Annotated in this window: 55 protein-coding genes and 1 tRNA gene (2 of these 56 cut by a window edge); 32 read left to right on the top strand and 24 right to left on the bottom strand. The window is 68.2% G+C overall.

The features are described 5' to 3' along the window. From DEJ05_RS08145 to DEJ05_RS08155, 3 genes are all read left to right on the top strand, one after another. Positions 1-656: the 3' portion of an NmrA family NAD(P)-binding protein gene (locus DEJ05_RS08145; protein ID WP_111110189.1), read on the top strand. Its footprint begins 271 nt before the window's first position; only the last 656 of its 927 coding nucleotides appear in the window; its start codon lies off the left edge, out of view; its stop codon occupies positions 654-656. Positions 657-907: 251 nt separating this feature from the next. After that, entirely contained in the window at positions 908-1,786 is an 879-nt protein-coding gene (locus tag DEJ05_RS08150) for an aldo/keto reductase (RefSeq protein WP_309146947.1), read from the top strand. A gap of 204 nt (positions 1,787-1,990) precedes the next feature. Next, positions 1,991-2,260: a hypothetical protein gene (locus tag DEJ05_RS08155; RefSeq protein WP_111110190.1), complete on the top strand. Its 270-nt coding sequence runs from the start codon at positions 1,991-1,993 to the stop codon at positions 2,258-2,260. 90 nt (positions 2,261-2,350) lie between these two features. Here the strand turns inward: DEJ05_RS08155 and DEJ05_RS08160 are convergent, their stop codons facing one another. After that, on the bottom strand, positions 2,351-3,496 hold the full coding sequence (locus tag DEJ05_RS08160) for an NAD(P)/FAD-dependent oxidoreductase (RefSeq protein WP_111110191.1): 1,146 nt from the start codon (positions 3,494-3,496) through the stop codon (positions 2,351-2,353). Between the two features lie 132 nt (positions 3,497-3,628). Here DEJ05_RS08160 and DEJ05_RS08165 point away from each other — a divergent pair, with 132 nt between their 5' ends. Continuing rightward, positions 3,629-4,291, top strand: coding sequence for an MBL fold metallo-hydrolase (locus DEJ05_RS08165; RefSeq protein WP_111110192.1), 663 nt, complete (start codon positions 3,629-3,631; stop codon positions 4,289-4,291). Then, the gene (locus DEJ05_RS08170) at positions 4,288-4,848 is read left to right on the top strand and encodes a MarR family winged helix-turn-helix transcriptional regulator (RefSeq protein ID WP_220037011.1); all 561 of its coding nucleotides are present in this window, start codon (positions 4,288-4,290) and stop codon (positions 4,846-4,848) included. The genes DEJ05_RS08165 and DEJ05_RS08170 overlap by 4 nt, the downstream gene beginning before the upstream one ends. A gap of 171 nt (positions 4,849-5,019) precedes the next feature. Here DEJ05_RS08170 and DEJ05_RS08175 read toward each other — a convergent pair whose 3' ends face one another. After that, complete coding sequence (locus DEJ05_RS08175) at positions 5,020-5,391, bottom strand: hypothetical protein (RefSeq protein WP_111110194.1); 372 nt, start codon at positions 5,389-5,391, stop codon at positions 5,020-5,022. Between the two features lie 182 nt (positions 5,392-5,573). On the opposite strand from DEJ05_RS08175, the gene msrA reads away from it, so the two are divergent. Beyond that, positions 5,574-6,095: a peptide-methionine (S)-S-oxide reductase MsrA gene (gene msrA, locus DEJ05_RS08180; RefSeq protein ID WP_111024046.1), complete on the top strand. Its 522-nt coding sequence runs from the start codon at positions 5,574-5,576 to the stop codon at positions 6,093-6,095. 18 nt (positions 6,096-6,113) lie between these two features. Here the strand turns inward: msrA and DEJ05_RS08185 are convergent, their stop codons facing one another. Next, positions 6,114-6,473, bottom strand: coding sequence for a UBP-type zinc finger domain-containing protein (locus DEJ05_RS08185; protein WP_111110195.1), 360 nt, complete (start codon positions 6,471-6,473; stop codon positions 6,114-6,116). A 178-nt stretch (positions 6,474-6,651) separates the two neighbouring features. On the opposite strand from DEJ05_RS08185, the gene ppk2 reads away from it, so the two are divergent. The 14 genes from ppk2 (at position 6,652) to DEJ05_RS08255 (ending at position 21,437) form a co-directional block, all read left to right on the top strand. After that, entirely contained in the window at positions 6,652-7,560 is a 909-nt protein-coding gene (gene ppk2, locus DEJ05_RS08190; protein ID WP_027467245.1) for a polyphosphate kinase 2, read from the top strand. 185 nt (positions 7,561-7,745) lie between these two features. Further along, positions 7,746-9,374, top strand: coding sequence for an APC family permease (locus tag DEJ05_RS08195; protein ID WP_110863544.1), 1,629 nt, complete (start codon positions 7,746-7,748; stop codon positions 9,372-9,374). 15 nt (positions 9,375-9,389) lie between these two features. Beyond that, on the top strand, positions 9,390-10,229 hold the full coding sequence (locus DEJ05_RS08200; RefSeq protein WP_111032603.1) for an urea amidolyase associated protein UAAP1: 840 nt from the start codon (positions 9,390-9,392) through the stop codon (positions 10,227-10,229). Continuing rightward, on the top strand, positions 10,229-10,933 hold the full coding sequence (locus tag DEJ05_RS08205; RefSeq protein WP_071404758.1) for an urea amidolyase associated protein UAAP2: 705 nt from the start codon (positions 10,229-10,231) through the stop codon (positions 10,931-10,933). The genes DEJ05_RS08200 and DEJ05_RS08205 overlap by 1 nt, the downstream gene beginning before the upstream one ends. Further along, on the top strand, positions 10,930-14,631 hold the full coding sequence (gene uca / locus DEJ05_RS08210) for an urea carboxylase (RefSeq protein WP_375334834.1): 3,702 nt from the start codon (positions 10,930-10,932) through the stop codon (positions 14,629-14,631). The genes DEJ05_RS08205 and uca overlap by 4 nt, the downstream gene beginning before the upstream one ends. Beyond that, positions 14,628-16,403 (top strand): allophanate hydrolase, encoded by a 1,776-nt coding sequence (atzF, locus tag DEJ05_RS08215; RefSeq protein WP_258376118.1) that lies wholly within the window; start codon positions 14,628-14,630, stop codon positions 16,401-16,403. The genes uca and atzF overlap by 4 nt, the downstream gene beginning before the upstream one ends. 26 nt (positions 16,404-16,429) lie before the next feature. Next, entirely contained in the window at positions 16,430-17,122 is a 693-nt protein-coding gene (locus DEJ05_RS08220; RefSeq protein ID WP_111110196.1) for a TetR/AcrR family transcriptional regulator, read from the top strand. 30 nt (positions 17,123-17,152) lie between these two features. Continuing rightward, entirely contained in the window at positions 17,153-17,746 is a 594-nt protein-coding gene (locus tag DEJ05_RS08225; protein WP_071245214.1) for a biotin transporter BioY, read from the top strand. A gap of 85 nt (positions 17,747-17,831) precedes the next feature. Continuing rightward, entirely contained in the window at positions 17,832-18,413 is a 582-nt protein-coding gene (locus tag DEJ05_RS08230) for a hypothetical protein (RefSeq protein ID WP_146245053.1), read from the top strand. Further along, the gene (locus DEJ05_RS08235; RefSeq protein WP_111110198.1) at positions 18,410-18,940 is read left to right on the top strand and encodes a DUF6611 family protein; all 531 of its coding nucleotides are present in this window, start codon (positions 18,410-18,412) and stop codon (positions 18,938-18,940) included. The genes DEJ05_RS08230 and DEJ05_RS08235 overlap by 4 nt, the downstream gene beginning before the upstream one ends. A gap of 49 nt (positions 18,941-18,989) precedes the next feature. Next, the gene (locus DEJ05_RS08240; RefSeq protein WP_111110199.1) at positions 18,990-19,331 is read left to right on the top strand and encodes a hypothetical protein; all 342 of its coding nucleotides are present in this window, start codon (positions 18,990-18,992) and stop codon (positions 19,329-19,331) included. A 104-nt stretch (positions 19,332-19,435) separates the two neighbouring features. After that, on the top strand, positions 19,436-20,029 hold the full coding sequence (locus DEJ05_RS08245; protein WP_111110200.1) for a TetR/AcrR family transcriptional regulator: 594 nt from the start codon (positions 19,436-19,438) through the stop codon (positions 20,027-20,029). 26 nt (positions 20,030-20,055) lie between these two features. Then, positions 20,056-20,769, top strand: a complete 714-nt coding sequence (locus tag DEJ05_RS08250; protein WP_111110201.1) for an NADPH-dependent F420 reductase — start codon at positions 20,056-20,058, stop codon at positions 20,767-20,769. Between the two features lie 65 nt (positions 20,770-20,834). Continuing rightward, positions 20,835-21,437: a hypothetical protein gene (locus DEJ05_RS08255; RefSeq protein ID WP_146245054.1), complete on the top strand. Its 603-nt coding sequence runs from the start codon at positions 20,835-20,837 to the stop codon at positions 21,435-21,437. Here DEJ05_RS08255 and DEJ05_RS08260 read toward each other — a convergent pair. Beyond that, positions 21,397-22,338 (bottom strand): EamA family transporter, encoded by a 942-nt coding sequence (locus tag DEJ05_RS08260; protein ID WP_111110203.1) that lies wholly within the window; start codon positions 22,336-22,338, stop codon positions 21,397-21,399. The genes DEJ05_RS08255 and DEJ05_RS08260 overlap by 41 nt on opposite strands. A 95-nt stretch (positions 22,339-22,433) precedes the next feature. On the opposite strand from DEJ05_RS08260, the gene DEJ05_RS08265 reads away from it, so the two are divergent. Next, positions 22,434-22,931, top strand: coding sequence for a MarR family winged helix-turn-helix transcriptional regulator (locus tag DEJ05_RS08265; RefSeq protein WP_111110204.1), 498 nt, complete (start codon positions 22,434-22,436; stop codon positions 22,929-22,931). A 51-nt stretch (positions 22,932-22,982) separates the two neighbouring features. Here the strand turns inward: DEJ05_RS08265 and DEJ05_RS08270 are convergent, their stop codons facing one another. After that, on the bottom strand, positions 22,983-24,680 hold the full coding sequence (locus DEJ05_RS08270) for a phosphatase PAP2 family protein (protein ID WP_111110205.1): 1,698 nt from the start codon (positions 24,678-24,680) through the stop codon (positions 22,983-22,985). Positions 24,681-24,996: 316 nt separating this feature from the next. Between DEJ05_RS08270 and DEJ05_RS08275 the strand changes: the two genes are divergently transcribed. Further along, the gene (locus DEJ05_RS08275; RefSeq protein WP_146245055.1) at positions 24,997-25,203 is read left to right on the top strand and encodes a hypothetical protein; all 207 of its coding nucleotides are present in this window, start codon (positions 24,997-24,999) and stop codon (positions 25,201-25,203) included. A gap of 40 nt (positions 25,204-25,243) precedes the next feature. On the opposite strand, the gene DEJ05_RS18430 is transcribed toward DEJ05_RS08275, so the two are convergent. From DEJ05_RS18430 to DEJ05_RS08320, 9 genes are all read right to left on the bottom strand, one after another. Beyond that, a complete protein-coding gene (locus tag DEJ05_RS18430) occupies positions 25,244-25,894 on the bottom strand; it encodes an AAA family ATPase (RefSeq protein ID WP_375334835.1) in 651 nt (216 codons plus the stop codon). A gap of 21 nt (positions 25,895-25,915) precedes the next feature. Then, on the bottom strand, positions 25,916-26,092 hold the full coding sequence (locus DEJ05_RS18050; RefSeq protein ID WP_159557109.1) for a hypothetical protein: 177 nt from the start codon (positions 26,090-26,092) through the stop codon (positions 25,916-25,918). Next, positions 26,089-26,709: a hypothetical protein gene (locus tag DEJ05_RS08285; RefSeq protein WP_146245057.1), complete on the bottom strand. Its 621-nt coding sequence runs from the start codon at positions 26,707-26,709 to the stop codon at positions 26,089-26,091. The genes DEJ05_RS18050 and DEJ05_RS08285 overlap by 4 nt, the downstream gene beginning before the upstream one ends. A 1,154-nt stretch (positions 26,710-27,863) precedes the next feature. Beyond that, the gene (locus DEJ05_RS08295; protein WP_111110209.1) at positions 27,864-28,052 is read right to left on the bottom strand and encodes a hypothetical protein; all 189 of its coding nucleotides are present in this window, start codon (positions 28,050-28,052) and stop codon (positions 27,864-27,866) included. Positions 28,053-28,523: 471 nt separating this feature from the next. Then, positions 28,524-29,450, bottom strand: a complete 927-nt coding sequence (locus DEJ05_RS17845) for a hypothetical protein (protein ID WP_146245058.1) — start codon at positions 29,448-29,450, stop codon at positions 28,524-28,526. 951 nt (positions 29,451-30,401) lie between these two features. Beyond that, the gene (locus DEJ05_RS08305) at positions 30,402-31,208 is read right to left on the bottom strand and encodes an isocitrate lyase/phosphoenolpyruvate mutase family protein (RefSeq protein ID WP_111110211.1); all 807 of its coding nucleotides are present in this window, start codon (positions 31,206-31,208) and stop codon (positions 30,402-30,404) included. Between the two features lie 194 nt (positions 31,209-31,402). After that, positions 31,403-32,479, bottom strand: coding sequence for a hypothetical protein (locus tag DEJ05_RS08310; protein ID WP_111110212.1), 1,077 nt, complete (start codon positions 32,477-32,479; stop codon positions 31,403-31,405). Positions 32,480-33,308: 829 nt separating this feature from the next. Further along, on the bottom strand, positions 33,309-34,628 hold the full coding sequence (locus tag DEJ05_RS08315; protein ID WP_111110213.1) for a competence protein CoiA family protein: 1,320 nt from the start codon (positions 34,626-34,628) through the stop codon (positions 33,309-33,311). Positions 34,629-34,706: 78 nt separating this feature from the next. Next, positions 34,707-35,570 carry a hypothetical protein gene (locus tag DEJ05_RS08320; protein ID WP_111110214.1) on the bottom strand — a complete coding sequence of 288 codons (864 nt, stop codon included), beginning with the start codon at positions 35,568-35,570 and terminating at the stop codon, positions 34,707-34,709. 491 nt (positions 35,571-36,061) lie between these two features. On the opposite strand from DEJ05_RS08320, the gene DEJ05_RS08325 reads away from it, so the two are divergent. Then, on the top strand, positions 36,062-37,204 hold the full coding sequence (locus DEJ05_RS08325; RefSeq protein ID WP_111110215.1) for a YaaC family protein: 1,143 nt from the start codon (positions 36,062-36,064) through the stop codon (positions 37,202-37,204). Positions 37,205-37,333: 129 nt separating this feature from the next. On the opposite strand, the gene DEJ05_RS08330 is transcribed toward DEJ05_RS08325, so the two are convergent. The 3 genes from DEJ05_RS08330 to DEJ05_RS08340 all read right to left on the bottom strand — a co-directional run bounded on the left by DEJ05_RS08330 (position 37,334) and on the right by DEJ05_RS08340 (position 41,424). Beyond that, positions 37,334-37,534: a hypothetical protein gene (locus DEJ05_RS08330; protein ID WP_111110216.1), complete on the bottom strand. Its 201-nt coding sequence runs from the start codon at positions 37,532-37,534 to the stop codon at positions 37,334-37,336. A gap of 269 nt (positions 37,535-37,803) precedes the next feature. Next, positions 37,804-40,836 carry a TrlF family AAA-like ATPase gene (locus tag DEJ05_RS08335; RefSeq protein ID WP_111110217.1) on the bottom strand — a complete coding sequence of 1,011 codons (3,033 nt, stop codon included), beginning with the start codon at positions 40,834-40,836 and terminating at the stop codon, positions 37,804-37,806. A gap of 498 nt (positions 40,837-41,334) precedes the next feature. Next, a tRNA-Ser gene (locus tag DEJ05_RS08340) sits at positions 41,335-41,424 on the bottom strand. A gap of 143 nt (positions 41,425-41,567) precedes the next feature. Here DEJ05_RS08340 and DEJ05_RS08345 point away from each other — a divergent pair. Beyond that, positions 41,568-42,575, top strand: a complete 1,008-nt coding sequence (locus DEJ05_RS08345; RefSeq protein WP_111028716.1) for an SGNH/GDSL hydrolase family protein — start codon at positions 41,568-41,570, stop codon at positions 42,573-42,575. Positions 42,576-42,585: 10 nt separating this feature from the next. Continuing rightward, positions 42,586-43,947: a DNA repair protein RadA gene (gene radA / locus DEJ05_RS08350; RefSeq protein ID WP_027467076.1), complete on the top strand. Its 1,362-nt coding sequence runs from the start codon at positions 42,586-42,588 to the stop codon at positions 43,945-43,947. A 4-nt stretch (positions 43,948-43,951) separates the two neighbouring features. On the opposite strand, the gene DEJ05_RS08355 is transcribed toward radA, so the two are convergent. Continuing rightward, entirely contained in the window at positions 43,952-44,335 is a 384-nt protein-coding gene (locus DEJ05_RS08355; protein ID WP_017887661.1) for an SseB family protein, read from the bottom strand. Between the two features lie 280 nt (positions 44,336-44,615). On the opposite strand from DEJ05_RS08355, the gene DEJ05_RS08360 reads away from it, so the two are divergent. After that, entirely contained in the window at positions 44,616-44,825 is a 210-nt protein-coding gene (locus DEJ05_RS08360) for a cold-shock protein (protein ID WP_017887662.1), read from the top strand. 110 nt (positions 44,826-44,935) lie between these two features. Here the strand turns inward: DEJ05_RS08360 and DEJ05_RS08365 are convergent, their stop codons facing one another. Further along, positions 44,936-45,637 carry a hypothetical protein gene (locus DEJ05_RS08365; protein ID WP_111110218.1) on the bottom strand — a complete coding sequence of 234 codons (702 nt, stop codon included), beginning with the start codon at positions 45,635-45,637 and terminating at the stop codon, positions 44,936-44,938. A gap of 64 nt (positions 45,638-45,701) precedes the next feature. Next, a complete protein-coding gene (locus DEJ05_RS08370) occupies positions 45,702-46,244 on the bottom strand; it encodes an amino-acid N-acetyltransferase (RefSeq protein ID WP_071245253.1) in 543 nt (180 codons plus the stop codon). 106 nt (positions 46,245-46,350) lie between these two features. Here DEJ05_RS08370 and DEJ05_RS08375 point away from each other — a divergent pair, with 106 nt between their 5' ends. The 5 genes from DEJ05_RS08375 to DEJ05_RS08395 all read left to right on the top strand — a co-directional run bounded on the left by DEJ05_RS08375 (position 46,351) and on the right by DEJ05_RS08395 (position 49,856). Then, positions 46,351-46,803 carry an SRPBCC family protein gene (locus tag DEJ05_RS08375; protein ID WP_071245255.1) on the top strand — a complete coding sequence of 151 codons (453 nt, stop codon included), beginning with the start codon at positions 46,351-46,353 and terminating at the stop codon, positions 46,801-46,803. A gap of 192 nt (positions 46,804-46,995) precedes the next feature. Then, positions 46,996-47,439, top strand: coding sequence for a hypothetical protein (locus DEJ05_RS08380; RefSeq protein WP_035809351.1), 444 nt, complete (start codon positions 46,996-46,998; stop codon positions 47,437-47,439). Beyond that, a complete protein-coding gene (locus DEJ05_RS08385; protein WP_111110219.1) occupies positions 47,436-47,891 on the top strand; it encodes a hypothetical protein in 456 nt (151 codons plus the stop codon). The genes DEJ05_RS08380 and DEJ05_RS08385 overlap by 4 nt, the downstream gene beginning before the upstream one ends. Before the next feature lie 4 nt (positions 47,892-47,895). After that, complete coding sequence (locus DEJ05_RS08390) at positions 47,896-48,846, top strand: hypothetical protein (RefSeq protein ID WP_111024019.1); 951 nt, start codon at positions 47,896-47,898, stop codon at positions 48,844-48,846. After that, a complete protein-coding gene (locus tag DEJ05_RS08395) occupies positions 48,843-49,856 on the top strand; it encodes a hypothetical protein (protein ID WP_111110220.1) in 1,014 nt (337 codons plus the stop codon). The genes DEJ05_RS08390 and DEJ05_RS08395 overlap by 4 nt, the downstream gene beginning before the upstream one ends. A gap of 302 nt (positions 49,857-50,158) precedes the next feature. On the opposite strand, the gene DEJ05_RS08400 is transcribed toward DEJ05_RS08395, so the two are convergent. Further along, positions 50,159-52,678, bottom strand: coding sequence for an ATP-dependent Clp protease ATP-binding subunit (locus DEJ05_RS08400; RefSeq protein WP_027467068.1), 2,520 nt, complete (start codon positions 52,676-52,678; stop codon positions 50,159-50,161). A 224-nt stretch (positions 52,679-52,902) separates the two neighbouring features. Next, positions 52,903-53,379, bottom strand: a complete 477-nt coding sequence (locus DEJ05_RS08405) for a Clp protease N-terminal domain-containing protein (RefSeq protein WP_181422596.1) — start codon at positions 53,377-53,379, stop codon at positions 52,903-52,905. A gap of 70 nt (positions 53,380-53,449) precedes the next feature. Between DEJ05_RS08405 and DEJ05_RS08410 the strand changes: the two genes are divergently transcribed. Next, positions 53,450-54,382: an NAD(+)/NADH kinase gene (locus DEJ05_RS08410; RefSeq protein WP_071404515.1), complete on the top strand. Its 933-nt coding sequence runs from the start codon at positions 53,450-53,452 to the stop codon at positions 54,380-54,382. 200 nt (positions 54,383-54,582) lie between these two features. Here the strand turns inward: DEJ05_RS08410 and DEJ05_RS08415 are convergent, their stop codons facing one another. Both DEJ05_RS08415 and DEJ05_RS18315 read right to left on the bottom strand, forming a co-directional pair. Further along, positions 54,583-55,641, bottom strand: coding sequence for a sigma-70 family RNA polymerase sigma factor (locus DEJ05_RS08415; protein ID WP_111028721.1), 1,059 nt, complete (start codon positions 55,639-55,641; stop codon positions 54,583-54,585). Positions 55,642-55,994: 353 nt separating this feature from the next. Then, on the bottom strand, positions 55,995-56,085 hold the 3' portion of the coding sequence (locus DEJ05_RS18315) for a hypothetical protein (RefSeq protein ID WP_258320880.1). It continues 44 nt past the right edge of the window; 91 of the gene's 135 nt are visible here — the last part of the coding sequence; its start codon lies beyond the right edge, outside the window; the stop codon is at positions 55,995-55,997.

Below are 56,085 nucleotides of genomic sequence, written 5' to 3' on the forward strand. Positions count from 1 at the left end.
TGCTCACGCAGAGCAAAACCCTCGTCGACGCTGCGGTCAAGGCCGGCGTCAGTCATATGGTCCACCAGGGCGTGTTCGCCAACTGGGATACCACCGACCCGCACTTCGTCTGGCACCAGATGATCGAGCGCTACATCGAGGCCAGCGGCATCGCGTGGACGCACCTGCACCCCAACGTATTCATGGACGGCCTCGCGTCGATGATTTCCGACGGGAAGGGCTCGTTCTCCGTCTACTGGGGAGACCGTCGCGTCGGTTGGATCGCCGCGAAGGACATCGCCGCCGTCACCGCGACCGTCCTCCGACAGGGACCGGCCCGGCACGCGGGGAAGGACTACTGGCTCTCCACCGAGGTGGCCTCCGGCCCGGAGGCTGCGGCGGTCTTCTCCGACGCCGTCGGCCGCACGATCCGCTGCGACGTGCGGAGGCCTGAGGAGTTCAAAGCGTCCTTCCAGAGTCGCAGCACCCCGGTCGAGTCTTGGTACGCCGAGGGCGGCGTGGAGTTCACCCGACAGGTGCTGGATGGGCGGATGGGCTACATCGGCACCGTCCGCGACGACGTCGAGTTCGTCACCGGCCGCCCCTCGACGAGCCTGCGCCAGTGGGCGATTGAGAACCGCGATGCCATGCTCCGCAGTCTCCACTGGGGACGGTGACCGTTGACGGCTCGCGGTGAAAAGCAAGCTCCTGTCGAGCGACGATGCGAACCGGCTCGACCTGTGGGCCAACACTCGCCCGCGTAGGCCGTCCAAGATGCGGACTGGGCAGCCCGGGAAGAGTCACCCGGGATTCCTGATGAGCGCGAGGCATTTCATCGGCTCTCCATTGACAAACTCGCCGCCACCTAAGCGGCTATCTCTACTCAACAGTGCCGCCGAATAAGGAGCCTCAAATGATGATTGAATCAGTGACCTTGAACAACGGCGTTGTGATGCCCAGCATCGGAGTCGGCGTGCTCCAGAGTTCACCGGGAGACACTGTCGTCGCCGTCGACTCCGCGCTCCGCGCCGGATATCGTCTCGTCGATGCTGCCGCCGTCTGGATGAACGAGCGGCAGGTCGGCGAGGGGCTTCGCGCCTCGGGCGTCAGCCGCGACGAGGTGTTCATTGCGACCAAGGTCTTCGCCACCCAGTACGGCTACGAGAAGACCCTTCACGCGTTCGATGTGGCGACGCGGAAGCTCGGTGTAACCACCATCGACGTCTTCATGCTCCACCAGTCCGCACCATGGATGTTCGATCAGACCCTTGAGGCGTACCGGGCTCTTGAGACGCTGCTCGGCGATGGAAAGATCCGGGCGATTGGAGTGAGCAACTTCACCGGCGAGCACCTCGACCGCCTGCTGAACGAGCGCACCACCGTTCCCGCAGTGAACCAGATCGAATTTCACCCGTACTTCGTTCAGCACGAGATAATGGCGGCCAACGACGCCCTCGGGATCCACACGCAGGCCTGGTCTCCGCTCGGTGGGATCTTGTCCTTCGCTGGCTTCAGCGGCGCTGCGATTACCAGCCCTCTCCAGGACCCGGCAATTCTCGACATCGCTGCCGCGCACGACAGGACGGCAGCGCAAGTCATCCTTCGGTGGCACTTGCAGCGAGGGCGCAGCGTGATTCCGAAGTCAATCCGGTTGGACCGTCTCAACGAGAACCTCCGCGTCAACGACTTCAGCCTGACGCATGAGGAACTCGCCTTGGTCGACGCCCTCGACCGCGGTGCCCGTGGCGGCCCCGATCCGGACGTGGAGAACCCTCCCGAGCTCATGATTCCCATCCCCGAAGAATGAGCTGGAAGAGCAGTAGGAGTGCTGTCGCCGTTCACGACCGGCTGGAACTGAGGAACGCAAGACGATGAGCCTCCGCTGTACCCGATATTGGCGAGCGCTGTCGTGTCACCCACCACGCGAACGAGCACGGCAGAACCTGTCCTCGAGCACTGCTAGGCCAACGGCATCGCCTTCATCCCGCAATCCCCGATTGGTGATGGCGACATGGGCGAGCGCGACGCACTCCCCGACGTCGCCGAGGCGCACTCGCCCGGCATCCGCGAGATCGCCCTCGCGTGGCTGCTCATCCCCGCCACCGCCAGCGTCGGTCACCTTGAGCAGAACGAGACCGCCGGCGACCTGCAGCCCTCCGCGGACGAGATGAACGCCCTCAACGCCCCAAAGCAAGTAGGACCCCGCGACTTTGGCGATGGCCGCACCCCACGGTGCAGCCACCGCCTGAGTCGTTTCGCTGCCTCAGACCACGTCCGGTAGCCGATGATGCCCCCAGCCGGCGGTGATGTTGGCGCGCTACGGCGAATGGACCGTAAAGAAGTGACCCGGTCTCGTTCGGTTGACGAGGTGCTACTCGTGGTATTCGCGGCCGTAGGTCTTAGCGCCTTCCATCATGTTCCGGAGGGTGTCGGGTGCGTTGTAGCCGAAGGTGCGCTCGAAGGACTGGTAGCCCTCCTGGGAGGATTCGGTGCTGCGGGGCAGCATGCGTTCGGCGAATGTCTGGAACGCAGTGTCGATGTCCCCCGCGTTCTCGACGATGAGGGTGCCGAGTTCGGCGCCGTCGAAGAGGGCCCAGTTCGCTCCGTCACCGTCGGGCGGGGTCAGGTGCGCGGCGTCGCCGACGAGCATCACACCGGGCACGCGGTCCCACGTGTGGCCGAGGGGGAGGCCCCAGATGGGCCTGATCACGGGGTCGGTATCACCGGCGGTGATGAGAGCGACCAGTTCCGGAGCCCACCCCTCACCGAGCTGGTCTGCAATGAGGCGAAGGGCCTGCTGACGGTTCGTTGAGTCGAGTGTGTCTGCCCAGGCGAGGGGCTTCTTCATGACGACGTAGCTGTGGATGACGTCGCCGGCTTCGCGGTGCCCAAAGACGCCGCGACCTGGCTGCATCGCGAGCATCGCTCCGCGACCGACGAGCGCTGCACTGGCGGGGTGGCGTCCTTCGACGTCATGGAGGAATGTCTCTGCCCAGATGGTGCCGGTGTACTCAGGCGCGGCACCGTTGAGGTAGGTCCGGACGCGTGACCAGGCACCGTCTGCGCCGATGAGCACGTCCGCGTCGACGGAGTCGCCGTTGGCAAAGATGACTCGATGCGCCCCGGCGTCGGCGTGGACCGACGCGACCTTGTGACCCCAGTGGATGGTTCCCTCGGGTAGCGATTCAACGAGGATGCGCCGTAGCTCGCCCCGGAGCACCTCCGGGTTGGTCAGTTCGCCGTCGTCCGGGATCTCTCCGACGAGCTCACCGTCCGAACCGAGGAACCGCATCGCCTCGGCACCCATGTTGATGATCGACCGGAACTCGTCCATCAGCTGGCACTGTTCGAGGGCGATCTGCCCGTTGAAGTCGTGGATGTCGAGCTGACCACCCTGGCTCCGAGCGTTCAACGAGTCCTCACCCTCGTACATGACGACGGGGACTGCGTTGAGGTGAAGGACGCGTGCAAGCGTGAGCCCGGCGAGGCCGGCTCCGATGATGACGATTGGTTTCATGACTGGTTGGTCTCCCTTGTGTACTGGAGGACGCCCTGAGGCCACCTCGTTTATTTGCTGTTGCAAAATCATTATGCGACAAAATAGTGTTAGCGCAAGCAGCACTGCCAACAATCAACGCGAGGAGCACCCATGGCCACGAACGACGGGATGCGGATCATCAAGTACGAGCACGCTACGGTCCGGATCGAGCAGGGCGGCTACGTGGTCGTCATCGATCCCGGCATCGCCACACGAGCGGCATCGGTGGAGAGGGCAACAGCGATCCTCATCACTCACGCGCACGATGACCACTGGTCGCTGGATCTGCTCCGTGCGACGGATGCGCCGATCTATACGATCGCGGAGGTCGCCGCGCAGTGGGCGCATGACGGCGACCTCACCTCGCGGACGACCGTGGTCCACCCGGGGGAACGCTTCGAGGTTGGTCTTGCAGTCACGGCCGTCGGGGAGCGGCATGCGACGATCCATCCCAGCTGGCCGACCGGCGACAACACGGGATACCTCGTCGAGGGTGAGCGTCGGCTGTTCCACCCTGGGGATGCACTGACCCTTCCGGGTGCACCCATTGACGTGCTCTGTCTACCCATCAGCGGGCCGTGGTCGTCCCTTGGGGAGGTCATCGACTACGCACAGCGCGTTGACGCGTCAGTGAATCTCGCTGTGCACGAGATGCTCTCCAGTGCACCTGGGCTCTCCGCCACGGACTACGGCATCAGGAGAGCGCTCGGAGCGCACCGCTACGCCCGTCTCGACGATGCCACCGAGTTGCGTATGCCCCGGGCGGTCCGATGACGATCACCGGAACTGTTCTGCCGCTAAACTTTATCGTTTCCACGGGCCAGGAAGTGAGTGCAGCGATGAGTGAGGGCACCCTACAGCCGACGGACCGCGAGCAGATCATCGCGAGCTTCCTCGGGTTCAGCGCGGCGCAGAACGAACTCATGCGGCTTTTCGCCCGCAAGAACCACATGCACTCCACCGACGCGGCCGCCATCGTGCAGATCATCGAACATGAAGATCGTGGCCGACCCCTCACCCCCGCCCGCCTCGCCGAACGCATCGGCCTCTCACCTGGTGCCACATCGATCCTCCTCGCCAGACTCGAAACCGCGGGGTTCGTCGAGCGCACCCGTGAAGTCGCCGACCGACGCGTCGTGACCCTGCGCTCCACGAAAGCAATCAACGACGCGGCGGACGCCTACTTCCAACCCCTCGCCCGGCAACTCGACGATGCGCTCGGGGCCTGCACCCCCGACGAGATCGACGTGCTCAGCAGCGCCGCCACCCGCCTACAGTCCGTGCTCGAGGCGTACGTCCATGCGTCAGCACGCGAGAAGGAATCGAGCTAGCCATTCATCCCGGTCGTCCGGTGGCCGATCGGCTATCGGGCACCGAGACCAGCGCTCCTGTGTCCGTCGACGACGCCATCCACCTCGCAGTCGACCCTGTCTCGAAACCGATCTGGAGTGAACGGCATCAGGTCCTCGGGAGCGTGTGGCGGCGAGTTCGCTTGACGACGGTCATCGGATCGACAGATCGATCGCGACGACGCCGAGTACGAAGATCAGGACGATGACCACGAGGCCGATCGTGGGTATCAGCACCTGTCGCCGCACCGTGGGAGCACCGGACGCCCCGATGACCCAGGTCGTGATCGCGACGATGAACGCGACCAGCGGCACGAGGATCTGTGCGGTCTCCCCGACGGCGTACGAACACCGCATCGTCTCGTCGGAGCCACACGGGGTGTACTGCAGCTGCGCGGCGAGCATCCCCGGCAGCGAGCCGATCGCCGCGAACACCTCGAGGAACACGAGGAAACAGAACGCGAGTCCGAGCAGCCACCAACCACGTGGACGGCGCTGGACTTCGTCGATGGATGACCGCTTCATGTGAGCCCGACCGTACCGCAGGGGTGACACGGAGCACGGACTCGTAGGGTCGAGTCGTACCGACCGCACACCCGGGTGGGTCCGTGCCCCACAGCGGACCTGACGACGGGAACAGATCGTCCCTGTTGCCGGTTGCACCACACGGTGTCGCAGCCAGTGACACGAGAGCCCAGGAGGCCACCATGACCACCACCGAGACCGCCATCCTCGCCGGCGGATGCTTCTGGGGAGCGCAGCAGCTCCTCCGTCGTCGTCCCGGCATCGTCAGCACCCGCGTCGGCTACTCCGGCGGCGACGTGCCGAACGCGACGTACCGCAACCACGGCGACCACGCCGAGTCGGTCGAGATCGTCTTCGACCCGTCCCAGATCTCGTACCGGGACCTGCTGGAGTTCTTCTTCCAGATCCACGACCCGTCGACGAAGGACCGCCAGGGCAACGACATCGGTCGCAGCTACCGTTCGGCGATCTTCTACACCACGGACGAGCAGAAGCAGGTCGCCCTCGACACCATCGCGGACGTCGACGCGTCGGGCATCTGGCCCGGCAAGGTCGTCACCGAGGTCACCGCGGCCGGCCCGTTCTGGGAGGCCGAGGACGAGCACCAGGACTACCTCGAGAAGAACCCGCACGGCTACACCTGCCACTTCGTGCGTCCGGGCTGGAAGCTCCCGCACCGCGACGAGGCGACCGCGGCCGTCTGACCTGACGACCGCCGCGGATCAGCGCGATCCGCCGAGCAGTTCCAACCAGTCCCCGGGAAGGCGATCCGCCGGCCCGGGGACTGCCTGCGTCACGGGGTGGCTGGTGGGGGCGGCGAGCTCGAGCCCTTCGGAGCGGGTGTCGTCGCGGTAGTCCCAGGCCCAGGTCTCGCCAAGCTCGTAGCTCTGGATGACCGCGTGCCCGGTCTCCTCCCAGTGCCGCGTCGCGTGCGTGTTGAGGGAGTCGTCGCAGCAGCCGACGTGGCCGCACGCCGCGCAGCGGCGCAGGTGCACCCACCACGAGCCGGTCGCGTCGCACTCGACGCACCCGTCTCCGCTCGGTGCGATCTCGGGGTGGATCATCTCGGCCTGGTCCGTCATGGCCCCATCATGCCTGTGAAGGGCCACATGCGGTCGGGAGGCACGGGGCGGGCCCGCACCGCGCCTCCAGGCCGTCATCGGGTCGCGTCCAGGGCGAGGCGTGGGGCGGTCGTGCGGGTGGCCGGGCCAGGATGGCCCTTGGGGCCGACAGCCGATCGGCTCGCAGAGGGAGGACACCGTGGACACAGCGCCGTACTCGCAGCCGTTGCGGGAGTACATCGAACAGCTGCGGACCGAGGGGTACAGCGTCGCGGACGGTCAGACGGCCGACCCGGAGCTGATCGACCCGCACGGCAACCCGGTGCTCACCTGGCAGGACGACTACCCGTACTCGGAGCGCCTGCCGCGGGACGAGTACGAGTACCAGAAGTACCTGCTGCAGATCGAGCTGCTGAAGTGCCAGTACTGGCTCGAGGACACCGGCCAGAAGGTCGTGGTGCTCTTCGAGGGGCGTGACGCCGCGGGCAAGGGCGGCACGATCAAGCGGTTCACGGAGCACCTCAACCCCCGGACCTCGCGGGTCGTCGCGCTGAGCAAGCCGACCGAGCGCGAGCGCGGTGAGTGGTACTTCCAGCGGTACGTGCAGCACCTGCCGGCCGCCGGTGAGATGGTCCTGTTCGACCGCTCCTGGTACAACCGTGCCGGCGTCGAACGGGTGATGGGCTTCTGCAGCGACGACGAGTACGAGTCGTTCATGACCCAGGTGCCGCAGTTCGAGCGGATGCTCGTCGACTCCGGCATCCACCTGACGAAGTTCTGGTTCTCGGTGACCCGGCGCGAGCAGCGGACCCGGTTCGCGATGCGCCAGCTCGACCCGGTGCGGCGGTGGAAGCTGTCCGACATCGACCTGCTGTCACTCGACCGGTGGGAGGACTACACCGAGGCGAAGACGGCGATGTTCACCCGGACGAGCAAGCGCTACGCGCCGTGGACGATCGTGCGGTCGAACGACAAGAAGCGTGCGCGGCTCAACGCGATGCGGTACTTCCTGACGCAGTTCGACTACCCGGACAAGGCCGCCGACGTCATCGGCAAGCCGGACCCGCTCATCGTCCGCCGCGGCAAGCGGGACGTGGACGTCGAGTGACCCCCACGGGTGATCCCCCACCGGTGATCCCCCGCCGCTGATCCGCCCGCCGACTCGGAACGTTTACACGCCGGGGCCTGCCGTCACGCACTCGAAACAGACGGGCAACGGCGCCGACACAGGGCCGCAAGACACTTGTCGCACTACCTGTCACCCGACAGGTACTCCGCGAAAGGTCTGCAGTCATGCGTTCTCCGCAAGCACCGCTCCACGCACCGCGCGCCACGTCCGACGTCGACACCCAGGGGCTCGCCCGCCTCGGCTACGAGCAGGAACTCCACCGCGGGGTCGGCTCGTTCTCCTCCTTCGCGGCGGGCTTCTCCTTCGTCTCGATCCTCACCACGGTCTTCCAGCTGTTCGGACTCGGCTTCGGGCTGGGCGGTGCTGCGTTCTTCTGGGCGTGGCCGCTCGTCTTCGGCGGCCAGCTGCTCGTCGCGCTGAACTTCGCGCAGCTCGCGGCCCGCTGGCCGATCTCCGGCGCGATCTTCCAGTGGTCGAGCCGTCTGGCCGGAGCCCGGTTCGGGTGGTTCACCGGCTGGACGATGATCATCGGCCAGATCCTCACCGTCGCGGTGGCGGCCATCGCCGTGCAGGCCGTGCTCCCCGCGATCTGGGACGGGTTCCAGGTCGTCGGCGGTCCGGGCGCGGACCCGTCCGTCGCGTCGCCGACCGGTGCCGCGAACGCGGTGGTCCTCGGGCTGGTGATGCTCGCCGTGACGACGATCGTGAACATCACGAGCGTCCGGCTGATGGCCCGCGTGACGAGCTTCGGCGTGCTCATCGAGATCATCGGCGTGGTCGTGCTCATCGGCGCCCTGTTCCTCCTGCCGCACCGCAGCGCCTCCGTGGTGTTCACGACCGCCGGTTCGACGAGCACCGAGCCCTACGTGTGGGCGTTCCTCGCGTCCTCGCTGATGGCCGCGTACGTGATGGTCGGCTTCGACTCGGCCGGTGAGCTCGCGGAGGAGACCCACAACCCGCGCCGGACCACCCCGAAGACGATCGTCCGGGCGCTCACGGTCTCCGGCCTCGGCGGCGGGCTGCTCATCATCGGCGCCCTCGTCGCCGCCCCGAGCCTGACCGACGGCAAGCTCGCCACCCAGGGTCTCGCCTGGGTGATCACCTCGACCCTCGGCGACGTCTTCGGCCGGCTCCTGCTCTGCACCGTCGCCGTCGCCGTCTTCGCGTGCACCCTCGCCGTGCAGACCGCCGGAGCCCGGATGGTCTACTCGATGGCCCGCGAGAAGGCGCTGCCCTTCCACCGCACCCTCGCCCGGGTCTCGCCCCGCACCGGCACCCCGATCGCCGCGTCGATCGTCGTCGGGGTCGGCGCCGGGCTGGCCCTCGCCGTCAACATCGGGCAGTCCGCGATCTTCACCGCCCTGTCGAGCCTGTGCATCGCGATGCTCTACCTGGCCTACCTCGGGGTCACCGGGCCGCTGCTGGTCCAGCGGATCAAGCTCCGTCGTACCGGGCTGCCGACCGGGGTGGACGAGGACGGCAAGCCGCTGTTCACCCTCGGTCGCTGGGGCATCCCGCTGAACGCCCTGGCCGTGGCGTTCCAGATCGGCATGGCGATCAACCTCATCTGGCCCCGGCCGGAGATCTACGACCTGACCGGCACCTCGTGGTGGCTGCAGTACAGCGCCCTGCTGTTCATCGGCGGCGTGCTGCTCGTCGGCTGGGCGTGGTCGAGCTGGCGGCACCGCACGCACGGGCCGATCACCCTGGCCGAGGTGCCCACCACCGCGGCGGTGCCCGTCCCCGCAGCCGCGACTGCGGCGAGCCCGACCGCCGCCTCCGTCGAAGCCTGATCCGGAAGGAACCCCATGCGCGACCTCCACCAGACCGACAGCGTGCTCGCCTCCCGGTCCGACGCACGCGCCCAGGCCGGCTCGCAGTCCGAGTACATGCCGTACCTGCCGGCGTCGTCGTCACCGTTCGCCCCCGAGGGCGTCGACCCCGCTCAGCTCGTCTGGGCCGAGACGGTGGCGCCGGGCGGGTACACGCACAAGGTGCTGGCCCGCGGGTCACGGCTGCGGTTCGACGACCCGACGGGTCAGGCCTGCGCCAACGTCCTGGTGTTCAACGCGCTCGAACCGTGGGAGCGGCTCAACGTCGCCGACACCCAGAAGATCCCGTGGCAGGCGTACCTGGGCCAGGGTTCGCCGCTGCTGAGCGGGGACGGTCGGGCGCTGGCGACCGTGCTCGAGGACACCTCGGGGCACCACGACGCGTTCTGCGGCACCTCGACCGACGCCTGGAACGAGCGGAAGTACGGCGACGCGGCACCCGAGGGGCGCACCCCGAGTGGTCGGTCGCTGTTCGCGAAGGCCGCCGCCAAGCACGGGCTCACCAAGCGGGACCTGCCGCCGAGCATCTCGTTCTTCCAGGGCGTGCGGATCGACGCCGAGGGGGCGATGACCTTCACCGGTTCGGCCGGCGCGGGCACCCACGTCACGCTCGTCGCCGAGCTGCCGCTGCTCGTCCTGGTCGCGAACGTCGCGCACCCGATCGACCCGCGCCCGGACTACCTGGTCGGACCACTGCGGGTGCACGCCTGGCGCGGGGCCCCGACGACCGCGGCCGACGAGCGGTTCACCGCGACGCCGGAGCTCACCCGCGCCTACCTGAACTCGATCGACCACGCGGAAGCCCGAGGCCTGTGATGACCGACACGACGACCCACACCCCCACCTCCACCGTCCCGGTCGGAGCCGTCCACGACCCGGACGTCGCCCTCGACTGGAGCGAGTCCCTGGTGCCGGGCGCCGTGGTCCGCGACGACCGGGTCGCCCCGCTCGCACCGTGGTCCGCCGTGGTCCGCGCCGGCGAGGTGCTCACCATCGTCGACGTCGGCGGCAACCAGAGCGCCGACTGCCTGCTCTACGACGCCCACGACCCCGACGAGCGGTACAGCGTGCCGGACACCCTCGCCGCACAGGGCAACGCGTACGTCCGGACCGGCACCGTCCTGATGTCGAACGAGGGCCGCCCGCTGATGACCGTCGTCGCGAACGAGATCGACCGGCAGGACACCATCGGCGGCGCGTGCTCGAAGGAGTCGAACACCCTGCGGTACGGGCACCACACCCAGTACCAGCACGGCTGCCGCGAGAACTTCCTGGCCGAGGCCGGCCGCCACGGACTCGGTGCCCGCGACATCGTGTCGAACCTCAACTGGTTCATGAATGTGCCGGTCGAGGCCGACGGCGCCCTCGGGATCGTCGACGGCATGAGCGCCCCCGGCAAGCGGGTCGCGATCCGGGCCGAGCGGGACGTGCTCGTCGTCGTCTCGAACTGCCCGCAGATGAACAACCCCTGCAACGACTTCTCCTGCACACCGCTGCGCATGATCGTGGTCCAGCCGTGACCGCCGCGCCCGACCCCACCGGGACCGCCACCGTGAACCAGACCCCCGCCCTCAGCACCGACACCGTCCTCGTCGCGAACCGCGGTGAGATCGCCCGCCGCATCATCCGCTCCGCGAAGGCGCTCGGCATGCGCACCGTCGCCGTCTACTCGGACGCCGACCGCGCGGCACCCCACGTCCGCGAGGCCGACACCGCCGTCCGGCTCGGACCCGCACCCGCCCGCGACTCGTACCTGCGCATCGACGCGGTCGTGCAGGCCGCGAAGGACACCGGCGCCGGACTCGTGCACCCCGGCTACGGGTTCCTGTCCGAGAACACCGAGTTCGCCCAGGCCTGCGAGGACGCCGGCATCCGGTTCGTCGGGCCGACCGCCGACCAGATCGTCCGGTTCGGCGCGAAGCACACCGCCCGCGAGCTGGCCGCCGCCGCCGGGGTCCCGATGCTCGCCGGCACCGGGCTGCTCGCCAGCGTCGACGACGCCGTGGCCGAGGCCGAGCGCATCGGCCTGCCCGTCATGCTCAAGGCCACCGGGGGTGGCGGCGGGATCGGCATGCAGGCGTGCTCGACCCTCGACGAGGTCCGCGAGGCGTACACGAGCGTCGTCCGCCTGGCGACCGCGAACTTCGGGTCGGCCGGCATCTTCCTCGAGCGGCTCGTGCGGCCGGCACGGCACGTCGAGGTCCAGCTCTTCGGCGACGGCGAAGGCCGCGTCGCGGTGATCGGCGACCGCGACTGCTCCCTGCAGCGCCGCAACCAGAAGGTCATCGAGGAGGCCCCGGCACCGGCACTCCCCGAGCACGTCCGCGCCGAGCTGCACGCGTCCGCCCGCCGCCTCGCCGAGAGCGTCGGGTACCGCAGCGCCGGCACCGTCGAGTTCGTCTACGACCCGGTGCGCGAAGAGGCGTCGTTCCTCGAGGTGAACACCCGCCTGCAGGTCGAGCACCCGGTCACCGAGGAAGTGTTCGGCGTCGACCTCGTCGAGCTCATGCTCCGCCTGGCCCGCGACGGCGCCGACGGCATCGGCCCCGACGTGTTCGACCGCACCTGGACCCCGAACGGCCACGCCGTCGAGGCCCGCGTCTACGCCGAGGACCCGGCGAAGGGCTCGCTGCCCTCCAGTGGCCTCGTCACCCAGGCCGTGTTCCCGAGCGCGACCACCCCCTCCGGCGAGCGCACCGGCATCCGCGTCGACGGCTGGGTCGAGACCGGCTCCGAGGTGTCCGCGTTCTACGACCCGATGCTCGCCAAGGTGATCGCCACCGGGGAGACCCGCGACGACGCGCTCGACCTGCTGCGCGACGGGCTCGCGGCCACCCGCATCGACGGCATCGTCACGAACGCCGGGCTCCTCCGTGCACTGACCGACGACCTCGAGCTCCGCACCGCCACGCACTCCACCTCGACGCTCGACGCGACCGAGGACCCGGACCCGCGGATCGACGTCGTCGCCCCGGGCACCATGACGATGATCCAGGACCTGCCGGGCCGGGTCGGGTACTGGCAGGTGGGCGTCCCGCCGAGCGGCCCGTTCGACGCGGCGTCCTTCGCCGAGGCGAACCGCGCCGTGGGCAACCCGGACGGTGCCCCCGCGCTCGAGGTCACCGCCACCGGCCCGACGCTCCGGTTCTCGGCCGCCGCGGTGGTCGCGCTCACGGGTGCGCCGGCGCCGGTGACCCTCGACGGCGAACCCGTGGCGCTGTGGGAGCCGGTCGAGGTCGGCGCCGGGCAGACCCTGGTGATCGGCACGGCCCCCGGTCCGGGCCTCCGCACCTACCTGGCGGTCCGGGGCGGCTTCGACGTGCCGACGTACCTCGGCTCGACCGCGACCTTCACGCTCGGTGGCTTCGGCGGCCACGCTGGTCGGGCCCTGCTCGCCGGCGACGTCCTGCGCCCGGGCTCCCCGGACTCGGACGCCCCGCACCCGGCGTTCCCGGCGGGGACCCGTCTGGGCCTGGTGGGCGGTCCGACCCCGGCCGACCGCCGCACCGCGCTGACCGACGCGTGGGAGATCGCCGTCACCGAGGGGCCGCACGCCGCACCGGACTTCTTCACCCGCGCCGACCTCGACGTCTTCTACGCCACCGACTACGCCGTGCACCACAACTCGGCACGCACCGGCATCCGGCTCATCGGGCCGCGGCCGGAGTGGGCGCGGACCGACGGCGGCGAGGCCGGTCTGCACCCGTCGAACATCCACGACACCCCGTACGCCGTCGGTGCGATCGACTTCACCGGGGACACCCCGATCATCCTCGGACCGGACGGGCCGTCGCTCGGCGGCTTCGTCTGCCCCTCCGTGGTCGCCAGCGGCGACCTGTGGAAGCTGGGCCAGCTCCGACCGGGTGACACGGTCCGGTTCGTCCCCGTCCGCGAAGCCGACGCCGCCGCGCTCGACGCGCACCGGGCCTCCAGGACGGTGCCGCGCACCGGAGGCGACGGCGACGACGGCGTGATCGCCCGCCTGGACGCGACCGACGTGCGGCCGAGCGTCGCGTACCGACGCGATGGCGACGACAACGTGCTCGTCGAGTACGGCGACATGACCCTCGACATCGCGCTGCGGATGCGCGTGCACGCGCTCATGACGAAGCTGCAGGAGCACACGCCGAAGGGGATCCTCGACATCACGCCGGGCATCCGCTCCCTGCAGGTGCACACCGACGCGTCCGTGCTCAAGGCGCGCGACGTGGCGGGGCTGCTCCGCGAGCTCGAGGACGAGATCCCGCCGACCGACCAGCTCGTCGTGCCGTCGCGCACCGTCAAGCTGCCGCTGTCGTGGGACGACCCGGCCACCCGCCTGGCGATCGAGCGGTACATGAACGGCGTGCGGAACGACGCCCCGTGGACGCCGTGGAACATCGAGTTCATCCGACGCATCAACGGGCTCGAGAGCGTCGACGACGTCTTCCGCACCGTGTTCGACGCGAGCTACCTGGTGCTCGGCCTGGGCGACGTGTACCTCGGTGCCCCGGTCGCGACCCCGCTCGACCCCCGGCACCGCCTGGTCACGACGAAGTACAACCCGGCCCGCACCTGGACCGCCGAGAACTCCGTCGGCATCGGCGGCGCGTACCTGTGCATCTACGGCATGGAGGGTCCGGGCGGCTACCAGTTCGTCGGCCGCACCGTGCAGATCTGGAACCGGTTCCGCCGGGGCGGGCTGTTCCAGGAGAACCCTTGGGCGCTGCGGTTCTTCGACCGGATCGAGTGGTACCCGGTCGGTGCCGACGAGCTGCTCGAGCTGCGCGCGGAGACGGACGCCGGACGGGGCTCGTTCGAGACCGTCGAGGGCGAGTTCTCGATCGCGTCGTACAACCGGTTCCTGGCCGACAACGCCGGGTCCATCGCGGACTTCCGGGCGCAGCAGGCGCAGGCGTTCGGCGAGGAGAAGGAGCGGTGGCGGGCATCGGGCGAGTTCGACGTCCGTGACGAGCCGGCCGCCGTGGTGGCCGACGCCGTGACCGTGCCCGAGGGGTCGACCGCCGTGTACGCCCCCTTCACCTCGACCGTGTGGCAGGTGGACGTCCGCCCGGGTGACCGTGTGGACGAGGGGCAGAAGCTGCTGGCCGTGGAGGCGATGAAGATGGAGTCGATGGTGCACGCACCGGTGCCGGGCCACGTGCTCGAGGTGTACATCAAGCCGGGCGACCAGGTCGCGCCGGGCCAGGTCCTCGCCGCGATCGGAGCGGCAGCGTGAGCGGGATCGGCACGGCGAGCGCCGGCCCGACCGCCGCCACCGCGGCCGCCACGACGTCCGCCGCGGCCCGCGTCCGCGACGCCTTCGCCCGCATCGACGCCGTCGACCGCCCCGAGGTCTGGATCACCCTGCGCGACCGCACCGACGTGCTGGCCGAGGCCCTCGCCGTGGACCCGTCCCTGCCCCTGGCCGGCCTGCTGTTCGCCGTGAAGGACAACATCGACGTCGCCGGCCTGCCCACCACCGCAGCCGCCCGCTCCTACGCCCACGACCCCGCCGCCGACGCCACCGCCGTCGCCCGGCTCCGCGCCGCCGGAGCCGTCGTCGTCGGCAAGACGAACCTCGACCAGTTCGCCACCGGCCTGGTCGGCACCCGCTCACCGTTCGGCGCGGTCCGGAACGCCTGGGACCCGACGCGGATCTCCGGCGGCTCGTCGAGCGGTTCCGCCACGGCGGTCGCCCTGGGCATCGTCGACTTCGCGCTCGGCACCGACACCGCCGGGTCCGGCCGGGTGCCCGCCGCGCTCGGCAACCTGGTCGGGGTGAAACCGACGAAGGGGCTCGTGCCGAACACCGGGGTCGTCCCCGCCTGCCGGTCGCAGGACTGCGTCACGGTGTTCGCCCGGTCGCTCGACCTGGCGCGCACGGCGGCGGAGCTGATGGCCGGTCCGGACGGCGTCGACCCGCTCGCGCGGCCCGACCTCGCCCTCGCCGACCTGCCCGCCGTCCCGCGCATCGCGGTGCCGCTGCCGTCGCAGCTCGAGGGGCTCGCACCCGGCTGGGCCGAGGCGTTCACCGCGGCCGTCGACCGGTTCCGTGCGCTCGGACACCAGGTGGTCGAGGTCGACATCGCACCCCTGCTCGACGCCGCGTCGCTGCTCTACGACGGCGCGTTCGTCGCCGAACGGTACGCGGCCGTCGGCGCCCACATCGAGGCCCACCGCGACGAGGTCGGTGCCGACCTCGACCCGTCGGTCGCCGCGATCGTGCTCGGTGGTGCACGGCCGACCGCCGCGGAGCTCTTCGCCGACCAGGAACGACTCGACGCGTTCGGGGCAGCGGGTCGCGCAGCACTCGAGGGCACGACCGCCCTGCTCACCCCGACGACGACGTGGCACCCGACGCTCGAGCAGGTCGCGGCCGACCCGATCGGCGCGAACAGCCGGATGGGTCGGTACACGAACTTCGCGAACCTGCTCGACATGGCCTCGCTCGCGGTGCCCGCCGGCTTCGTCGACGGCCTGCCGTTCGGCGTCATGCTCACCGGCCCGGCGTTCAGCGACCGGCGCCTGGCGGCGTTGGCGTCCGCGTTCGCCGCCCCGACCGTCGACCTGCTGGTCGTCGGGGCGCACCTGCGCGGTCAGCCGCTGAACGGACAGCTGGTCGCGTCCGGCGGGTCGTTCGTCCGGGAGGCCCGCACCGCGTCCGACTACCGGCTGTACGCCCTCGACACGGTGCCGCCCAAGCCCGGGTTGGTCCGCGTGGGTCCGGTCGCGTCCGGCGCCGCCGCGCCGGGCTCCGGCTCCGGCTCGGGCTCGGGCTCGGGCTCGGGCTCGGGCTCGGGCTCGGGCATCGTAGGGGAGGTCTGGCGCCTGCCCGCCGCTGGCTTCGGCACCTTCGTCGCGGCCCTGCCGGCACCGATGGCGATCGGCACCGTGGCGCTCGACGACGGCACCGAGGTCACCGGGTTCCTGGTCGAGCCGTTCGCGGTCGAGGGCGCCGAGGACATCACCCACCACGGCGGCTGGCGCGCGTACCGGGAGCAGTCGTGACGGACACCGGCTGTCAGGATGGGGGCATGACCCCCGACGACCGGCCCGTGCGCCCCGGCCGACCGCGGGTCGTGCCGAACGCCGACTCCGCGCTGAGCCCGCGCGACCAGATCCTCGACGCCGCCGCCGCGCTGTTCGTCGAGAACGGCATCAGCGCGACCTCGACCCGGGCGATCGCCGAACGGGTCGGGATCCGGCAGGCCTCGCTGTACTACCACTTCGCCGGCAAGGACGACATGCTCGTCGAGCTGCTCACGACCTCGGTGCGCCCGAGCCTCGAGCTGGTCCGCGGCCTCGAGCAGTTCGTGCCGGAGTCGGCCTCGGCAGCCGGGGCCCTCGCCGCGCTGGTCGTCGCCGACGTGGACACCCTCGCCCGCACGCCGCACAACATCGGCACGCTGTACCTGCTGCCCGAGGTGCAGGGCGAGCGCTACGACGGGTTCCGGGCCGAGCGCGTCGAACTGCAGGAGGCCTACGGGCGCCTCGGCTCGCGCGCTGCCAGCCTGGAGGTCGCCGCCGGTGTCTCGCCGTCGCGCCTCGGTGCGGTGCTCATCCAGATCACCGAGACCGTCATCCAGCTCCGCCGGTCCGGCCCCGTGCAGGACGCCGACCGCGACGCCCTCGTGGCGACCTGCCTGCGCGCCTGCGGCCTCGACACCGCCGCCGTGGCCGAGGCCCGACGCGACGCCGAATCCCTGCTGGCCGCCGTCGCGGTCTGACCCTCCCTCTCCCCTCTGCAAGGAGTCACCATGACCACGATCACCCCCGCCGCACACCGTCCGCTCGCCGACGCCCTGCTCCCCCGCACCGCCGTCGTCAGCACCGCGCTGGTCCTCGGCGGCGCACTGCTGACCGCCGGTGCCGCGCAGGTGTCCGTGCCGATCTGGCCCGTCCCGATCACCGGGCAGACCCTGGCCGTGCTGCTCGTCGGCAGTGCCCTCGGTGCCCGTCGCGGTGCCCTGTCGATGCTCGTCTACGCGCTGCTCGGTGTCGTCGGGCTGCCGGTCTTCGCGGACGGTTCGGCCGGGGTCGGCGTGCTCGTCGGCCCCTCCGGCGGGTACATCGTCGGCTTCGTCGCCGCCGCGGCCCTGGTCGGCTGGGTCGCCGAGCGTTTCGGCGACCGCCCGCTGCGGAACGCGCTGCTGTCCTTCGCCCTCGGCACCGTCGTCACCTTCGTCGCCGGGATGGCCTGGCTCGCGGTGGCACTCGGCCTCGACCTGCAGCAGACCCTGCAGTACGGGCTGTACCCGTTCGTCCTCGGTGGTGTGGTGAAGACCCTGATCGGCGCCGGCGTGATCTCCCTCGGGTGGACCGCAGCCCTCCGCTCGGCCACCCGCCGGTGAGCGCTCCGTCAGGACTCCGGCGCCGGCCGTAGGGGTTCCGTCAGGAGGCCTTCCGCGCTGTTCGAGCCCGCGAGAGCGTGTGGTCGTGACACTGACTGCGATCATGCCGACGCTCCGTGCGTCGCTCCCCGATCCGATGGACCCGTTCCTCTGGCCGGCACACACCGTCGCGACCACCGACGACCTGCTGGTCTCGGCGATCTCGATGGTCCGGCTCGCCGACCTCACCGGCACCCCGACCGTGCACACCGCCGAGCAGTCCCCGCCCCGGTACCGCCCGCGCGGCTGGGCACCCCGCGACGTGAGCGTCGCCGTCGCGGCGGTCACCCGTGTGCGGCGACCGCGCACCGGGGTGGTGCTCCTGGAACTGGACGCGGTCCTGCCGACCTGCGCCGTGCTCGACCAGGTGCGCCTGATCGGACGCCGGAGCACCGCTCCCCTCTCGCCGATGTACGTCGTCACCCGCTGTGACGGTCAGGCCGACGGTCCGTTCCACCGCCTCCCGGCTCCGTTGCCCGCCGACGTCCGCGAAGGTGACCTGGTCTGCTTCCCGTGCCTGGCGACCGTCCGGCACCGCGACGTCGTCGAGCCGGTCCGGGCGGAACTCGCGCCGGTCCGGGCGGAACTCGCGCCGGTGCGCGCGGAACTCGCGCCGGCGGATCGATGACCACGGCGCTGCCGGTCCGCACCCGGCTGCTCGACGGCACCCACCTGTGGGGCCGGTACACGATCCGACCCGTCGGTCGGACGCTGTGGAGCTCGCGGACCCTCGTCGTGTTCCCGCCCGGCACGACCACCGGCGAGCGCCTGCTGCTGCGTGCCTGGCACGTCTGGCCGGCCGTCGGGGCGGTCGTCGCCCTCGCCGCCCTGGTGCTCGCCGTCTCGGTCCCCGCCGTCGGCACGACCACCGCGCTGCTCGTCTACGGCGGTGGCTTCGCGATCCTCGCCCGCGCCACCCGCACGCTGCGACCGCGGGTGCGGTCCGTCACCGTGACGACGTTCCTGGGCGACGGACGCCGCGAGGTCCACGGCGACGAACGCCTGCTCACCGGCTCCCTGGACGCGCTGTCGATCCTGGAGCAGGCGCTCCGGGCCGACCGCATCCGCCCCGTCGACTTCGAACTGATCTGGGCCGACGTGTGGAACGCCCTGGAGTCCCCGGACCTGGACCACCGCGTGCAGCGGTCATCCTGAAGCCGGTTCCCGCGCCGCGCGTTTGTATGGGTCCGGGAAGGAGTACGCGATGAAGCACATCCACTACGACGCCACCACGATCCTGGTCGGTGACGACGTCGCCGACGCCGTGATCGAGTACGCCGCGGCCCTCGCAGGCGGGGACCGAGCGGACACCGTCGACGTGCCCGCCGTCGCCGACGACGGGACGATGACCACCACGAAGATCCTCATCGGACCCTCGAGCGAGATCGTCATCGAGGACGCGGAAGAGGACGAACTCGAGATGGACAACGGGGAGTTCGTCGGGCGGCTGCGCGCCGCCGCGAAGACCTTCGGGCACAGCGAGCCGATCCACGCGAACACGCGGTCGGACCTGGCGGACGCGGCGGAGGCTGCCGAGGAGCACTGACGCCCGGGCGTCGCGCTTCCGCGACGAAACGGAGAGGGTCTCCTGTACTGTGGTGATTCCGGAGAGCCTCTCCGGTACTCGACACCACAGCCTGGAGGCCCGCCATGCCCGAGCAGACCGCTCCCGCCGGGCGCGCGCCGCGTGCTGACGCGCTGCGGAACCGGGACCACATCCTGCGGGTCGCGGAGCGGGCGTTCACCGAGCAGGGCGTGTCCGGATCGCTCGACGCGATCGCCAAGCGGGCCGGCGTCGGCGCCGGCACCCTGTACCGGCACTTCCCCACGCGCGAGGCCCTGCTCGCCGAGCTCCTCGCCGCGCGCGACGAACACCTGGTGGCCCGTCGCGAAGCGCTGCGCGACGGCTCTGTGGACACCGGCGACGCCCTGCACGGCTGGCTCGACGCGGTCACCGAGTGGGCCGGCACGTTCGACGGACTGCCCGAGCCGCTCCGTGCCGCCGCGTCGTCCGACTCGTCGCCGCTCGCCCTGACGTGCCAGGGGTTCATCACCACCACGGACGAGTTCCTCCGCGCCGCCCAGCGTTCCGGTCGTGCGCGTGCCGACGTCCGCGCGCGGGACCTGTTCCTCGCCGCCCTGGCGACCAGCTGGGTCCGGGGTGCCGCGATGGCCGACGACTCGTCCTCCGCCGCACTCTCCGCCCTGTCGCGGCGCGGCTGGGAAGCCCCGATCCTCCCTTGACGTCCACCTCCTTGAAAGGGCACCACATGAACCGCATCGGCATCATCGGCAGCGGCGCCATCGGCACCGCGATCGCACGCCTGGCCGTCGCCGCCGACCTCGACGTCCTCATCGCGAACTCGCGCGGCCCCGAGTCGCTGCAGGACCTCGTCGCCGAGCTCGGCCCGCGCGCGCAGGCCGGCACCGTGCGGCAGGCCGTCGAGTTCGGCGACGTGCCCGTGCTCGCGATCCCGCTCACCGCCTACCCGGCACTCGCCCCCGACCTCGACGCCTTCGCCGGGCGGACCGTGCTGTCGACGGGCAACTACTACCCCGGTCGCGACGGCCGGATCGAGCAGCTCGACAGCCTCGCGACGACCACGGCGGAGTACGAGCAGATACTCCTGCCCGGCACGCGGATCGTCAAGGCGTTCAACAACATCGTCGCGCACCACATCCCGAACCTCGCCGGCTCCACGCCCCGCACCGCACTGCCGATCGCGGGCGACGACGAGCAGGCCGAGGCCGTGGTCGCCGAGCTCGTGCAGCTGCTCGGGTTCGACACCGTGAACGCCGGGACACTGGCCGACTCGTGGCGCTTCGAGCCGGAGTCCGGGGCGTACACGGGGATCTACGCGGCGAGTGCCGAGGGGTTCGCGGCGGACTACCTGGCCGATCAGGGAGCACCGTTGCCCGCGGAGCGGCTGCAGGACATACTGGCGGTGTCGCACCGGGCGGATGTGGCGAACCGGCAGTTCTGACGATCGCAGCTCCAGGGGGACACTTGCGACGACGAAACCATCAGCTCCTCACTGCAGCAGTGAGCATGGCCTGCATCGCCCTGGTCAGCGGGGTGTCCGCATGTGCCACGCCTGGGGCTGCCTCCGGGCCGGAGCCCGATGCGCTGAGCGCGGCGCGAGCGGAGACCATCCTCGACGCGAATGCCGACCAGGCGTGGCAGCTGGTCTCGTCACGCCATCCGGGGCTCGAGCGGCCGGTGGTCGGCCGCGTCCGGACCGTCTCGCACGCCGACTGGGCCCCGACGCAAGAACGGTGCATGACCGCCGCGGGGTTCCCGCAGGCGAAGGCGATGCCCGACGCGAGCCTCGCCTCCGGGCAGGTCCCGGACGCACGGTCCGAGCCGTTCGCGGTCGCCGAGTACACGTGCGGGGTCGAGTACCCCATGGCCGCGAAGTACCAGACTGCCTTCAACGAGTCCCAGCTGGAGTGGCTCTACCGCTACTCCACGGGCGAGCTCACGAAGTGCCTGCAGGACCGCGGCATCGCGGTGGGGCGCGGCCCGAGCGAGCAGGAGTTCGTCGACAGCGACGGGGCGTGGTCGCCGTACCGGTCGGTCGATCTGCCGCAGTCCCAGTACTACGAGCTCGTCACCGCCTGCCCGGAGATCCCGGACTCGATCTACGGCTGAGCGGCTCGGAGGAACGCCCCCGAGACCCCGCTTGTCCGAGCTGCCCACCCAGGGAACCGAGGAGCGCGACGACGAAGCCGACGATCTGCAGCGGCGACAGCGCCTGGCCGAGGACAACCCACCCGAGCACCGCAGCGGTCAACGGACTGAGGACGCCCAACAACGCGATCCGGGCCGACGGCAGCGCCCGTGCGCCTCGGAACCAGACGCTGTAGGCCAGGGCACCACCGACCAGCGTGAGCCAGGCGTACCCCGCGTACCCAGCGGCGGTCGGCTGCCACGGCCCGCTGTCGACGATCGGGATGAGCGGGGCGATCACCACGCCCCCGACGATGAGTTGCCACGCGGTCGAGGTCAGGGGGTGTGTGCCCTCCGGGGTGCCCCACCGACGAGTGAGCAGGAGCCCCAGTGCCATGGACACCGTGCCGAGCGCCGCGGCCGCGAGCCCGAGCACGTCGAACACGGCACCTCCGCTGAGGGAGACGAGCGCGACGCCCACCAGGGCCACGACTCCCCACGCCACGTGGGTGAACGCGGGCCGTCCCCACCGCAGCGCCAGGGTGAGGGCCACGACGACGAGCGGCTGGAGCGCACCGACGATGGCCGCCAAGCCACCCGGCAGCCGGTCGGCCGCGACGAACAGCAGCGGGAAGAAGCACCCGATGTTGAGCATGCCGAGCACGAACGTCCGGAGGCGCCAGCCCCTCGGTGGGACTCCCGGCCGGAGCGCGAGCAGCAGCAGGCCTGCGGGGAGCGCACGGAGGACACTCGCCGTCATCGGGTGATCGGCGGGCAGGAGCTCGGTGGTGACCACGTAGGTCGACCCCCACACGATCGGCGCCACTGCCGCGCTGAGCGTGAGGCCGGCCGCCGCCGACGTGGACAGTGGGCGATCGACCATCGGAGCCTCGATTCCTTCATGCTGAACTTCTCAACGTTGAGACATTACTGCCGCGATAGGCTCGCGTCGAACAGTTCAGCGTGAAGGAGTGCCCGATGGAGGATGCCGTCGATCGAGTCCTGGCCCAGTGGGGCCGGGAACGACCAGACCTCGACGTCCGCGCGATGGCCGTCATCGGGCGCATCGGGCGCGCCGAAGCGATCCTCGACCGGAAGGTCGGTGCCGTCCTCGCTGAGCACGACCTGCTGCCGGGTGAGTTCGACCTCCTCGCGACCCTCCGACGTTCGGGATCGCCACATCGGCTGGCCGTCGGACAGATGCTCGCCGCCACGATGGTGACCTCGGGCGCCGTCACGAACCGCTTGAACCGGCTCGTCGCGAAGGGCTACGTCACGCGGGAGACCGACCCCGCGAACCGACGGAGCGTGCTGGTCACGTTGACCGATCACGGCTTGACGGTGGTGGACGCGGCGCTTGCCCGGCACGTCGAGAACGAACGGGAGCTCCTCGGAGCCCTGAGCAGCGACGAGGAGCAGCAGCTGGCCGGGCTCCTCCGGAAGCTGCTGCTCGGCCTCGGTGACGGGGCGGCCTGAGCACAGCCCGTCGTGCCGGCCGCACTCGCAGCCGACCTGACGCGCTCCGCTTCAGGCGGCGCCGTGGCCCCGGCCGTGGCCGTGCTTCGTCGCGTTGGCGTTGACGAGGTGCAGTTCGTTGCCGTGGCGCTCCACCACGGGCTTGTACCCGGCGGGCAGGCCGGCGACGCGAACCCTGCTGAAGCTCGAACCCTTCGCGATCCGGTCCGCCGTGATCAGGACCAGGTCGTTCGCCACGGCCGCGCCCTTGGCGACGTGCACCCGCAGCGTCCCGCCGAACGACGCCGTGCCCTCGACGCGCAGGGCAGGACGGGGTCCGGAGACGCTCAGCGACAGGGCGGCGTGCGAGCGCTGCGTCAGGTTGCCGCCGATGCGGATCACCCTCGTGCTGGCCTCGGCGAGCGTGCCGGAGACAGTGGTCACCGACCCCTTGCCCAGGGCAGCAGCGGAGTCCGCGATCAGCGTCCCACCGCGGACGACGGTGCCGCCGGTGTAGCGGTTCGAGCCGGCGAGGGTGAGGGTGCCGGTCCCCCGCTTGGTCAGTGACCCGGTCCCGCCGATGTCGTTGCGCCAGGTGTCGGCGGCGTCCAGTCCCTTCTCGGCGGCGTCCATCGAGACGCTCACCGCGCTGTCGAACGCTCCGTAGCCGGACGCTGCCGAGAAGAGGTCGAGGCGCCCCCACCCTTCCGCGTCGTCCAGCAGGGGGTAGCCCGACGGCAGCGCGGTCGTCCGGAGCACCTCTCGGATCTGGGCGTCGCTGAGGTACGGCAGGCGGGTCCGCAGGAGCGCCTCGGCACCCTTCGGCACCGTGGCCGGGATCGTCTTCGTGCCGGTCCGCGTGAACCCGTACGTCAGGCGCCCGCGGTAGTCCTTCTTGTCCGCTGCGTAGTCCGCATACCGATCGACCGCGCTGGGGCTGGCGGCGGCGAGCACCTTCTCCGCCTGCTGGTGCGCCTGCTGCTCGAGCTGCGTGTTGGCCGGGTCGTCCAGGATGGCCGCTGCCAGCGCAGTCGCCAGGACCCGCCCGCCCATGACGTCGAGCGGTGAGTGCATCCCCGCGACGATCCGACTGTTGCCGATCTCCGAGCCGTTAGCGAGGAGCTCGGTGTACTTCTCCGGGTACGCGTACGCGAACGCCAGGGAGGCCAGGTAGCCGGCGTTGGTGTGTCCACTGGGGAACCCGCCGTCGGTGGCGGGCGTCGGGGACTTCTCGGGGACGAGCTGCGGCAGCACCTTGACGTCCTGGCTCTGCCGGTACGGCCGCGCGTACTGGTAGTACTTCTTCGCGTTGCTGGCAGAGGAGTAGTCGCCCCGCAGCGTGTTCACCAGCTGGACGACGTCGCCGAGTTCCGAATCGGTGTCCGCCCACGCTCCCTTCGCGTTGCCCTGGTCGACGTACTGCTTCGTCGTGGCGTCCGCCGGGATCTCGTCGGGGATCGTGGTGCCGGCGTTCGTCGCGGTCCGCACCGCGTCGGACAGGTCACCGAAACCCGCGATGGCCGAGTAGCCCTGGTTCCGTCGGTCGATCAGGTACGCCTCGTGCCCCTGCGCATCCGTGCGGGTCTGCGTGGTCCGCGCTGCCTGCGCGATGTTCGAGTCCAGGATCCGCTGCGCTGCAGCACTGGTGGCGACCCCGTTGTCCCACGACGACCCCGGGCGCCACAGGGTGCCGAACTGCGACAGCACCCCGGTCGCAGCGTTCGTCTCCGGCGTCGTGGCAGCAGGGGTGTTGGTCTTGTAGGTGTCCACGAAGTACCCGTAGGCCCCTGGACGCGGCGCGGTCCCCGATGTCGCCGCGGACGCTCCCGCCGGAGCGATCAAGGACACGGCGCACGCCACCGCCAGGACCCCCAGCACCGTGCGGGCCCGACGTCTGGGAACAGCGATCTGGAACCGGCGCATGGCGTTCTCTCCACTCGAAGCGTGGTCACACGACTCGGTGACACAGAGCAGCAGCGTGGCGCAGGCCCGTGAACCGGAAGTGGCACCTGCGTGAACCGCTGCCGTACTCGCTGCTGTTGCTCACCGCGGACCGCGCCGGGTCGGCGACGATGGGTTCGCACTCATGACCCCTCGACGCGTTGCACTCATGACGCTGGGGCTGCTGGTCATCATCATCGGCTTCGTGTCGATGGCCCACTCGGACGGCAGGTTCGACCGTCTGGCGGCGGTTCTCGTCATCGTCGTCGGGTTTGCTCTGCTCCTGTTCACAACGGCGCGACCGGGTCAGGCGGCGCTCGCGCGCTACTGGAGCAGGTACGAGAGGAAGTAGCCGCGCACCCGTCACTCCTGCCGGACCGTTGAACTGTCCGTTACCGGACGTGGAGCTCGAGGTAGTCAAGGGCCTGGCGCACCGTCTCTTCTAGCGGGCGGGTGCTGTCGATGACGAGTCGATCGTCCGTGCGGGGCTCGTACTCGTCGGCGACGCGCTGCACCTCGTCCCACGTCGGCAAGGTGAACCCAGGCAGGTCATTCGCACGCTGCTCCACCCGGCGACGGTGCTCGTTGACGTCCGCACACACGACCTCGATCACGCGCAGCGAAACCCCAGCGGCTTCCGCTGTCGACGCCCATCCAGCGCGAGCGGGTTCGACACCACTCACCGCGTCGGCGATGACCACCTGTCCTCGCCGCAGATTCGGCACCGCGATGGCATGCATGACCGAGTAGGCGGCGATCCCGGACTGCTCGGGCGGAATCTGGTACTTCCACATCGCGCCCTCGATCGCATCAACGCGAAGCGTCAGTGAAGGCGTCAGCTCCGCGATCGGGCAGACAGCGTCGACTTCCCTGCGCCGGGAAGACCACAAACCTGAACCAGCATCGGCAACTCCTTCGTTCCCAGGAGCTCCTTGTCTATCGGTCCTGGACGCGCAGCACCAGCGAAGTGGATACCTTCGTCGGCTTCCGATGACGTGTCCGAATGCCGCGCCGTGAAGCCCTCGGACGGGCGAGATCTGCACCGTCGCAGCGGCTGACGCACGTCACGACGCGCGGGGCACGTTCGCGCGCACGTCGTCGGCCTGCGCCTCGTCGAGTACCCAGAATCCGGTGTGCTCCGGGTAACGCTCCCGCAGGTAGGCCCGCACGGCCCGCCCCGGACGGGACTCGTTCGTGTAGCCGAGCTCGGCTGCCAGCTCTCGCGGTGTGTACGTCGTCATCGGTTGCTCTCCCTCTCAGCCGCGCCCGCGCAGCCGCCGAAGCCAGCCGGAGCGCGTAGTGGTCTCGCTACTCGCCTGGGGTGGTGACTCCCCGCCGCCGGCACGGGCCGAGTCATGGGCGCCGGCGCGCCGATCGTGATGGTCAGCTCGCGCTCCGCAGGGTCCGGGATCGGCGTCATCGGCCAGTCCGACGGCTCGTAGTTGTCCGGAACGACGTACCCGCCGCAGTCGACGACCTCGCCGGCGGCGTTCACCGTGACGTGCTGCACGTACAGCGTCCCGTCGTCGAAGTCGTAGGGGCTGGGCCCGTCCGGTGCGTACGCCGTCTGCTCGCGAAGCCCCTTCGACCAGGAGAGCCGGCCGACGGCGCCTTCGTCCGACGACGCCCACCAGTGGGTCCCTCGCCACTCGACGTGGAGCTCGTCGCCGACGCGGACTGATCCGATGTGCTCGGTGACCGTCGAGTGGTACAGGCTCGACAGCATCGGCGTTCCTCGGCCGGCGTACACACCTGCCACGAGCCCCGCGACACCGAAGCGACGATCGCCGTTCTTGTGCCTCGAGCCGAGCTGCTGATGACCATCCGCGGCCGCCGGCGGTTCTGCCGTCTGCGCCATCACCCCTCCTCGTGCTCGCTGCTCAGGCTACGAGCCGATCAGGCCGAGAGCCACTGCGATGACCAGCCCGCCACCGACGAGCACCGCCGTGGCGCTCCCGATGATCACGGCGAGTCGTTGGTCCCTGTGCATCCCCATGCGTCGAGCCTAGGAGCCGCGGGCACTCGACCGACCACCGCCGGAGCGATCGACGTCGTCGATATCCGCAGACAGACGCAGCATCAGGTCACTTCAAAGGGTGGGACTCAAACCGACGCATAGTGGCACCTATCGCAAGTTCCGGAGCCCACGACCGCAACGGAGTCGGGTGTCACCTTCGTCGAGGGAGACGACGGCCACCGAGTAACGGCCCGGAAGTTGCGGTTGCTCACACCGTCCCGGGACAGAGCGAAAGAGCCCCAGATGCCCGTCTTGACGGGGATCTGGGGCTCTTTGCGTTGGCGGTACCGGTGGGATTTGAACCCATCGCCGCGCCTCGGCGCGTCTAGAGAACACCTTCGATCGCTGTGAGTACAGGCTCTTCGAGACGACCCGAGCCTTGTGCCTCCCACTTCGGCCAAGTTGCGGTGCACCAAAATGCACCACGACCGAGCAACCCGTCGCCAGTACCGCGCGATGCAACCGAGCACTGCTGGGTAGCTGCCGCCGGGTGTGGACCAGGCCGGTGCGTCCATGCCGAGCGGCTGGTCGTCGGGTGGTTCCGGGGCGACGGCGGCGACCACCAATGCTCTGAAGTCGTCACCGGTCTCGGCCCGGCCTCGTCACCGCTCTCCGCTCTCCGCTCTCCGCTCTCCGCTCTCCGCTCTCCGCTCTCCGCTCTCCGCTCTCCGCTCTCCGCTCTCCGCTCTCCGCCACACCCATACCCGGTACGAGGAGCCGTCGCGACGGGTCACCTCGACCTGCACGGCACGGTCCGTAGAGGCGAGCACCACGGCGCGCTCCTGCACGCGGATCTCGACGAACCGCAGCCACACATCAACGGTTTCCCCCGGGGCCCCCACGACGAACCCAGGGCCGATTTCCTCCGGTGTCAGCGTCACCGGCGCCGGCCTGGTCAAGAGCTCCTTGATCGCAGCACGAGACACGTCGGTGCCGTGCTTGCGGTTCTTGCCTATGTGGCCATGATCCTACGAGCTCGAACACACGTTCGAACCTCAGTGCGCCCGACGGCCCCGCTGCACCTGCTCAATCGCATCCGCCTCAGCCCAGATCGCGGACACGCGATTTGCGTCCGGATGCGAGCCGCGCAGCTCGCGGTCGTAGTCGCGCACGGGTATCCGTCGGCGGGCGGCGAGCTCGTCGACGGTGAGCCAATGCAGGCCCTCACGGTCGGCGTCGTTCACGACGGGGACTGTAAACCCCGCGCCTCTGTGTAGCCAGAACGATCAAATTAGCGCGCCCGACGGCGCTAATTATTCAATGTCATTAGGGCTTTTTATAAGAACTAAGAATAAACCCAAGATTTGCGTCGAAATACTTGAATTTCAGCGGGAATTCTGCTAAACTATAGGTACGACCAATTACCGGACTCGAGGAAGGTAAAAGTCAATGAGTAAACCAACCAGAAAGAAGGCACAGAATGGGACGTCATTCCCGTAACTCAAATCCTAGAAACACCGTATCGAAGTCCATTCGCTTTGTCAAGAAACATCGCCACGTGATTTTCGGGAACCTACTTGTGTGGGTAGTGAAGGAGGTGGTCAAGCACATCAGGGACAACTGGCAAGACTGGCTCAATCTGTTCTAAGAACCCCGAGCCCGGGGGAAGGAGCAGGGCTATTCCCTGCTTCTCCCCCGGGGCTCGAGCATCCTCATCAGACGTCCACGTCCATATCAGTGTCGGTGTCCCAACCGGGGTAGTCATCGGGTGACACGAGCGACCAATCCGGTTCCTCGTCCAGCGTCATGACCGTGCGGAGGTTGTCGAACTGCAGCAGCTCGTCGGTATCAAGTTCCAGCCCGCAGACACCGCAGTTGAAGCGGATCGGGACGCCAACGATTGCGAGGTCCCCCACGTCGCCACCCTGCACTGTGGGGAACGTAGTGGCTCGTTCACACGAGACCCAGCCCAGATTCCGGCACGCGGGGCACGTGCGGTCGTCCGCTGGCTCGGTCCTTCTCGAGCGGCCGGCTCCCTCCAGCGCCGCAACGAACGGAGGGATCGCTTCCGCGCTAAGCCCGAGGGTCAAAATACGGAAGGAGTCCCGAGCAGCTTCAAGCCGCGCCTCCCGCAGCTTCTCTGCAGCAGTGGCGGCATCATCTCGGAGACTTTGGATAGTTCCTTCGTACTGGTCGGGCCAGAAGCTGAGGCCTGATGGGTTTGCGATTAGCGGCTCGAGTGCATCTCCCACAGTGACCAACCATTGAAGCAGCTGCGCGGGGTCCTCTGTATCGAGGATTCCTGCATGCACTGCCGCATTCCGTCGCGCGGCGAGCTTTTTGGCAGCGTCTTGCGCAGGGAGGTCCGGGAACATGTCGTGGACGAGCGCAATTTTGCGAGTCATTGCGATTGAACGAAGCTCTGCGTGCCGGACGGTCAAGTCCCGGTTATGACGGGAGAGCATGAGGAGCGATTGTGGGTGACGAGGGTCGGCCAGGAGCATTGGATCTACGGCGATGATAACGGCGGTGTGTAAGTACTCCGATGCGGACCCGGCAGCGATTGCGACCTCACGATGCGACTGTGCGTCCCGCTCTCCGTAGCGTTTAAATGCTTGTGTTGCATCGTGATACGCGAGCATGCGGAGCGCCCAGACCCAGTGGACAGATCGGTCCTCTGAAGGGATGGGTTGAACTTGCCTGCCTGCATCGCGCTGCTCCGCAGCGACTTCACCTGCGCTCATTGGTCACCTCCGCGTTTCCCCTGTCAGACGGCGCATCGAACCTGCGCGCGCGTCGGCTCGGCGAGAATGCCGAGGCGAGGATGCTCACTGCAACGATCGTCATGGCGACGACGAGCAGGAGCGTCAGTACGACAGCAAGCGAGAAGCTCCCCATCTCTGCACCTCCGATCGCGCTGAGACCAGATCTTAGCGTTGATGAAATTTGCTACGGACTGAACTCGGCGGGGCCGTCTCGATAGGCGATCGTCTACCGGACCGGTCGCTGTTTGGGAGTTGAATGTCACGGTGCGTAGAGGACGGGTACTGGCAGCTGCTGTACTGCCGTTGTTTTCCTTGATGCTTTCGAGTTGCACCGGATCGCTCGCCTGCTCGGGGGCGGCGTCTTACCCACCGAGTGTGTGGTTCAACGGCGCCAGTTGGGCGGCGGCGCATCCCGGGAGCCTCCGCGTATGCGCGGACAGTTTCTGCAAGACCTTCAGCAATGGGGACCTTGCTGCTACACAGCAACTAGTCGTCTCGAACGACGACGAAGGGCACGGACGTGCGGCGGTCACGCTACGAATCTCCGGCAATGACGTCACGAAGGTCGATGTCTCGCCACGGGTGACGCTGCACGACCTCGTGGAGCACAGCGCCTGCGGAGTTCAGAACCAATGGCAAGCCGACGTTTCGCTCGGCTCCAACGGCCAAATCACCGTGACCGACGCTGAAACCGGGCCAGGCCCGTCTTCCCCAACGCCTACGGCGTCTCACTGACCGATCCGCCACCGGAACGGGCGCGCCGCCGACGCCTGGGACGTCGGCGGCGCAATCTTTGGGGTGGTGCTCGAGTACGCCTGACTTGATCCGTCAGAACAAGGAGTTCAGCTCGCCGTAGTCGACGGACTGCGCCAGGGACTTATACGTGCCGGTGGCCAGCAGCTCAGCCGCAGCTCGTCGAGCAGTCTCGTATGCCGCCTGCGCCACACCCGAGCCGAGACTCACCCGCGCCACTCCGAGTCCGGCGAGCTGCGCGATGTTCGGGGAACCAGGCCCGGCCATCACGTTCAGCGGCCCGTCAATTGCTTCCGCCAGCGCCCTGATCGCCTTGACGTCGGTGACTCCGGGAACGAAGACACCGTCTGCTCCTGCTTCGAGGTAGCGGTTCCCGCGGTCGATAGTCTCCGATAAAAGGTGCTCCGGGTTGACCAGACCGGCGAGGTACACGTCCGTTCGGGCGTTGACGAATATCTGCAGCCCGGCACGGTCGGCTGCGCGTCGGGCAGCCCCGATGCGCTCCGCCAGCTCGGACGGGCGCAAGGAGCCATCCTCGATGTTGATACCAACCGCACCGGCTCCGAGCACGGCGTGGACCGTTCGCTCTACGCCGGCTGCGTCGTCGGCGTACCCGGCTTCGATGTCCGCGGTGACCGGCACCCTCACTGCGGCGGTGATCCGAGCGAGAGTCGCAGCGGCCGCATCGCGCCCGAGCGCATTGCCGTCGGCGTGACCGAGCGACCAAGCGATCCCCGCGCTGGTGGTGGCGATCGCTGCCGCACCCGCGCTTTCCACGAGTCGGGCGCTTGCTACGTCCCAAGCGTTGGCAAGGAGGAGCGGCTGGGCGGGCTTGAAATGGAGGGCACGGAAGGCGTCGGCCTGAGTAGTTCTGTTGATCACCTCCTCAGTTGAGCCGAGCCACGGGCCTACTTCTGGTGGTAATCGGACGAGGCGGGACGGTGGCCGAGCAGTCTCGATAGCCGATCTTGCCGCGGACGGTCGTGATGGCCTCCTCCTGCATCGGGGTCAGATACCGCCGGCCCTCGAGAGACCGAAAGGTTGACGGGTCCGTCGTCGCCGGTTGTTGTCTGAGATCATGCGGACACTGCCGTCGCCTGTGATGCTTCCGTCGACTTCTGCGGCTCAACCGCGAGCCACTCGTTGATGATTCGCGCCGTCTTCGTGCAGAGGTCGTCGAGCTCGTCGAGACGGTGCGGTTTCGACTTCACGCCGAGAGCCCAGCCGTCCCCATCGGTGTAGCCCTTGACGAGCCAGCGCTCGTTGTCGAGGTGTTCTCTCGCGACTGCGAGTTTGTTGTCGCGCGGCGGGTTCGGCGAAGTCTTGCGTTCGTCCTCGGAGCGCTGCGTCGCGGGGTACCGGCTGACGGACAGGTCCGCGAGGCGATCGTCAGTCAGCACCTCTTTGCGCAGGGTCTTGAGGTGCTGAGCCCAGATCGGTGTCGTGGTTCCACCGTCGGCGGGGAAGTCTTCCTCGTCCGGGCTTGTACGGATCTGGATGCCGAGGCTGTATTCGAGGCGCAGTTTGTTGGGATCGGTCGGCAGGCCCTGCCCGATGACCTGGATCTGACCACGGATCTCTCGTCCGGACGCGAGATCCGGCGAGTGAAACTCGATCGACGGATTTCCGTTGCCGTTCCGCTTCACCTCCACGAGCCATCCGGGATCAGTCAGGTAGCGGCGGAAATTGGCGCCCGTCAACAGCCTTTCAACTCGTCGCTTCGTCAGTGGCATGTCGCCGATGTCTGCCTGAGTGAGCCGCGAATCGCGGAACGTTCCGAGGACGTCTGCCCATGCCACGACGTGCAGGTCGGGGAACTCCGGGGCGTCGGTTACCTCCGGGAGTACCACGACCAAGTGCCCGCCGCCGTGCCCCTCGAGCGCTTGCAGTTCCTTGTCGACCTGGCCCTTCGTGAGCTCGTGGTCGAACTTGGACTCGATGCCCAGGATCGTCGAGTCGTTCCCTTTGGCGAAGGTCAGGATGAGGTCGATGTCCCCGATGCCTTCGCACCGCACCGACGCGAAATCGCCAAGGGTCCCGATGCTTAGGTCGAGCGTCTCCTCCATCAGCCTTGTGAACGCCACCGGATCGTGCCGGATCTCCGCTGCGAGTGCCCGGTTCGCCATGGTCTCGGTCGTGTAGATGACGCTCATCGGTCGTTTCCCCTCCTCGTCGAAACGAGCGACGTCCCCCGCCCCCGCTGCCACAATCCTGTGGCGGCGACAGTCAAGCAGATCGTTGAGATCACGGGAAGCTTGAGCCTCCGTCCGCACTATGTGGCGCAGTCGCCAAGTCGCTTCCCTGCGCCGCGGATTTTGCCTTCTTCGCGCGCACACCTACAGCAGACCAGGTCAGGTCGACACCGACATCGTCCGAGCCACATTGAGCGCGTTGTCGACCTCTGCAGCCGGCTTGCCAGCACGCCAGTTGGTGATCGCGCCCGCGAACACTCCCCATGCGGTGCTCATGTTGTCACCATGAGCTTGCGCGATCTCGTTCCACGCTTCGAGAAGCCGGGCGATCGTCGGAAGCTTGTTGTTCGGCTCCTCAGCAGGTCGTCGCGCTCGAGCACCTCGGCGGCGCCGGCGAAAGGTCGGCGAACGGGCCGCCACCCGGATCAGAGCCGGTCACCACGGACGCGTACGAGCCCGCCGCGTCCGAGGTCTGCAGCGCCTCCACAATCTCGTCGACCTCGTCGGGTGCGCGGACGGTGAATGCCGTGACCCGCGCACCGGGGCAGCCTCGGCCTCGTCATCCGAGAGCGGCACGCGCACCTCGATGCCCCAGCGGTCGACGTCGAGCGACGGGTAGCCGTCGCCGACCTTATCCGCGATGGTGGTGTGCACCAGGCGCAGGCGCAGGCGCAGGCGCAGGCGCAGGCGCAGGCGACGGTCCCACGCATCGTGCACCGCACGAACGAGGGCTGAGGGGTCTGGTGCGTCGGAGCTCACGAGGCCACCGCACTCAGCGGTGCAGGTCAGCTCACCACCACGCACCATTGAAGTGCGGCGTGAAGATGGGGAAGCCGTCAGCACCACGGCCGTCGAAGAGGAACCCTTCGTCGTCAAGATCGTGGAGCCAGCGACCGATGGTCTTGTACGTGCCCCGCCCCAGGCGGATGCGCCGCCTGTAGAGCGTGTCGGCGACGTCCTTCACGCCGAACTGAACGTCGATCCGCCCGGCGATGTGGAAGAAGTATGCGACGCACTTCCACTGTTCGATCTCGCCCGACCGACCGAGATCGCGTGGTCTGCGACCGTTGAGGAACTGCTCGATGAGCGGCACCGCAGGGTGCGAGGCGCCCCACGGAGCAGCGACCTGCAGCGCAGCGCGGATCGCCTCGATTTGAGCCTCGCGCCGTTTGCGACCACGTTCCCATTGCGCGGTCTGCTGCACGCGCCGGGCCTCTTCTCGGAGACGCTCTCGTTCGAGCCGTTCGGCATACAGCCGGCGCTGCTGCTCGTTGTAGGCCGGCAGCCCGCGCGCGTTGTCGAGCAGCTTCACGATTCGATCGGACGTCAGCGTGGGACGTCCGAGGCGGAAATCGTCCAGTGGGTACACCTCGAGGACGGCGCCGTCCGCACTACCAAGCACGGGAACGTCCGGCGGGAACGTCTCAGCGCCGTTATCCGCAGAGAACGACGACAAGTAGGAGACCGCCAGCGCGAGCTGCCGAGTCTCAGGGTTGATGAAGAGCAATGGAACGTCCGTCGCCGCGACGGCGGCAAGGGCGGGGTTCGACTGGAGCCGGCCTGCGTTGTCGAGCTTGAGCTGCTTCCGGGTGTGGCCGAAGAGCCACACGTCTCGGACGCCGCGGGCGCGGTAGCGCTCGTGTCGGTCGTTCCAGGCGTCGGCGGTGAGCGGCGAGTACTGCACCTCGAAGGCGACTCGCTCACCTGTCGGATGCGTGATGAGCACGTCGGCCCGGCTCTCGCCCTCCGGGCTGGTGTACTCCTCGCGTTTGACGTGGCACTTCGGGTACTTCAGCCGGAGCCACGCTTCGATCAAGGCGCAGCCCTGCGAGTGGAACAGCGACTCGGGCCCGTGTCCGCCGGACGAGGACAGATGGCGCAGGTGGTCGCGCTTGACAGTGCTGTGGACGGTCGTGAGCTGCGCGTCGCAGCCGGGAACCGGACAGGTCACATTCGCCACGACGTGATCGTGCTGCTCGGTGGCCTGGTCCTCTTCGAGGTAGAACAGTCCGCCGGTGATCCGATCGAGGCCCCACAGGAAGCGAGGGTCGCCGTCGGTCTGGAACGCGGCGAGCAGTGCCGCGTGGTCGAATGCGAAGGACTGCTCCACAGCAGCTCACCGTAGCCGGAAGCTTGGACATCGTCAGGTTCCCACAAAGGGGGAGACCCTTTCTCCGCCCGGCACCCGTTACTCCCTCGTCGTCGTCTCCTCAGGTGCCGCCGCAGTGTCCTGCGCCATCAGCTGCTTGATCACGCCGTCGAGCTCGATCATGATCGACTCCCACTGCGCCGGAACGCAGCCGGGCGGGAGGATCGGCAGCGGGCACCGCTGCAACGTGTGTACGGCGACGTCGGCGACGCCGAGCACGAAGCCAACCTGGTTGATGAGCTCCTGGCGTGGTAGCCGGAGCTCGTTGTCGACCACGAGCTGGCCCAGGCCGGGAACGCCGCCGTGCGCGATCGCCGACAGTGTCGAGTACGGCACCTTCGGGTCGAGCTGTGGCCACTTCTCCTTCGAGATGTCTTGGAGGGCTCGCGAGACTGACCAGTCGAGACCGGGGACCTGGAGCTCGTCGATAACTGCCTGGGTCGCGTGGAGGTATTCCGGCTGGGTCAGCGTCGGTCGGCCAGGCTTTCTCGAACGAAAGCACGCCTGCTTCCCGGAGTCGTGGATGTCCTTCCGGAGAACGTGCAGCGATCGCGCTTGCACCGAGTCGGCGTTCTCTCCGACGGTGATCCAGTGCAGCCTCCCGAAGTTCTCCATCGCTCCGCGCGCGACCGTCGCGGTCGACGGCCCGATGGTCGGGTCCGTGATCACCATGCTCATCGTCCGAGCGTGGTCGGCGACAGCCTTCAGGCTCAAGCCGACGATCTGAGAGGGCATCTGGATCGGGTCGACCGGATCATTCCCCGGCCCGCGCGGGCTCTGACAGGCTCGGTCCAAGCGACGAGCGCCACGCTCGATGCCCCGCCACACCGTGCGCGCCAGTCGGCGCAGCTCCTCGTCAGTGACCGATGACATCGCGGGGGCATCAACCTCGTGGTCGTTCACAAGACAGATCGTAGGGTGTCGCGCCGCTACACCTGGGTCAGTTGCGGCTTCCTCGACGAACAACGAGCGGACACTACTCACGCTCGAAACTGCCGAGTCACTTACCGGTCCTGATAGTGAGGGCTGACGTCGCGAGTGACCGTTCGCCGTTGCGCTGAAAGCGAGGCAGGTTGGCACGCGCGTCGTCGGCCTAGGACGCCCACCAGTGGTCCCCCTGCCACCGGACGCGGAAGGGACTAGGGAAGCTGGACAGGTCTCGATCACGTTCGTCCTTGACGGTTCCGACCGGTCTTCTCCTTGGTCGGTTAGTCGGGGGCCCGGCTAGGCGCCTGCTGGGTGTCCCGTCGGGCCTGATGCGCTCGTTCGTCGTGGGTCTCGTTATCGCGCAGTTCGTCTCGTCGGCGATCGACGCGGTGACCGGCCCGGCCGGTCTCTCCGACCAGATGAATACGGGCTAGCGCATCGGGCGACAATCAGGCCATGCTGAATCCATGACGTTGCCTCCCGAGCGTGCTGGATCGGCGCTGCTGGTCAAGGAGCGAGAACTTCCCTTCTCGTTCTTCCCAATGACCCGGACGAGCCGACGGTGGGGGCTTCACTCGATGCTTTACGCAGCCGAGCCGTGGGCCGTCATCACGGGCGCTATCCGCGACGCCGCAGACACGCGGCCGCTGACCGATGTGGAAGCCAGGAGTGCGCTTTCTTTCGTTAGGCAGGCCAGGGAGTACTTCAACGCGGCGGAGAGAGCGGGTGCGCTCGAAACACGGCCTCTCCTTTACTACTACTCGTTCTTGAACCTCGGTAAAGCGATCGCCATTGCGAGGGGCCGTCCGAACATGGTTGGTAAAGTGACCCATGGCGTCGCTGCGGATAGCAGTTTCGGATACTTGCCCACGACCGCACAGCTGCAACTTCAGACGTCTGGTGCGCGGAGCCCGAGTGCGATCGCCGAGCTGCACCTCGCTCTAGAGGGCACGGCCATGGTCGGGCGCAACGTTCGTATAGCCGATCTGATGCCGCAGTCGGTCGTGGGGCACCGTATGTGGCGAGCGGCTACTGGAATGCTCCGGAAGGAGCGTTTCTTCGCGCTCGATGAGATTCGCTGGCTCGAGGACGAAGCTGCACATCAGATCTGGCTGAAGCTGTACCTGCGACGTGACACCCTTCAGTCGTTCGCTCGGCCTGTTGCGGAGACACTCCGTGAGTCGGGCCTTGATCCGACCTTTCGCGCCGTCAACGATCCGGACGCAAGAGCGCGAGGGCTTCACACCTTCGAGCAGGTCACTCCGACTAGCTACTCCAGCGGACGGGCGGCCGACGTCGTCATGGACAGTGTGGCGACGGTGCGTGGCGACATCTGGCAAACAGTTACAGCAACCTCGCCGTTCAGGCGATTCTATCTGTACCTGTCGCCCAGCAACGAGGTCCGCCTTCCCCAATGGATGACTGTCTACACGCTTCTGTTCTGGTTGGGCAGCCTTACGCGATACCAGCCGGTGGAGTTGCTGGACAATCTTGCCGGTCCGTACGGCCCATTTTTCGAAGAGTTCATTGAGACGCAGCCAGCTCAGTTGCTCTACTTTCTCGCATCGGAAGCACGGCAGCAAGACGTCTCAAAGCCCGCTCTCGTGTGACCACAAAGGGTCGTCGAGGAGAGTGCTGATCGAATTCGACCGCCCGAATCCTCGCGATCCCAGCGCCGGACGAGTGAGCCCCGTCGGGCTTAAATCAACGATCCGCCGATTTTGTACCGCCGGCGAGAACTAGGTGTACGCCAGTAGCCGGACAAGGTCGCCGTACCTAGCCTCCGAGGCCGGCGCCTCGATCTGCCGATGCGTCAGGAACACCTCGTCGGGGATCGGCTTCTTCCTGACTGTGAGGCCGCGCGCAGGGTTCTTCACCACACGGTGCTCCTCGACGGCTTCATCGAAAATGCCAGCAAGCAGGTCTCGTGCCCTCGCCACCGAGGTGTGCGAGAGCGAATGCCCGAGTTCGTTCAGCCACGTTTGGACGTCTCGCCGATAGGGGGTGAACTCGAGCAGTCACGGGGTCTCCTCGCTCTGCCGCAGCCTCTAGGCCCTCCGCGACGCGTGAGACGCCACTCCCTAGACGAAACAGCCGACCACCCAAAAAGGCGGCCGGCTGTTCTCGTTCGCGCCGGTACGGCGCTCTCATGTCCTTCGCCTGCGCGCTCTACCACTGCCACCATCCGGCTCGCGCATCATCGAGGAAACTACTTTGACTTGTTCAGAAGCGGAAATGCCTCGTACTTGTGGCGGCGGTTGTCGAACGCTGGCTTTGTGCCCTCGAGGATGTCGACTGCCGACTTGGCAACGTCCAATTCCGATATACATCCGCTAGTCACATTGAACACGCCGTCGGCGACCGTTGCGTGAACAATCTGATCCGCGTCTCCCACGACCGCCAGATTTGCATTATGCGTCACGATGATGGTTTGCCGGCGCGCGGATGCTTCGCGGATTGCAGGAACGAGAAGCGTCGCTATGGTTGCATTGTCGAGATTCTCTTCAGGTTGATCCAGCAAAAGAGGCGTTGTGCGACGGTCCACAATTAGATAAAACAGAGCCAGCACGAGCCCCCGCTGCCCAGGAGACAACTGCGCCAGCGGGAGACCATCGCCGATCAATCCGAAACGCACTTCTAGCCAAGACAGGTCAAGGAGTGCGACCAGGAAGTCGGGTAGCGAGGTGCCGGCGCGAAGCCCCGCGCCTGCATGCCTGGCCGCTCCGTCCTCAGCGCCACGGTCCGTGCTGAGGCGTCGCATTATGCCCACAAGTTCGTCCGAGATGTCGTCCCAGTTCATGGCGGACACTCGCTGCGGTAACTCTCCGATCCACGAGCCGAGATCCGGGTTGCGCCTCCCATCGAGACCAGCACCCAGCCGTTGGATTGCTGACGTGAACTCTAATGCGGCACGGAATTCTAGGCCGGCCCTCTGCACCACCCGAGAGTCCGCGATGAACCTAGAGGCAGGCGCGTACAAGTCGAGCACTGCTCCGAGCTCGGAGAGGAGAGCATTGTGGATATCCCCACTCAAGGAGAGAAGACGACCTTGGCATTCCTGCAACTTCTCGGGCGCGGACTTCGCTTTTTCCAAGAGAGCCTCGAGAAACACGAACGAGCCGTGCTGATCGACGCTTCCGCGGATCACTCGGACGCGTTCCTCCCCTTGCAGCACTCGCTGACGAGCTAACTCTCGCGTACTGTCGACCGAAGCCAACGAGTTGGCCAGTTCGTTCAACCTCAGATTGGCGGCATCAAGCTGCTGCTGCAGACCCGCATTGTTCGAACTGGCTGACGCAATGCGCGTCCGCTGCGAAGTCCGCCATCTTTCGACCCAATCTTCGTTAACGCTTATCGAGACCAAGTCTTCACCCTGCACCTGCTCATCAGAGGAAAGCAGCGAACGCGCCTCTTCATTCAAAGTCAACGCGGCGAGTCTGAGATCGTCAGCTTGCCGAACGAGCCTATCCGCATCGCCAAGTTGCCGCGTAATTGAACCAATCGACAATTGATTCTGAGCTATGTCATTCATCAGCCCTTGACGACCGGCCGCAAGTTCCTCAGATTCACGGCGAAGCGCTCCAACCGTCTGATCGTTTCCACTCGCCGCATCGAACTCAGCGAGAACCTGACGGTCAGCAGCGAGAGCCTCTTCAGCCGTCTCCATATCCAGGAGTTTGAGCTTGATACGTCCCTCGATCTCGGTCGGGACGTTAGCAGCGATGAAATCTGACCAGTCGGAGAATGTCACGGCCTCATGGCGAAGCTCTGCGCGAAGCTTGGCGACTCGTTCACGAGCGGCGGTGGTCTTCCTGGCAATCAGCCCCTCGAAAGAAGTTTCCCCCGTCTTTTCCTGCTCTGGGATGTGGGTGAACAACACATCTCGCAACTCATTCTCAAAGACGTGGCTTTCCAGAGATAGGGGGTCGGTCGTACACACCTTCTCAACGTACCTCTGAGGCAAGTATTCAACGAGCACCGGAGCCGCCGGGTCGTGTCTTGCAGTGAGGCTGACAGTGCGTTCGTTGGCGGTCCGCCAAGCAATCGTAGAGGTATACTCCTTCGCCGCTTTGTTACTGGCCGTGAGGAAGCGGTTTGGAGTCAAAAATGCGAACTCAGTGTTGCGCGATGAGTTGCCAGCTAGCGCAATGCAGTCGAGGAGTGCCGACTTGCCTTGACCCTTGTTGCCCACAATGGCGACGAAGCCACTATTCAATGGCAGGTTGTAGTTGAACGATCGGAACTTCGTGGAATCGCTAGATTTGATTGTGATCGAATCAACGTATTCCTCGGGCGCCTTCCGCACACGGTCCAATGCGGGTGGCTGCAGTCCCACGAAGACACGGTTCTCGAATTCGTCAATTGCATGAATGAGGCCGGCGAAGGTGGGAGTCGTGTTCATCCAGGTTGAGCAAGCCCCGAGGCGATCTTTATCTGTCGCGTCGGCCCAGGTGTGCGCGTCACTGCAGTCTAACAACCGATGATTGACGCTTTGAGCCTTGAGCTTTTCAACCTGCGTCGCCCAGTCACTTGGATCTTCGAAGGCAGTGAATAAAAACTTGGCAGTCGAGATGATGTTACGTTTCGAGGCGACCGCCTGCTTCCACTTGATTGCATTCCACTCGGTTCTCCCTAGCCCGACGAGAGCCTTCCCCTTCAAGAACGAGGAGTCGAGAACTTCCAGAACGGAATCGAGAGACAGATTGAGCTGATTGAAGCCCTCCTCGAGATCGCTATGGTACTTGTGCAGTTCGGCCGCAGGAACAGTTTCCTTCATCTGGCGGCCAAGTTCCGCTAACGAATCTCGCGTTACTGCCCCCTTCCAATCCGCTCCTTCCGTTGCGTCTGTCAGCGAGAAGTGTCCGTGAAGCCTATTGAGGAACTGCTGCTGAATAACTTCAGGATCTAGCTCAGGATCGAAGATGACGTGCAGGTTGGCTCGTGTCAGCTTGCTTTCGGTACCGCCGAATTGATCAATGCGCATCTCCAAGACAGGGAATATTGCGTCGAGATTCTGAAGCCGACCAGACAGTTTCGCGTCGCGTACGCGGTTGTAACCGTCAAGGAACCAGTAGTCGTTCAGGCCGATGACCCGTATATCTTTCGGGAGCGCCTCTAAAGCGTCAATGTAACGCGCCCAAGTGTCCTCATCGTCGGCTCCGTAGTTCTGAACGATCGAACTGGGACTGTGGACGTGCAAGTCCCAGATGCCCCAGTCGGCTCCACGGTTGCGCTCTGTCATGGGGAAGATCCTAACGACAAATGCTCATCGCCTGAGGACAAGATAAGTTCGGGCGATGACCGGTGGTGAAGGTGACGCGAGCGTTGGCGGGGCGGGCATGGGATCAGTCGGCACAGCACGCGCTGATCCCGGACGGCATCTCGCCGCGCCTTTGGCCCACTTCGGCGCCTCGGGCGCCGATGGCTGAGAGCAAAAAATTCTGGGAGCCTTCCCGAGCCGTCGCCACACACCTGACCGCTGATCTAGATCTTGCGCAGCGCGACGCAGTGGACAGGTCGATTCGGCGCGCTGCGGGCGCAAAGGTGCCAAGCCCCGAACCTGCCCCCGCTTGCGCAGCGCACGGATCCGATTTCAACGAGGGCTCGGACGAGGTGCGTGTGTCCATGCGCCAGGGCAAGCGTCGCGCGGCGCGCAACGTCTTGGAAGAAATCCGCACCAAGAACGCACCACGAGCACTCCTAGAAACAAGAAAACCCCCGCGTGAACGGGGGTTTTCTGTGGCGGTACCGGTGGGATTTGAACCCACGGTGGAGTTGCCCCCACACATGTTTTCGAGACATGATCCTTCGGCCGCTCGGACACGGTACCGGGAAAGAGTTTACACGATCCGGGAGGCCCGTGATGACACCCCGGGCCGGGTCGCCCTCCACAGGGGGTCACCTGCAGGGCTCTCCCCACACCCACAGGTCCTCCTCGTCTCCGGCAAGACCGGCGGGCGTACCGTCCACGGCATGAGATCCCGCACGCTCATCGCACTCCTCACCTCCGTCGTCGGCAGCCTCGGCGTCGTCGGTGCCGCAGCCGTCGGTGCCCGCGCCGGCGTGAAGGGCCAACGGGCAGCGGCGCAACGGGTCGTCGACATGCTCCCGATCCACGCCGACTGGTGGCGCGAACGACAGCAGCACGAGGGGCAGCTGCTCTACGTGGCGATCGGTGACTCGGCGGCACAGGGCGTCGGTGCAACCGCACCCGGGCGCGGCTACGTGGGGCTGCTCGCACGGCGCATCCGGCACCGCTCGCACATGTCCGTGCGGGTGGTGAACCTCAGCGTCTCCGGTTCGACCACGTGGGGCGCGAAGCGTGACCAGCTGCCGAAGCTCCGGCACTACGCGCCCGACGTCTGCACGGTGTCGATCGGGGCGAACGACATCGCCGACTTCGATCCGGACAAGTTCGAGCGGAACATCCGGGCGATCTACGGCGCGGTGCCCTCGCACGCCGTGGTGGCCGAGCTGCCGTGCATGTTCGTGCCGGACCGGGAGCGCAAGGTGGCGGTGGCGAACGAGATCGTGCACCGGGTGGCCGACGAGTTCGGGCTGACCGTGGCGCCGCTGCACACCATCACGAAGCGCGTCGGGGTCCGCCGCACCTTCTTCAACAGCTACGGCGACCTGTTCCACCCGAACGACCGCGGCTACGAGGTCTGGGCGAGCGCCTTCGAGCCCGCGGTCGACGCGCGCGTCGACACCGTGGCGGCGATCCGGCACTACCTGTCCGTGCGCGAGGCCGAGAACCTCGGTCGCGAAGCCGGGGCGGTGGCGAACGCCCGCGCCGAGCAGGACACCGACGGTGCCGAGGCACTCGACCACGCCTCGCGCCAGGGTCCGGGGCCGGTCGAGCGCCTGCGCCACCGGATGACCGGTTCGATCGCAGTGCCCGACGAACGAGACCGGTCGGACGAACCAAGCGGACCAGACGAGCCGGACGATCGCGCCGGTGATGTCGGCCGTACGGCCTAGCCTCGACGACATGGCGCGCCCGCAGTCCCTCTACCGTTGCACCGAGTGCGGCTGGACCAGCATCAAGTGGGTCGGCCGGTGCGGTGAGTGCCAGACCTGGGGCACCGTCGAGGACAGCTCTGCGGCGTCGGCGAGCACCCGCGGCACGTCAGCGGTCGCCGTCACCGGCGCCCGGGCCGCGCGACCGATCACCGAAGCCCGCGGCACCTCGGTGCAGCGCTGGCAGACCGGCATTGGCGAGTTCGACCGCGTCCTCGGCGGCGGCGTGGTGCCGGGTGCCGCGGTCCTGCTGAGCGGCGAGCCCGGCGTCGGCAAGTCGACCCTGTTGCTCGAGGTCGCCTCCCGAGCCGCAGCCTCGGGCAAGCGCGTCCTCTACGTCAGCGCCGAAGAGTCCGTCGACCAGGTCCGACTCCGTGCCGAACGCACCGGGGCGATGCACGACGACCTGTACCTGGCGAGCGAGGTCGACCTCGGCGTGATCATCGGCCAGATCGACCAGGTCCAGCCCGACCTGCTCATCGCCGACTCCGTGCAGACCATCTCGTCGAGCTCGATCGACGGCATCGCGGGCGGCACGTCCCAGGTGCGCGAGGTCGCCTCGACCCTGATCCGCATCGCGAAGGACCGCGCCCTGCCCGTCCTCATCGTCGGCCACGTCACGAAGGACGGCACGATCGCCGGCCCGCGGCTCCTGGAGCACCTGGTCGACGTCGTCTGCCACTTCGAGGGCGACCGGCAGACGGCACTGCGCTTCGTCCGGGCGCTCAAGAACCGCTTCGGCCCCACCGACGAGGTCGGGTGCTTCGACATGGGCGGCGACGGCATCCACGAGGTCCCCGACCCGAGCGGCCTCTTCATGTCGAAGAACGCCACCCCGGTGTCCGGCACCTGCGTCACCGTCGCACTCGAGGGGCGTCGGGCGCTGCCGGTCGAGGTGCAGGCGCTCATCGTCCCGAGTTCGGCGCCACAGCCACGCCGGGTCGTGAACGGTGTCGATGCCTCCCGTGTGGCGATGCTGCTCGCGGTGCTCGAACGCCGCGCCGGCCTCAAGCTGTCCGACGCCGACGTCTACGTGTCCACGGTGGGCGGCATGAAGCTCACGGAGCCCGGCGCCGACCTGGCGATCGCGCTGGCCCTCGCGAGCGCCGCACGAGACCGTCCGTACCCGCACACGCTGGCGGCCGTCGGCGAGATCAGCCTCGCCGGCGAGATCCGTCCGGCCACGGGCACGAAGCAGCGCGTGAACGAGGCCACCCGCCTCGGGTTCACGACCGTGCTCGGCTCGGACTCCGGGCACCTGCGCGAAGCCCTGCGTGTGGCGTTCTCGATGACGCAGTCCCCGCGCGAACGCGAGCTCGACCGCGCGTTCTGAGCGGCTACGCGCGCAAAGCGGCCAGCAGGTCCGCCGGCGCGGCCTGCATCGTGTGCGGGCCGGCGATGTCGAAGAACACGCCCTCGAGCATGTCGAGGTGGGCGGCCAGGAACTCCTCGAGCCGCGGCCCGTCGTAGACCATGACCTGCCGGATCTTCTCGTCCGGCACCATCGCCGTGTAGGCGTCCGCCGACGAGAACAGCAGCAGGATGCGCTTGTCCGACCCCTCACGGCCGAACACCCGCACCTGCATGTCCTTCTTGCCGGTGACGAGCCGGGGGACGATCACGATGTCGTGGCGGAGCGCGAACGCCACCGCAGCGACGTCCTGCTTCGCGAGGGCTTCCTCGAGTTGTTCGCTCCGGAAGCGCTGTTCCTTGTCTGCCATCAGCTCAATTCCACCAGATTTTCGTCGTTCCGTGACGCACGGGTAGCCAGTCGGCCCAGAGCACGCTAGCCTGATGGAACCGCTTCGGCGGCGCTCAACGTCCGGGCGAGGTGGTTTGCCCCTCAACCCGGGCCCCAGGGTCACTGGCCGACAGGCCTGGCCCCGAACCCGTCCCGCCGGCACCTGCCCGCGTGGCGCATCACCCCCGTCGACGTACGTCGGGGTCTCCGTCGGTGCATCTGCACCTTGGCGGAAGCAAGAAAGCTAAGGAAACGCCATCATGGCATCTACCGGTACCGTCAAGTGGTTCAACAACGAAAAGGGCTTCGGCTTCATCGCCCCGGACGACGGCAGCGCTGACGTCTTCGCGCACTTCTCTGCGATTGCTGGCAACGGCTACAAGTCGCTCGAGGAGAACCAGAAGGTGGAGTTCGACATCACCGAGGGCCGCAAGGGCCCGCAGGCGGAGAACATCACCGTCCTCGGCTGATCACATCAGCTTGAACAGGCCCCGTCGTCTTCGGACGACGGGGCCTGTTGCTGTTCCCGGCGCCCTGCTCGGCACAGGCCAGCCGGAACCGCGAACCGCGCACCCGCCGCCTACTGCAGGATGAACTGCACCGAGGTCTTCGACTCGAGGTTCCCGACGGCGACCTGCAGGTGGTAGCTCGCGCCTCCCGCGGTGACCGCCGGCCGTGACGAGTCGCACGTCGAAGTGGACGAGCGGGTGCGGTCCCAGGCGATCGCCGGGGTCGTGAGCGTCTGACCCGACCTGATCGTGACGTCCTGGTTCGTGCCGCCGGTCTGGCAGTCCTTCGACGACCAGTACTGCTCCTGGCCGGAGCTGATCGTCAGCACCTGCTGCGCCGATCCGAGGTCCAGGTGGCAGGAGTTCGTGCCGGAGTTCTTGATCGACATCGCGATCTTCGGGTCCTCGGTGGGGCCGTAGGCCGACTTGTCGAGCACCGGGGTCAGGACGATCTGGTCCTTCGTGCAGGTCGAGCCGTCCGCGGCAGCGGGCTTCGTCGCAGCAGCCGAGGCGGAAGCCGCCGGCTTCGGCGCCGCAGACCGCGAGGACCCGGAACCGGAACCGGCAGACCCGGCAGACGACGCACCGGCACCAGACCCGGCACCAGCAGAGGCCGACGCACTCGGCGCCGCCGACGTGGCCCCGCTCCCCCGCCCGACGACGATGAGCACCACGACCAGGACGACGACCAGCAGCGCCGCGAGCACGAGCGCCCGGCGGCGCCAGTAGACGACCGGCTTCTCGGGCCCGACGGGGTGACGCAACGACGACATGCGCACAGGGTAGACAACGGCGCGGGCCGCACACGGCCACCCCGCCGGGCGGCACGAGAAAGCGTCAGAGGTTCTTCAGCATGCGGGTGTTGCCGAGGGTGTTCGGCTTGACCCGGGCGAGGTCGAGGAACTCCGCGACCCCTTCGTCCGACGAGCGGACCAGTTCGGCGTAGACGTCCGGTGACACGACGCTCTCGCCGATCTCCAGGTACCCGTGCTTCGCGAAGAAGTCGACCTCGAAGGTCAGGCAGAAGATCCGGGCGACGCCGAGTTCGCGGGCGTCGTGCTCGAGCGCTTCGAGCATCCGGTGCCCGACGCGCTTGTGGATCCACTGCTCGTCGAGGGCGAGCGTGCGCACCTCGGCGATGTCGTCCCAGAAGACGGCGAGCGCGCCACACCCGATCGGGGTGCCGTCGGGCCCTTCGGCGATCCGGAACTGCTGGATCGAGCCGTACAGGGCGACGTTCTCCTTGCCGAGCAGGATGCGCCGGTCGACGTAGGGGGCGATGAGCCGCTGGATGTGCGGGACGTCCGAGGCGAGCGCCGGACGCACGAGGATCCCGTGGTCGTCGCGCTCGTGGAACGCGTGCTTGCCGTGCTCTGTCATCCGCCTCACACTACTGCGCAGCGACGGACGGACCCGCATCCGCCGAAGCCGCAGGGGGACAGCGCTGCTGAGTGCCGCCCAGGTCGATCGGCCTACCGTCCGGTGTATGCCTCAGATCATCGAAACCGTCGACGTCAACGTCCCCGTCCGCCAGGCCTACGACCAGTGGACCCGTTTCGAGGAGTTCCCGCACTTCCTCGACGAGGTCGAGAAGATCGTCCAGGTGGACGACAAGACCACCGACTGGACCGTGAAGATCGCCGGCCAGGAGCGCGAGTTCCGTGCCCTCATCACGGAACAGCACCCCGACGAGCGTGTCGCCTGGACCGTGAAGGACGGCGAGACCGACCACGCCGGTGTCGTCACCTTCCACAAGCTCTCCGACGCCGAGACCCGTGTCACCGTGCAGATCGACTGGGAGCCCTCCGGCATCCTCGAGAAGCTCGGCTCGGTCGTGGGCGTCGGCGGCCACGCCGTCAAGAAGGACCTGCAGAACTACAAGGAGCGCGTCGAGAACGCACCGACCCAGCCGGGCTGGCGCGGCGACGTGCAGGCGTAGTCCGCACCACACGACGGACGGGAGGCGCGGTGCCAGCTGGCACCGCGCCTCCCGTTCGTTCGTCCCCCGTTCGGCATCCCCCCATCGAAATGCCGACCTGACGAGCGAGCGCGAGCCTGGCAGAGTGGTGACACCGGCCGACGCGCTGGATCAGTTTTATCATGTCTGAGACAGATGTGAGAGTGGGGACACGTGATCGAGTACAACGACGACGACGCACACCGACGGGAACTGTCGCGCAAACTGCAGCTCCTGATGGACGTCGTCGAGGCCAACTCGGGCCAGCGACCCCCGTACAAGGAGATCGCCGCCGAGATCGAGGCGCAGGGTGCGTCGATGAGTCGACCGCGCTGGGGCTACATGCTCGGCGGCAACGGTCCGGCCGTCCGAGACCAGCGACTCCTGGCCGCCCTGGCGACCTACTTCGGCGTCCCGGCGGAGTACCTGACCGACGCGGCCGGCAACACGGACGTGCCGGAGCGGGTGCAGGCGCAGCTGGAGCTCGTGCTCGAACTCCGCAAGCGAGAGGTGGTGGCGTTCGCCACCCGGCGTCTGGGCGAGTTCGCCTCGGCGGACGAGATCCGCGACTTCACCGACCACCTGCGTCGCCTGGACGAGTCGGGGGGCACCCCGTGAGCGGGTACCGCGACCGCTTCGACGCCCTGCGTCGGCAGACCGAGGCCCGTCGCCGCGTGCAGCGCCTCGGGCTCCCCCGTCGGCTGTCCCTGCCGGAGCTGACCGCCCGTGCCGAGGCGGCGCTCGGCAAACCGATCCACGTGCGCACCACGGAGCTGCCGGGCGACCTGTCCGCGCGGCTCATCCAGCGCACCGACCATGCCCTGCTCGAGACCCGCCCCGAGCTGTCCGAACGCTCCCGGGTGGCGTGCGTGCTGCACGAGCTCGCCCACGTGTTCATGGACGACACCGGCTGCGACCACCAGGCGTACACGGGGCTGCTCAGCGGCCGGACGGCGTTCACCCGCTCGCTCGACACCCCGCACGAACAGGCCGTCGAGCTCGTCGCCGACCAGCTCGCGCTGCGGATCGGGCTGCTCGACCCCGAGGGCCAGCCCGGGATCTTCCGGTGACGCGGTGACGCTGCACGTCTGGGGGTCGATCCCGGTCTGGCTGATCCTGGCGGTGCTGGTCGCCCGGCTGCTCCTGGTGCGCACCCAGTCCGCCAGCGTCACCTGGCTGATGGTCTGCTGCAGCTGCGTCGCCGTCGGGCTCACGATCAACCAGCCCGACGTCACGACGTTCCTCGCCGGCGTGACGCACGTGCCGAACATCGCCGACCTGATCGGCCGCTGCCTGATGGTGTGCGGCATGTTCGCCCTCGCGCAGTCGGTCGAGGCCGCGGCACGCTCCGCCAAGCTCCTGCGCGCCAGCCGCATCATCGGCTGCGTGCTCGTGCTCGTCGCCCTCGTCGTGCTGTTCAGCCTCATCGACGCACCAACCCCCACGGCGCAGTTCATGGTGGCCTACGGCGACCAGCTGCCGACCGCGCTCTACTCGGCGGTGGAGATGACCTACATCGCCATCGTGATCGCCCGGTCGGCCGTCGCCGTGCTGCGCGGGTTCCGGAGCGGTGACGGGCTCGGCCGCCTGTACTGGCTCTTCGTCGTCGGTGCCGCCGGCCTCGTGCTGCTCGCCGGCATCGCGATCGCCCTCGACGCCGTGCACGTCGCCGGTGCCGACGGTGCGGTCGGGGTCCTGTCGACGCTCTACACCCCGGTGTTCCTCGGTTCGATGGTCCTGCTCGCCATCGGCGCGGCCGGTGGCGTGCTGCCCGACGCCGCACGGGAGTTCCGCGACTGGCGGGCCGCCCGACGCCGGTTCCGCGTGCTCGAACCGGAACTCCGGCGGCTCGAGACGGCATCGGGCAACACCGGGCTCTACTTCACGATCGTGTGGCAGCGTCGCCAGTGGCGGAGTCGGCAGCACCGACTGTCCGTCGAGATCGAAGACCGCGCGCGCGAGGCCGGGCAGGACGTCCCGGCCGCTGCGACGCTCACCACGGCACGACTCAGGGAGATCACATGACCGGCGCACGCATCACGGCACTCGGGACCGCGGCAGGGGCGGTCGGCACGCTCGGACTCGGCGCGTTCGTCGCACGGCGGTTGCTGTTCCCCACGCCGTACACGGCGACCGCCACGGTCCGCAGCGCCTCGGACACCGAGGTCGAGTTGACCGCCACCCGCGACACCCGCCTGCCGGGCACCTACGACCTGCAGCGCGACGACACCCGGGTGCAGGTCGGCGCGATCATCACCGCGAGCACGGCGACCGGGGCCCGCAGGGAGGGCGACACCGTCCGCCGCAGCGTCACCGCCCCCGTGGCGACCGGTGCGTGGGGCTGGGACGCCCTGCGGTACGACGGACCGGACGACGTGCCCGGTACCGAGCCCGAGGCCGCCACGACCCACGTGGTCCACGTGCACGGCCAGTCCCTGGGCCCGCGCCAGGTCCTGCGCGGTGTCGGCGTCTGGCGTTCGCTCGGCGCCTCGTCCGAGATCGTCGACACCACCGACCTGCCGCTCCGCTCCCTCGACGCCGGGGCAGCGGACCGCATCGTCGCCGCCGTCCGCGCCGCCCGGGCCCGCGGTGCCCAGCGCGTCGTGCTGCAGGGCTGGTCCGCCGGTGCGCTCGCCTGCTCCGTCGCCGCCGCACGCGTCGACGTCGACGGACTCGTGGCCATCTCACCCCTGCTGGACGTCGCCTCGGCACTCCGCGGGGCCGTCCGGGGCGCGCACCTGCCCGCGTTCGTCGGCACCGTCGCCGCCCGCATCGCGACCGCGAACGTGCTGTCGCGGCTCGCCGGGGCCCCGACTCCCGTCACGACGACCACCTGGCAGGACTCGTCGACGCCGACGCTGCTGATCCACTCCGAGGCCGACGCCCTGGTCGCGGCCGACGACGTCGCCGCGCGGCAGGGCGCCACCACGGTCACGTTCCGCACGGCGCCGCACACGCTCGAGTGGAACGAGGATCCGGAGCGCTGGGAGCGCGCCGTCCGCGACTTCGCCGCACAGCTGCCCGACGCCGTCTGACGCGGCGCACGCCCGCGCGGCCGACAGGCCCCGAACGAACCACCCCCGGACGTGCAACGGCCCCGGTCTGCGAACAGACCGGGGCCGGCTGCGTCTCGATCCGTTGGGGGGAACCGATCGAGCGCGACGCGCGAGGAGTTGGGGGGAACGTCTCGCGCGTTGTCATCACAGTACCCCCGGACGGGGGTCCGTGGCCGCAAGGACGCGCAGATCGGCGATGCGGGATCTGAACGCGACCCGAGAACGGACAGGAGGCCCGGTGCCAGCTGGCACCGAGCCTCCTGTCCGTGGGGTGTCAGGTCCTAGGACTCGATCTCGCCCTGGGGCGTGTCGGTCGCGGCCTCGACCGCGGCTGCACCGGCGAGGACCTCTTCGCGGCCCGGCTGACGCCCGGTCTCGAAGTGGAACGCACCGTCGACGAAGTCGACCTTCACGTGGTCACCGGCGTTGAGCTCACCCTGCAGGATGTGCTCGGACAGCTGGTCCTCGACCTCGTGCTGCATCGCGCGACGCAGGGGCCGTGCACCGAGGGACGGGTCGAACCCGACCTTGATGAGCTGCTCCTTGGCCGGCAGCGTGAGCTCGACGGTCATGTCGCGGTCGAGCAGGCGGTCGGCCAGACGCTTCACGAACAGGTCCACGATCTGCAGCAGCTCGGGCTGCGACAGCTGCGGGAACACGATCGTGTCGTCGACACGGTTCAGGAACTCGGGCTTGAAGTGCTTCTTGAGCTCCTCGTTGACCTTGCCGCGCATGCGGTCGTAGCCGACGGCCGAGTCACCCTCGACCTGGAAGCCCACCGGGCCACCGGCGATGCCCTGCGAACCGAGGTTCGTGGTCATGATGATGACGGTGTTCTTGAAGTCGACCACGCGGCCCTGACCGTCGGTGAGACGGCCTTCCTCGAGCACCTGCAGCAGCGAGTTGAAGATGTCCGGGTGGGCCTTCTCGATCTCGTCGAACAGGACCACGGAGAACGGCTTGCGGCGCACCTTCTCGGTGAGCTGGCCGCCCTCCTCGAACCCGACGAACCCGGGAGGGGCGCCGAACAGGCGGGACACGGTGTGCTTCTCACCGAACTCCGACATGTCGAGGGAGATCAGCGCACCCTCGTCGTCGAACAGGAACTCGGCGAGGGCCTTGGCGAGCTCGGTCTTCCCGACGCCCGTGGGGCCGGCGAAGATGAACGAGCCGGAGGGACGGTTCGGGTCCTTCAGGCCGGCACGGGTACGGCGGATGGTCTTGGACAGGGCCGAGATGGCCTCTTCCTGACCGATGACGCGCTCGTGCAGTGCCTTCTCCATGAAGACGAGACGCGAGGTCTCCTCCTCGGTGAGCTTGAACACCGGGATGCCCGTGGCCTGGGCCAGGACCTCGGCGATGATGCCCTCGTCGACGGTGCCGGACGCGGCGACGTCACCCGCACGCCACTGCTTCTCGAGGCGGAGACGCTCGCCGAGGAGCTTCTTCTCCTCGTCGCGCAGGCTCGCGGCCTTCTCGAAGTCCTGCTCCTCGATGGCGGCTTCCTTCGATCCGCGGACCGTCGAGATCTTCTCATCGAACTCGCGGAGCTCCGGCGGTGCCGACAGGATCGACAGACGCAGGCGAGCGCCGGCCTCGTCGATCAGGTCGATGGCCTTGTCCGGCAGGAAGCGGTCCTGCACGTAACGGTCCGCCAGGTTCGCCGCGGCGACGATCGCGCCGTCGGTGATGGACACCTTGTGGAACGCCTCGTACTTGTCGCGCAGACCCTTGAGGATGTTGATCGCGTGGGGCAGGGACGGCTCGTTGACCTGCACCGGCTGGAAGCGACGCTCGAGTGCGGCGTCCTTCTCGAAGTGCTTGCGGTACTCGTCGAGCGTGGTGGCACCGATGGTCTGGAGCTCACCGCGGGCGAGGAGCGGCTTGAGGATCGAGGCCGCGTCGATCGCGCCCTCGGCTGCACCGGCACCGACGAGCGTGTGGATCTCGTCGATGAAGACGATGATGTCGCCGCGGGTGCGGATCTCCTTCGTGACCTTCTTCAGGCGCTCCTCGAAGTCACCGCGGTAGCGGGACCCGGCGATGAGCGACCCGAGGTCGAGCGAGTAGAGCTGCTTGTCCTTCAGCGTCTCGGGCACGTCGCCCTTGACGATCGCCTGGGCGAGGCCCTCGACGACGGCGGTCTTGCCGACGCCGGGCTCACCGATCAGGACGGGGTTGTTCTTGGAGCGGCGGGAGAGGATCTGCATGACCCGCTCCATCTCCTTCTCGCGCCCGATGACGGGGTCGAGCTTGCCGTCACGCGCGGCCTGGGTGAGGTTCCGACCGAACTGGTCGAGGACCTGCGAACCCTGCTGCGCGTTCTGCTGCTGCTCGCCGCCGACGGCGACCGCTTCCTTGCCCTGGTAGCCGGACAGGAGCTGGATGACCTGCTGGCGCACCCGGTTCAGGTCGGCGCCGAGCTTCACGAGGACCTGGGCTGCGACACCCTCGCCCTCGCGGATCAGGCCGAGCAGGATGTGCTCCGTGCCGATGTAGTTGTGGCCGAGCTGCAGCGCCTCGCGCAGGGACAGCTCGAGCACCTTCTTGGCGCGCGGCGTGAACGGGATGTGCCCGGTCGGCTGCTGCTGGCCCTGCCCGATGATGTCCTGGACCTGCTCGCGCACGGCGTCGAGCGAGATGCCCAGCGACTCCAGCGCCTTGGCGGCGACGCCCTCGCCCTCGTGGATGAGGCCGAGGAGGATGTGCTCGGTGCCGATGTAGTTGTGGTTGAGCATCTTCGCTTCTTCTTGAGCGAGGACGACAACACGACGGGCCCGGTCGGTGAATCTCTCGAACATGTGCTCTCCCTTGGCCCCTGATGAGCGGAGCCGACGCTGTGCCGGTCTCGTGTGAGTCCGGCCAAGTACTTCGAGAGTAACCAGCGCTCCCCCCGGGGGCTGCCCCTGTTCGCCGTGGGCGTGACCAGGGTGCGTCTTGTGCGCAGTGAGCGAACGACGAGACGGACTGGAGGCTCGTGTCGGGATCGCCACGGGCCTCCAGTCCGCTTGTCGGTCGCGCTGGGTCAGGCGCGCCGCACCGCGCGACGCAGGTCGCGTCGGAAGCGACGCGCGTCGACGCCCAGGGCGTCGAGGACGTCGTGCGCCGATCCGGCGAGCGGATCGTCGACCGAGTCGAGCACGGCGAGGACGACGTGCGGCGGCCGGATGCGCTCCGAACGGCCGGCGATCGTCGCGGCGCGGGCGAGCACGCGCATCGCAGCGGGCGTGCACGCGACCCGGTCGTGTTCGCCGGGGCAGGTGGTGTGGGCGCCGACGAAGGCGCGGATGCCGGAGCGGACGGTGTCCGGGGTGATCCGGTGGGCGTCGAGGACAGGGCGGAAGCGGGGCATGCCGGCGCAGAGCGTGACGGCGGCCAGCAGCAGGTGTTCGGCGTCGACGAAGCCGAAGCCGGACTCGTGGGATTCGAGGTCGGCGAGCAGCACGATCTCGCGGCCGTGCCGGACGGAAGGGAGGGCGACGGAGAGCTGAGCGGTCTGCATGTATTCAGAATATCGCATGTCTCTGCGAAGAGACAGCCCGCATCGGAGGTCCGCTCGGTACGATCCGGTCATGGAGCAGCCCGTCGTCGGCCTCGTCGTCCACCCGACCAAGAACGTGCAGGAGTCCGTGACGACCCTGCAGCGCTGGAACGCGTCCGGCCAGGGCGAGCTGCTCGCCCGGCGGGCGGACGCCCAGCGCATCGGTGGCGGGGTCGACGTGGTCGACGACGACGACTTCACCGACCGCGTCGACCTGGTCGTGGCCCTCGGCGGCGACGGCACCATGCTCGGCGCGATGCGGCTCGTGGCCAAGCGCCCGGTGCCCGTCCTCGGCGTGAACTACGGCAACGTCGGGTTCCTGGTCGAGATCGAGCCGCCCGAGCTCGAGAGCGCGCTGGAGCGGTTGTCCGCCGGCGAGTACCAGCTCGAGCCGCACCACGCGCTCGAGGCCCGGTTGTCCTGGGGTGGCGCCCGCACCGACTACCTGGCGTTCAACGACCTGACCATCGTGCGACGGCCGGGCTCCGGGCAGGTGTCGGCCGACCTCAGCGTCGGAGGCCTCGGGTACGGGTACTACCGGGCCGACGCCATCGTGGCCGCGACCCCGGCCGGCTCCACCGCGTACAACTACGCCGCCGGTGGGCCGGTGCTCTCCCCCGCGCTGTCCGGCTCGGTGGTGACGCCGGTCGCGCCGATGGCCGGGATCGACCGCTCGGTGGTGCTCGCCGCACGGGAGCGCTATCGGTTCGACATCGCCGAGGGCACCAGGAGCGCCGCGCTCGAGGTCGACGGGCTCGTGGTCGGCGAGGTGGCCACCGGGGCGCAGATCGACATGCGGCTCCGCAAGGACGCCGGCAGCGTGGTGCGCCTCGACGCCGAGCGGCACGGGCGCACCGGACGCGTGAAGCTCAGCCTGCTCGACCTGCCGGTGCGTCCCGACCAGCTGGTCGAGCTCATCCCGAGTGACCTGCGGCAGAAGCTCCGGCGCGAGATCGACGACTGACGCCGCGCCGGGGCTGGCCCTGGCTCTGGCTCCGGCTCCGGCTCCGGCTCCGGCTCCGGCTCCGGCTCCGGAAACGTGAATGGCCCGCTCGAGCAATGCTCGAGCGGGCCGTCCCATCACCCCACCGGATCGTCTTCCCACAGAACGACCCGGTTTCCCCGCGCCGGCACGGGTGAACGTGCCGGCCGAAGTCCACCGACCTAGTCGGTCAGGTACAGCTGCATGTCCTGCGAGACCGCCTTGGCGAACAGGCGCAGCTTGGCGCGCGACTCCACCCGGCTGACGGCCTGGCGGGTCGTGTGCACGATCTTCGAGATCTCGTCGAGGGTCATCGGCTTGTCGTCGTCCAGGCCGTAGCGCATGCGGATGACGTTCGCCTCGTCGCTCGGCAGCTCGGCGACGATGGAGCGGATGTCGCGGTGCAGCAGCGTCGTCTCGGTGAGCTCGTTCGGGCTCGCGGCGTCCTCGTCCTCGATGAAGTCACCGAGTTCGCTGTCGTCGGAGTCGCCGACCACGGTGTGGATCGAGACCGGCTCGTGCGAACGGCCCTTGAGGTCGACCAGTTCCTCGACGCTCATGCTCAGCTCGGCGGCGACCTCGTCCGGCATCGGCGCACGGCCGAGGTCGACGGTCAGGTCACGCTCGGTGCGCGAGATCTTGTTGATGAGCTCGACGGTGTGCACCGGGATGCGGATCGTGCGTGCCTTGTCGGCGAGACCACGCGAGATGGCCTGGCGGATCCACCAGGTGGCGTAGGTCGAGAACTTGTAGCCCTGCGTGAAGTCGAACTTCTCGACGGCACGGACCAGGCCGAGGTTGCCCTCCTGGATGACGTCCATGAAGGGCAGGCCGCGCTGCGAGTACCGCTTGGCGATGCTCACGACGAGGCGGAGGTTCGAGGTGATCATGCGCTCCTTGGCGCGCTCACCGTCGCGGACGAGCCAGCGGAGTTCACGCTGCAGGGTCTTCGCGAGACCCTTCTCGGTGGCGAGCTTCTCTTCGGCGAAGAGCCCGACCTCGATGCGGCGTGCGATCTGCGCTTCTTCCTCGGCGGTGAGGAGCGAGAGACGGCCGATGTGACGGAGGTAGTCGCCGACCTGGTCGACCGAGGCGCCGCGGACACCGGCGAGCTGCTCGTCGGCCTCGACCTCGGTGTCGAGGGAGGTGGTGGCGGACTCGGCGGTCGCGGTCTTCGATGCCGATGCCTTCTTGGTGGCGGTGCGGCGGGTGGTGCTGGGTGCAGCCGTTGCGATCGTCATGGTGTTTCTCCCTGCGTTCGACGGTGATGGCTTCGTGGGGCGTTGCCGGGGGGTGCTGATGAGTAAAGCGGCCCGGAGGTGTACCCCACAAATCGTTCGGAGCGATTCTCAGGGTTCTCCGTGCTTCATCATCGAAAGCGTCCCCCGCGGGGTACAGCCCACCGCCAGTCTGGTCCCCCAATCGCCCCTAGATCAAGCGGATAACGCCGTGTTTCCGGCGTTGCAGGCGTATTTCACCAGCGTTTCCGATCGTGTACCCCAGGCGACTGCGTACTCCGGACATGCAAAAGGGGTACGTCCGACCGGATCAGTGCGATCTGGTCGTCGTACCCCGAATACCGAATGGGTGGGGGTCACCAGGAGGGTTCGAGCCACCCGTCCCGGCGCTTGGAGACCTCGAGGTCTGCGTCTCGGTCGAACTCGTCGTACTCGCTCTCGATGTCA

Origin of the sequence: Curtobacterium sp. MCLR17_045, assembly GCF_003234405.1 — a bacterium.
Taxonomy (GTDB): Bacteria; Actinomycetota; Actinomycetes; order Actinomycetales; family Microbacteriaceae; genus Curtobacterium; species Curtobacterium flaccumfaciens.

Coding starts and splice junctions, on each gene's coding strand:
- DEJ05_RS08165 (WP_111110192.1), top strand. CDS start 3,629: ATGGCCACGAACGACGGGATGCGGATCATCAAGTACGAGCACGCTACG.
- DEJ05_RS08265 (WP_111110204.1), top strand. CDS start 22,434: ATGGAGGATGCCGTCGATCGAGTCCTGGCCCAGTGGGGCCGGGAACGA.
- DEJ05_RS08260 (WP_111110203.1), bottom strand. CDS start 22,338: ATGGTCGATCGCCCACTGTCCACGTCGGCGGCGGCCGGCCTCACGCTC.
- DEJ05_RS08360 (WP_017887662.1), top strand. CDS start 44,616: ATGGCATCTACCGGTACCGTCAAGTGGTTCAACAACGAAAAGGGCTTC.
- DEJ05_RS08240 (WP_111110199.1), top strand. CDS start 18,990: ATGAAGCACATCCACTACGACGCCACCACGATCCTGGTCGGTGACGAC.
- DEJ05_RS08375 (WP_071245255.1), top strand. CDS start 46,351: ATGCCTCAGATCATCGAAACCGTCGACGTCAACGTCCCCGTCCGCCAG.
- DEJ05_RS08220 (WP_111110196.1), top strand. CDS start 16,430: ATGACCCCCGACGACCGGCCCGTGCGCCCCGGCCGACCGCGGGTCGTG.
- DEJ05_RS08160 (WP_111110191.1), bottom strand. CDS start 3,496: ATGAAACCAATCGTCATCATCGGAGCCGGCCTCGCCGGGCTCACGCTT.
- DEJ05_RS08335 (WP_111110217.1), bottom strand. CDS start 40,836: ATGACAGAGCGCAACCGTGGAGCCGACTGGGGCATCTGGGACTTGCAC.
- DEJ05_RS08205 (WP_071404758.1), top strand. CDS start 10,229: ATGACCGACACGACGACCCACACCCCCACCTCCACCGTCCCGGTCGGA.
- DEJ05_RS18050 (WP_159557109.1), bottom strand. CDS start 26,092: ATGACGACGTACACACCGCGAGAGCTGGCAGCCGAGCTCGGCTACACG.
- DEJ05_RS08345 (WP_111028716.1), top strand. CDS start 41,568: ATGAGATCCCGCACGCTCATCGCACTCCTCACCTCCGTCGTCGGCAGC.
- DEJ05_RS08155 (WP_111110190.1), top strand. CDS start 1,991: ATGGGCGAGCGCGACGCACTCCCCGACGTCGCCGAGGCGCACTCGCCC.
- DEJ05_RS08245 (WP_111110200.1), top strand. CDS start 19,436: ATGCCCGAGCAGACCGCTCCCGCCGGGCGCGCGCCGCGTGCTGACGCG.
- DEJ05_RS08170 (WP_220037011.1), top strand. CDS start 4,288: ATGACGATCACCGGAACTGTTCTGCCGCTAAACTTTATCGTTTCCACG.
- DEJ05_RS08365 (WP_111110218.1), bottom strand. CDS start 45,637: ATGTCGTCGTTGCGTCACCCCGTCGGGCCCGAGAAGCCGGTCGTCTAC.
- DEJ05_RS08415 (WP_111028721.1), bottom strand. CDS start 55,641: ATGACGATCGCAACGGCTGCACCCAGCACCACCCGCCGCACCGCCACC.
- DEJ05_RS08185 (WP_111110195.1), bottom strand. CDS start 6,473: ATGACGGACCAGGCCGAGATGATCCACCCCGAGATCGCACCGAGCGGA.
- radA (WP_027467076.1), top strand. CDS start 42,586: ATGGCGCGCCCGCAGTCCCTCTACCGTTGCACCGAGTGCGGCTGGACC.
- DEJ05_RS08175 (WP_111110194.1), bottom strand. CDS start 5,391: ATGAAGCGGTCATCCATCGACGAAGTCCAGCGCCGTCCACGTGGTTGG.
- DEJ05_RS08195 (WP_110863544.1), top strand. CDS start 7,746: ATGCGTTCTCCGCAAGCACCGCTCCACGCACCGCGCGCCACGTCCGAC.
- DEJ05_RS08200 (WP_111032603.1), top strand. CDS start 9,390: ATGCGCGACCTCCACCAGACCGACAGCGTGCTCGCCTCCCGGTCCGAC.
- DEJ05_RS08225 (WP_071245214.1), top strand. CDS start 17,153: ATGACCACGATCACCCCCGCCGCACACCGTCCGCTCGCCGACGCCCTG.
- DEJ05_RS08355 (WP_017887661.1), bottom strand. CDS start 44,335: ATGGCAGACAAGGAACAGCGCTTCCGGAGCGAACAACTCGAGGAAGCC.
- DEJ05_RS08400 (WP_027467068.1), bottom strand. CDS start 52,678: ATGTTCGAGAGATTCACCGACCGGGCCCGTCGTGTTGTCGTCCTCGCT.
- DEJ05_RS08285 (WP_146245057.1), bottom strand. CDS start 26,709: ATGGCGCAGACGGCAGAACCGCCGGCGGCCGCGGATGGTCATCAGCAG.
- DEJ05_RS08325 (WP_111110215.1), top strand. CDS start 36,062: ATGACGTTGCCTCCCGAGCGTGCTGGATCGGCGCTGCTGGTCAAGGAG.
- DEJ05_RS08275 (WP_146245055.1), top strand. CDS start 24,997: ATGACCCCTCGACGCGTTGCACTCATGACGCTGGGGCTGCTGGTCATC.
- DEJ05_RS08410 (WP_071404515.1), top strand. CDS start 53,450: ATGGAGCAGCCCGTCGTCGGCCTCGTCGTCCACCCGACCAAGAACGTG.
- DEJ05_RS08250 (WP_111110201.1), top strand. CDS start 20,056: ATGAACCGCATCGGCATCATCGGCAGCGGCGCCATCGGCACCGCGATC.
- DEJ05_RS08310 (WP_111110212.1), bottom strand. CDS start 32,479: ATGAGCGTCATCTACACGACCGAGACCATGGCGAACCGGGCACTCGCA.
- DEJ05_RS08235 (WP_111110198.1), top strand. CDS start 18,410: ATGACCACGGCGCTGCCGGTCCGCACCCGGCTGCTCGACGGCACCCAC.
- msrA (WP_111024046.1), top strand. CDS start 5,574: ATGACCACCACCGAGACCGCCATCCTCGCCGGCGGATGCTTCTGGGGA.
- DEJ05_RS08370 (WP_071245253.1), bottom strand. CDS start 46,244: ATGACAGAGCACGGCAAGCACGCGTTCCACGAGCGCGACGACCACGGG.
- DEJ05_RS08395 (WP_111110220.1), top strand. CDS start 48,843: ATGACCGGCGCACGCATCACGGCACTCGGGACCGCGGCAGGGGCGGTC.
- DEJ05_RS17845 (WP_146245058.1), bottom strand. CDS start 29,450: ATGCTCGCGTATCACGATGCAACACAAGCATTTAAACGCTACGGAGAG.
- DEJ05_RS08255 (WP_146245054.1), top strand. CDS start 20,835: ATGGCCTGCATCGCCCTGGTCAGCGGGGTGTCCGCATGTGCCACGCCT.
- DEJ05_RS08405 (WP_181422596.1), bottom strand. CDS start 53,379: ATGCAGACCGCTCAGCTCTCCGTCGCCCTCCCTTCCGTCCGGCACGGC.